Consider the following 54,787-nt stretch of genomic DNA (forward strand, 5'->3'; position numbering starts at 1 on the left):
GCATCCCGCAGTCGACCTACGAGTTCACCAAGATCTTCGCCGGCTACACGGGCTGACCGCCGGCATTAAGCGGAACGCTTCTCCACTTGATAACCGGAACATGGTTCCGTATCGTAAGCGGAGAAGCGTTCCGCTTATCGAAGGGTCTCCCCATGTCTCCCGTTCTCTCCTACAGCCCCGTGGTGCTGCCGGTGCCCGGCCGTCCGGTGGACCTCGAGCTGCGCGTCTCCGCGCCCGCGACCGGGACCGGATTGCCGGTCGTGCTGCTCTCCCACGGCCACGGCGGTTCGAACCATCTGTCGTCGCTGCACGGCTACGCCCCGCTGGCGGACTACTGGGCCGCCCACGGTTTCGCGGTCCTCCAGCCCACCCACCTCAGCTCGGCGACCCTGCGCCACCGGGTCGGCGACGCCCCCGACGGGCCCTACTTCCTGCGTTCCCGCGCCGAGGACATGAGCCACATCCTCGACCGGCTCGACGTCATCGAGGACACCGTCCCGCGGCTCGCCGGACGCCTGGCCCGGGACAAGGTCGCGGTCGCGGGCCACTCGCTCGGCGGCTTCACCGCCAGCCTGCTGCTGGGCGCCCGGATCACCGACGACGGCGAGGAGATCGACCTCACCGAGCCCCGGATCTCCCAGGGCGTGCTGCTGGCCGCACCCGGCAGGGGCGATGTGCTGAACGGCCCGATGGCCGACGCGCTGCCCGTCTTCCGGACGATCGACTTCTCCACGATGGCCACGCCCGCGCTGGTCGTCGCGGGCGACAAGGACGACTCCCGGCACTTCACCGACATGGGCCCGGACTGGCACGCCGACCCGTACCACCTCGCCCCGGCGCCGAAGTCGCTGCTCACCCTGTTCGACGGCGAGCACCTGCTCGGCGGCATCAGCGGTTACGACGCCGCCGAGACCTCGGACGAGAACCCGGAACGGGTGGCCACCGTCGGCCGCCTCACCACCGCCTACCTGCGCTCGCGGTTCACCCCCGGCGACACCGCCTGGCAGACGGCGTGCGAGGAGCTGACCACCGGCACCGTCGAGTCGAAGTAGGATCGGCGGGAAGACCGAGCTGGGGGGCGTCATGCGAATTCTGTTCAGCGGTGAACCCTGGGTCCACTATGGACAGATATACGTGCAGAGCGACCAGGGACTGATCGCCGGTCTGCACGAGGCTTTCGCCGGGCAGCGCAACGGACTGTGCGGCGCGGCCGAGCCCGGGGCGCTCTTCCTGGTCACCGGCCTGCACACGGGCAAGGTCGGGTTCTCCGTCGAATGGCACGACGAGGCGCCCCCGGCCGGCCCGGAGTGGGAGGAGATCGTCGAGGCGTCCTTCCGGCCGTCGTCGTCCCGCATCGGGCTGTGCCAGTGGGCAGGCGAGGCATGGTGGGACCTCGACCTGCCCCTGGCCGGCCTCCGGGTCCGCTACTGCGCGTCGGGGATGGATGCCGGGCGGGCCGCCGACACCAGGATGGACGGCGAGCCGCGACTGGACCGGTACCTGCTGCAGTTCTGGCCCGGCGAACCGGCGCCGGACCGGGTGGTGCGGCAGACCGGCGAGACCGCCGCCTACTGGCACGGCGCGGTGCGCGACTTCCCGTCGGCCGAGGAACTGGCCGAACGGCGGCGTCAGGCACGGCTGGCCGAGGAACGGGCCGCGCTGGCCAGGGAGCGGGAGTACGCCCGGCGCGCCAGGGAGCAGGAGGTGCTCGACTGGGGCGGCCGCCCGCCGACCGACCGGCTGCGGGCGGCCAGCGGCTACGCGCAGCCGCTGGCCGCCCTCGACCGGGGACTGGTCGACGCGATCGCCGACGCAGCCCCGGAGGTTCAGCGTGCGGTCGCGCGGCTGGCGGTCCGGCGGGCCTACGACGGCGCGGGGCTGACCGGGGTCGGCTGGGTCGCGCCGGCACTCGCCGCGCTGGACGACGGCGGCGCACTGCCCGCACCGTTCGACGATCAGACCGGGGTCTGGAACCACCTGTTCGGCGACCCGGCCGTGCCGTCGACCGTCATCCCCGGCTCCGCGAACTTCTCCCGGCAGGCCGCCGCCCTGCCCGCCATTTTCCAGGCGGGCGAACGGGATCCGCTGCGTGCCGCGCTGGACGCAGTGTGGACGGCCCAGTTCTCGTTCGGCACCGACCGCGAGGTGGTGCTCGGCGAGATCCGCGCGCTGGCCGGCTGAGCCACCCGCTCACCCGGCGGGCACCGGGCTACGCCGGGTGTTCTGGAACGCGGCGACCCGCCAGCGCCCGTCGTCACGCACCAGCACGAAGCTGACCACCGACGCCCGCGCCGGGTCGGGCTCCTGGCCTGCGAGCACCGACGTGCCGCCGACCAGGACCAGCGCCACGTCCGGCCGGGGGAACCGCACCGACGGCTCCATCCCGTCCCCGGCACCCATCGTCGACCCGCGCAGTGGTCCCTCGAACAGCCGCCGGTGCCCGGCCTCGATCTCACCTCTGCCGAACGAGGTGTGGCCGAAGAAGGTGGTGTAGGTGGCGTCGTCGGTGAACGCCGCGGCGTAGCGCGTGGCGTCGCCGGCGTTCCACGCCTGCGCCAGCTCGTCCAGTACCGCCAGTACCGCATCCCTGTCGCTCATGTCGATCCTCTCGAACAGTGTTCGTTTTACGAACACCGTTCTACGCACGAACACTGTTCGCGTCAAGTACAGTGTTCGCCGTGGAACTCCCCGAACCGCCCTGGCGCAGTCCGGCCCGCCGCACGGTCAAGCAGCCGCTGTCCCGCGAACGTGTCGTGCGCACGGCACTGGACCTGCTCGACCGGGAAGGCCTCGACGCGGTGAGCATGCGCAGGGTCGCCCAGGCACTGGACACCGGCGCGGCCTCGCTCTACGCCTACGTCTCCGGCAAGGACGAGCTGCGCGAGCTGATGTTCGACGCCGTCCTCGGCGAGGTCGACCTGCCCGAACCCGACCCCGCACGCTGGGCCGACCAGGTCAGGGACCTGCTGCGCGGCCAGCTGCGGGTGATGCTGGCGCATCCCGGCATCGCCCAGGTGGCCTGGGCGACGATGGTCCCGGTCGGGCCGAACGCGCTGCGGCACGGCGAGGCGCTGATCGCGCTGCTGCGGGCCGGCGGCCTCGACGAGAAGCGCGCCGCCTTCGCGTTCGACACCCTCGCGCTCTACACCAAGGCGTTCGCCTACGAGGGCACCGTCTGGGCCTCCGGGGAGATGAGCCAGGAGGAGGCCGCGGCCCGCGGGAGGCAGACCGAGGAGTACATGCGGTCGCTGCCGCCGGAGGTGTTCCCGAACATGCTCGCCGTCGGCCGGTACTTCAGCGGCCAGACCGCGGCGGAGCGGTTCGAGTTCACGCTGGATGTGTTCCTGTCCGGCCTGGCACACAGCTCGTGAAGGCCACCTTCACGTGCTCTGGCGGGGTTCCGGCAAAGTCGGTGTCCGGCGGGGTGAGTGGTGGTCCCGAGCGCAGAACTCGTGGCCCGGAACGCAGAACTCGCATGCGTGAGCGCAGAACTCACGATGTGGACGCCGGATCTCACCTGGTGCCGGTCGCCCGCGTGAGCGGCCCGTTCGCGCGAGTCGACCGTTCCCGACCCGCGAGTCGACCATTCCGGACCCGCGAGTTGTCCGTTCCCGCCCACCGGGTCCCACTGTCCGGCACGCCGGTTCACATCGCGCGACTCCGGCCCGGGTCAAGCTCGTGAAGGCCACCTTCATCACGTGAGACGTGGTGAAGGTGGCCTTCACGTGCTCCGGCCTTCAGCCCGGCCGGGTGGCGCTGGCCAGGAACAGCGGCACGGCGAGCAGGAACCGGTCCCGCTCGACCCGGCGGCGCTGCTCCTCGACCCACCGCCGCACCCGGTCCGAGCCACCGGCCAGCACGGCCGCCGACTCCACCACCGGCAGACCGGCGGCCCCGGTGAACACCGCGGTGTGCACCTCGACCTCGACATTGGTGAACCCCTGGTCGAGCAGCAGCCCGCGGTAGCCGCGGGCCGCCCTCGGCGAGGGCGCCGTGGCCGCCTGCCTGGCCAGCACCTCGGCCGTGGTGCCGGGATCGTCGGAGTCCAGCGCGATCAGCTCCCAGTCCTGGCCGAGCAGCACGACGCGCCCGCCGGGCGCCAGGACCCGTGCGGCCTCGGCGACGGCGGCGGCCGGGTCGGGCAGGCCGTGCAGCAGCTTCTCCGCCCGGTACCCGCGCGCGGCGCCGTCGGCCAGCGGCAGCCGCAGCGCGTCGCCCGCCCGCACGTCCAGCCCCGGGTGCCGACGGCGCGCCTCGGCGACGAACTCCTCGCTGAGGTCGACGCCGACCGGCCGCGCCCCGCGCGCGGCCAGTTCGGCGACCGCGGTGCCCGCGCCGCAGCCGGCGTCCACCACGGTGTCGCCCGGCTCCAGTGCCAGCAGGTCGTGTGAGCGCAGCCGCGCGTGTGTGACGGCGGGGTGCCGTTCGAAGGAGTCCATGGCGGCGAGAAAACGTTCCGTTGTCGACATGTCCGCCAGCCTGTGAGTTCATGTCGACATGAAGTCAAGCCCGGAGTACACCATCGGCGAACTGGCCGGCCGGTTCGGCCTGCCTGCCAACGTGCTGCGGCACTGGGAGAGCGTCGGCCTGCTCACCCCGCCCCGCACGGCGGGCGGCCGCCGCCGCTACGGCGAGCCGGACGCGGTCCGGATCGCGCTGATCCTGCAGGGCAAGCGGCTCGGCTTCGGGCTGCCGCAGATCCGCCGGGTGCTCGACGCCGACGACCCGGCGGACCGGCGCACAGCACTGCGCGAACACCACGAGCAGCTGACCCGCCGGATCGCCGAGGCGCAGGCGGCACGCGACCTCGTCGGGCACGCACTGGAGTGCACCAGCGAGGACTTCCTGCACTGCCCGCACTTCCGGGCCCGGCTGGCCGAACTGGTCCCCTGATCAGCCCACCAGACGCCGGACCACGCCGTCGGCCAGCAGCCTGCCGGAGTCGGTCAGCACCGCCCTGCCGCCTGCCAGCGCCAGCAGCCCCTCCGCCTCGGCGGCACGCGCCTCCCGCACGCCGTCGGCGTCCAGCGCGTCCAGCGGCAGGCCCTCGGCGATCCGCAGTTCCAGCATGACCCGCTCCAGGTGCCGGTCGGCCTCGGTGAGGACCTCGCTGCCCGCGCTGGGCCAGCGGCCCTCGGCGAGCATCGCCGCGTACCGGGCCGGGTGCTTGACGTTCCACCAGCGCACCCCGCCGACGTGGCTGTGCGCGCCGGGACCGGCACCCCACCAGTCGCCGCCACGCCAGTACCCCAGGTTGTGCCTGCAGCGGTCCCGCTCGGAACGGGCCCAGTTGGACACCTCGTACCACCGCAGGCCCGCCGCGGTCAGCACCTCGTCGACCAGCTCGTAGTAGCTGGCCAGCACGTCCTCGTCGGGCATCGGCAGCTCGCCACGGCGCACCCGGCGGGCCATCGCGGTGCCCTCCTCGACGATCAGCGAGTACGCCGACACGTGGTCCACCTCCGCGGCGACCACGGCGTCCAGCGACGCCCGCAGGTCGTCCACCCGCTCCCCCGGCGTGCCGTAGATCAGGTCAAGGTTGACGTGCTCGAAACCGGCCGAACGGGCCTCGATGGCCGCCAGCACCGGACGGCCGGGCGTGTGCACCCGGTCCAGCACCGCCAGCACGTGCCGGGCGGCCGACTGCATGCCCAGCGACACCCGGGTGTAGCCGGCGTCCCGGATGCCGGCGAAGAACTCCGGCGAGGTCGACTCCGGGTTCGCCTCGGTGGTGACCTCGGCGCCCCGGGCCAGGCCGAACGACGACCGCACGGCGTCCAGCACCGACGCCAGCCCGTCCGCGCCCAGCAGCGACGGCGTGCCGCCGCCGACGAACACCGTCTCGGCGGGCGGCGGGCCGCCCAGCACGCGGGCGGCCAGGTCCAGCTCCCGGCGCAGGCCGTCCAGCCAGGACGCCGGCGAGGAGTCCGAGCCGAGCTCGCCCGCGGTGTAGGTGTTGAAGTCGCAGTACCCGCAGCGGGTCGCGCAGAACGGCACGTGCACGTACACGCCGAACGGCCGCGTGCCCAGCCCCTCCAGTGCCGCCTGCGGCAGCACCTCAAGCTCGCTCACTACCCCTCCGCGAATGTCAAGCCCCTCCGGCCGGCTCCCAGCATGCGGACCGGCCTGGACCACATAGTGGGCCGGTGGCACCCTGGGATACGTGACTCGTGCCGGTACCGCCCTCGTGGTTCGTCGCCACGTCGACTACCTGCGCGTCGCGAGCTCCCTGTGCCGGTAGCACCGCTGACCCGCCGACCCACCACGTGTCAGGACCGTCGGGCACCGTCGCGCGCCGTGTGAAGGGACTCCCCCACGGTACTTCCCGGAACCGCCCGGGCGCGAACCGGTGCCCTCCATCCCCGGAGGACATCACATGGCCGCGCCAACCCGCACCGCCCGTCCCAAACAGCGCCGCGGCGAGGGCCAGTGGGCGCTGGGGTACCGGGAGCCGCTCAACCCCAACGAGCGCTCCAAGAAGGACGACCACCCGCTCAACGTCCGCGCCCGCATCGAGAACATCTACGCCCACCGCGGCTTCGACTCGATCGACCCCGGCGACCTGCGCGGGCGGTTCCGCTGGTTCGGCCTGTACACCCAGCGCAAGCCCGGCATCGACGGCGGCCGCACCGCGACGCTGGAGCCGAAGGAGCTCGACGACCGCTACTTCATGCTGCGGGTCCGGGTCGACGGCGGCGCGCTGACCACCGAGCAGCTGGCCGTGCTGGGCGAGATCTCGCAGACGCACGCCCGCGACACCGCTGACATCACCGACCGGCAGAACATCCAGTACCACTGGATCCAGATCGAGGACATCCCGGCGATCTGGGCCAAGCTGGAGAACGCGGGCATGACCACCATGGAGGCCTGCGGTGACAGTCCGCGGGTCATCCTCGGCTCGCCGCTGGCCGGGATCGCCGCCGACGAGGTGATCGACGGCACACCGGCGATCGACGAGATCAAGCGCCGCTACGTCGGCGACCCGGCCTACGCCAACCTGCCGCGCAAGTTCAAGACCGCCATCTCCGGCCTGCCCGACGTGGCACACGAGGTGCACGACGTCGCGTTCGTCGGCGTCGACCACCCCGAGCACGGCCCCGGATTCGACGTGTGGGTCGGCGGCGGCCTGTCCACCAACCCGATGATCGGCCAGCGCCTGGGCGCCTGGGTGCCGCGCGACGAGGTGCCCGAGGTGTGGGAGGGCGTGATCAGCATCTTCCGCGACTACGGCTACCGCAGGCTGCGCAGTCGGGCGCGGCTGAAGTACCTGGTCAAGGACTGGGGCGCGGAGAAGTTCCGCCAGGTGCTGCAGGACGAGTACCTCAAGCGGGAGCTGATCGACGGCCCGGCGCCGGAGGTGCCCGAGCGCCCGGCCGACCACGTCGGCGTGCACCGGCAGAAGGACGGCAAGTTCTACCTGGGCGCCGCGCCGGTCGCCGGCCGGGTGTCCGGCTCGACGCTGCTGGCCGTGGCCAAGGCCGCCGAGCGCGCCGGGTCGAACCGGGTACGGCTCACCCCGCAGCAGAAGCTGGTGGTGCTCGACGTGCCGGAGGCCGAGGTCGCCACCGTACGCGGCGAGCTGGCCGAGCTGGGCCTGTCCACCGAGCCGTCGCCGTGGCGGCGCGGCGTGATGGCGTGCACCGGGCTGGAGTTCTGCAAGCTGGCCATCGTCGAGACCAAGGCGCGGGCCGAGCGGCTGGTGGCCGACCTGGAGAAGCGGCTAGCCGACATCCAGTCCGAAGTGGAGCATCCGGTGACGGTTCACCTCAACGGCTGCCCGAACTCCTGCGCCCGCATTCAGACCGCCGACATCGGCCTGAAGGGCCAGATCGTCACCGACGACGACGGCAGGCAGGTCGAGGGCTTCCAGGTGCACCTGGGCGGCGGGCTCGGGCTGGACGCCGGATTCGGCCGGAAACTGCGTGGCCACAAGGTGACCAGTGACGAGCTGACCGAGTACGTGGAACGCGTCGTGCGCCACTACGTCGCCGGACGCGAGCCGGGTGAGCGGTTCCCGCAGTGGGTCGCCCGTGCCGAGGAGGCGCAACTCCAGTGACGGCGGCGAGTTCGACCGAGCGCGCGGTCCCCTTCCACTGCCCCTACTGCGGTGACGAGGACCTGCGCCCGGAAGAAGACCGCGCCTGGCTGTGTTCGGCCTGTAGAAGGGTTTTCTCGGTGAAGTTCCTCGGACTGTCGCTTCCGGAGGCGAGCAGATGACCACCACCACGGACTGGAAGACGGTGGCGGACCGCGCGTCCGCCGAACTGGCCGACGCCGGCGCGCTGGAAGCGCTGCGGTGGACGGCGGAGACCTTCGGCGACGACTTCATCGTCGCCTCCAACATGCAGGACGCCGTGCTGATCGACCTGGCAACACAGGTCAAGCCGGACGTCGACGTGCTGTTCCTGGAGACCGGCTACCACTTCGCCGAGACCATCGGCACCCGCGACGCCGTGGCCACGGTGTACCCGGACGTGCGGATCGTCAACGCGCAGGCCGGGCAGAGCGTCGCCGAGCAGGACGCCGAGCACGGGCCGAAGCTGCACGACCGCGACCCGAACCTGTGCTGTCACCTGCGCAAGGTGGTGCCGTTGCGGGCGACGCTGGGCCGGTACTCGGCGTGGGTCACCGGCGTGCGCAGGGTCGACGCCCCCACCCGGGCCAACACCCCGATCGTCGGCTGGGACGAGCGCAACGGCCTGGTGAAGATCAACCCGCTGGCGGCGTGGAGCGACGAGGAGTTCAACGGCTACATCCGCGAGCACTCCATCCTGGAGAACCCGCTGGTGTCGGCCGGTTACCCGTCGATCGGCTGCGCGCCGTGCACGGCGAAGGTGGCGCCCGGCGCCGACCCGCGCAGCGGCCGCTGGGCCGGCCAGTCCAAGACCGAGTGCGGCCTGCACGGCTGAGAGCCGGAGAGGAAACCGATGACGACCGCTGTTCCCGCGACCCGGGACAACCTGGCAGCACTGGAGTCCGAGGCCATCCACGTGTTCCGGGAGGTGGCCGGGGAGTTCGACCGGCCGGTGATCCTGTTCTCCGGTGGCAAGGACTCCACGCTGCTGCTGCACCTGGCGATCAAGGCGTTCTGGCCCGCGCCGGTGCCGTTCCCGTTGCTGCACGTGGACACCGGCCACAACTTCGACGAGGTAATCGAGTTCCGCGACCGGGTGGTGGCCCGGCACGGGCTGCGGCTGGTGGTGGCCAGGGTGCAGGACTGGATCGACGACGGCAGGCTGGCCGAGCGGCCGGACGGCACCCGCAACCCGTTGCAGACCCAGCCGCTGCTGGACACCATCACCGAGCACAGGTTCGACGCGGTGTTCGGCGGCGGGCGCCGGGACGAGGAGCGGGCCAGGGCCAAGGAGCGGATCTTCAGCCTGCGCAACGCGTTCGGCCAGTGGGAGCCCCGCAGGCAGCGGCCGGAGCTGTGGAACCTGTACAACGGCAGGCACCGGCCGGGTGAGCACGTGCGGGTGTTCCCGCTGTCCAACTGGACCGAGGCCGACGTGTGGCACTACATCGCCCGCGAGGGCGTCGAGCTGCCCTCGATCTACTACGCGCACCGGCGCAAGGTGTACCGCCGCGACGGCATGTGGCTGACCGAGGGGCCGTGGGGCGGGCCGCGCGACGGCGAGGAGGTCACCGAGCTGACCGTGCGTTACCGCACGGTCGGCGACGGCTCGTGCACCGGCGCCGTGGAGTCCACGGCGTCCACAGTGGACGAGGTCATCGCCGAGGTCCAGGCCAGCCGGCTCACCGAGCGCGGCGCCACCCGGGCCGACGACCGGCTGTCCGAGGCGGCCATGGAAGACCGCAAGCGGGAGGGTTACTTCTAGTGTCCGCCATCAGAAATCCGCTGTGTAATTCGCCGGCCCAGCTTCTCGCTGGCGGCGTTGCCGGTCCGCCCGAGTACGGTCCAGTACGAGGGCAAACCGGCGCCTTGCCAGCGAAAACCTGGACTCGACGACTTACGCACCGGACTTCTGATGGAGGACACTCGTGAGTTCCCTGTTGAGGCTGGCCACCGCGGGCAGCGTGGACGACGGGAAGTCGACCCTGGTCGGCAGGCTGCTCTACGACACCAAGTCGGTGCTGGCCGACCAGCTCGACGCGGTCACCCGCGCGTCGGTCGACAAGGGTCTGTCCACACCGGACCTCTCGCTGCTGGTGGACGGCCTGCGCTCGGAACGCGAGCAGGGCATCACCATCGACGTGGCCTACCGCTACTTCGCCACCCCGCAGCGCAGCTTCGTGCTGGCCGACACGCCGGGACACGTGCAGTACACCCGTAACACGGTGACCGGCGCGTCCACCGCGCAGCTGGCGGTGCTGCTGGTCGACGCCCGCAACGGCGTGGTCGAGCAGACCCGGCGGCACGCCGCCGTGCTGGCGCTGCTCGGTGTGCCCCGGCTGGTGCTGGCGGTCAACAAGATCGACCTGGTCTCCTACGACGAGGCCGCCTTCGCGGTGATCGCCAAGGAGTTCGCCGCGCACGCGGCGTCGCTGGGGTACGCCGAGGGCGCGGTGCTGTCGATCCCGGTGTCGGCACTGCACGGCGACAACGTCGCCAGGGCGTCGGAGCACACCCCGTGGTACACCGGCCCGACCCTGCTGGAGCACCTGGAGCAGGTGCCGGTGGCGGCCGACCCGCACGACGCCGCGTTCCGCTTCCCGGTGCAGTACGTCATCCGGCCCCGCACGCCCGAGCACCCCGACTACCGCGGCTACGCCGGCCAGATCGCGGCCGGCACGGTCCGTCCCGGCGACGAGGTCGTCGTCCTGCCGCAGGGCCTGCGCACCACGGTGGAGCGCATCGACACCGCGGACGGTCCGCTCGGCGAGGCGGCCACCGGCACCTCGGTGACGGTGCTGCTGGCCGACGACCTCGACATCGCCAGGGGCGACCTGATCGCCGCGGCGGACGCGCCACCGCGGGTCACCGACGAACTCGCCGCGACGCTGTGCTGGCTGTCCGGAACGCCGCTGCGCGCGGGCGCGAAGGTGCTGCTCAAGCACGGCGCCCGCACCGTGCAAGCCATCGTCAGCGAGTTGACCGCGCGGTTCGACGAGCAGAGCCTGTCCACAGTGGAGGCACCGGAGTCGCTGGAACTCAACGACATCGGCCGCGCCGTCCTGCGCACCGCGGAGGAGATCCCGGTCGACGACTACGGCACCAGCCCGCGCACCGGGGCGTTCCTGCTCATCGACCCGAAAAACGGGGACACCCTGGCCGCCGGAATGGTCGGCGAACGGTTCGCATGACCCGGGCGCTTCTCGCCGTCGCCCACGGCAGCAGGGATCCGCGGTCGGCGGCGACGATCCGCGCGCTCACCGAGCGGGTCCGGGCCACCGCGCCGGACCTCGTGGTGCGGGAGGCCTTCCTCGACCTGTCCGAACCGTCGGTGCCCGGAGCGCTGGCCGGGTTGCACGCGCGGGGACACCGGGACGTGGTGGTTGTGCCGCTGCTGCTGGGCAGTGCCTACCACGCGCGGGTGGACCTGCCCGCGCTGCTCGAGCGGGCCACGGCCGAGCTGCCCGGCCTGACGGTCACCACGTCGGCGGTGCTCGGGACCGACCCGGTGCTGACCGGGCTGGCGACGGACCGGCTGCTGGCGACCGGCGCCGACCCGGCCGATCCGGAACTGGGTGTGCTGCTGGCGGCCGTCGGGTCCTCGCACGCACCGGCCAACGACGCGGTGTCCCGGCTGGCCGCGCGCTGGCAGGCCGTCCACGGCTGCCGGGTGAGCGCGGCGTTCGCCAGCGCCGCCGCCCCGGACGTCCCGGCCGCGCTGGCACGGCTGCGCGCGAAGGGTGCGCGCCGGTTCGCCGTGGCCTCCTGGTTCCTGGCCCCCGGCCTGCTGCCCGACCGCGTCGCCCGGCTGGCGGGTGCGGGCGTCGCGATGGCCGCACCGCTTGGTCCAGACCAGCGGGTCGCCGACCTGGTACTGACCCGCTACCGGGAGACGGTCGCCGGCGCACTCCGTTCGGCCTAATTGGTGAATGTTCTTCACGTACTCTTGACGAACTAGTTAACCAGCGAGTAACTATCTAACAGCGACCCGGGTCCTCCCCTTTCCCCACACCTCTCCCTAGGCGGAAAAGATGAAGACAACGCTGTCTCGCCCTGCCCGGATTCTCGCCGCCGCCACGGCGGCACTCGGCGCCGCGTGCGTCCTGGCCGTCCCGGCCAGCGCGGCTCCCGCGACCGTGACCTTCGACTGCGAGGCCCGGCCGCCGATCGTCGGCCCGCAGCACGCCAAGTTCGACCAGGACGCCACCGTCACCGCACCGGCGACGGTCGCCCCCGGCGGCGCGCTGGACGTCGTCATCGACCCGGCGGCCAACACAGTGCCCGCCGAGGTCGCCGGCTACAAGATCAAGCACATCAAGACCTTCGCCCTGAAGATCCCGATCCCGGCCAACTCCACCTGGGTCGGCGCGGACCTGACCGGCGGCTCCGGCCTCGGCCCCACCCCGCCGAAGATCGAGGTGTCCGGCAACGTGGCCACGCTGAGCTTCCCCGGCCCGCTCGCCGGCGGTGCCGCGTTCGAGCTGCCCACCGTGACCGCGCACCTCAAGGCGGGCACGTCGGGCACGATCGAGACCAAGCTGGCCGGCAGCAGCTACGCCGACCCCGGGCTGACGTTCACCGCGGTCGTCACGCAGCTGGTCGACATCGAGGCCCCGACCTCGTGCTTCCCCAACCCGAGCCCGGTCTTCACCAAGACCACGATCGGCTAGGAAGCGCCGTGTGCGAGGGTGTCGGTCATGGCTGACGAACTCGTGCACTACGCGGTGGCCGGTGGTACGGCCACCATCACCCTGGACTCCCCGCACAACCGCAACGCGCTGTCCGCGCAGCTGCGGTCCGAGCTCAGTGCGGGGCTGTCCAGGGCCGCCGAGGACGACGAGGTCCGGGTGATCGTGCTCGATCACACCGGGCCCGTCTTCTGCGCGGGCATGGACCTCAAGGAGGCCCGCGGCGCGGGCGCGGGCGACCAGGGCGTCAACGAGTTCCCGCGCATCCTCGAACAACTGTGGACCAGCCCCAAACCGGTCGTGGCGAAGCTGGCCGGGCCGGCCCGGGCCGGCGGCATCGGCATGGTGGCGGCCTGCGACATCGCCGTCGCGGTCACCTCGGCGACGTTCGCGTTCACCGAGGTCCGCATCGGCGTCATCCCGGCGGTGATCTCGCTCACCGTGCTGCCCCGGCTCAACCCCCGGGCCGCGCACGAGCTGTTCCTCACCGGCGACACGTTCGACGCCCGCCGTGCCGCCGAGATCGGCCTGATCAACTCGGCGGTGGAGCCGGACGCGCTCGACGAGGAGGTGCGCCGTTACGTCGGCGCGCTCGCGCTGGGCGGTCCCAAGGCACTGGCGGCCACGAAGACGCTGCTCAGCTCGCCCCGCCCGGCGACACCCGCCGACGGCTTCGCCGAGATGACCGCGCTGTCGACGCGGTTCTTCGCCAGCCCGGAGGGTCAGGAGGGCATCACGGCGTTCGCCCAGAAGCGCAAGCCGAACTGGGTGCCCGAAGCCTAGGAATCGGTCAGCACCACGGTGAGCCGGCGCGAGTCGGCGCGCTCGCCCCCGGGGGCGAGCGCGCGGACCGCGTCGGACAGCACGCCACGCACGGCCAGGTAGGCCCTCGGGTCGGCGGCCTTCAACGCGTCCGACCCGGCCCAGATCAGCACGTGCTCACCGGGCGGGAGCCAGTTCAGGTCGGTCAGGCAGTCGTAGAGCGCGTCCAGGTTGCCGCCGAAGTAGTCGGGGAACGCCAGCGCCTGCGCGATCGCCGCCAGCGCGGTGGGCTTGTCGGCCACCGCGGCGGACATGACGTGCGCGTAGGCACCGCGGGCATGGGCCTTCTCCGCGGCGGCGGCCGCGTTCTGCTCCTCCACGTTCACCGCCCCGGGTCGACGACGACGAATGACCGGTAGTGGTCCCCGGTGTAGTACAGCTCACTGGAGGCGCCGGTGACCAGCCTCCGGGCTGCTCTGTCCCGCGCACCGGGGGTCGGCACGGTGTACTCGCGGTAGTAGCCGGAATTCTTCGTTGGCAAGAGCTTCTCCCGGTTGCCGAACTCGGTGCCGTCCTGCCGGTGCGGGAACGGACCGCCGGAGCGGATCAGCCGCAGGGTCTCGGAGGTCTCCGGGGGCAGGCTGGACAGCGTGACCACCGGCAGCCCCGACGACGCCCCGGGAACCTCGGCCGGCGGGTCGCCCGCCACGACCTCCTTGATCGCCCAGCCACCCAGCACGAGGACGATCAGCCCGATGAGGGCCGCGGAGATCCTTCTCCGGTTGAACATGGGTCGCAGCGTAACTAGTCCTGCCGCCCCGACTTCAGCCAGCCGTAGACGCGGCCGACGGCGCGGTCGATCACCCAGGCGGCACCGACACACAGCGGGGCCAGCACGGCCACGACCAGGGCGAACTGCAGGGGAAACCAGAGCTGCGCCAGCCACAGCTCCACCGAGTCCCACCAGTCGGTCAGTCCGTCCACCCGGGCGATGCTACCCGCCGGACGTCCTGCACAAATCGACTACTCGCCAGTAGAGTCCTGGACATGTTCGCCGTGTACGCCAAGGAACCGAACCAGGACAGCCCGCTCGACGCGCTCGTCGTCGGTGAACGGCCCGAACCCGAGGTGCCGGACGGCTGGGTCCGCGTCCGGGTCACCGCGGCCAGCCTCAACATGCACGACCTGTGGACGTTGCGCGGGGTCGGCATCAAGGCCGAGCAGTTCCCGATGATCCTCGGCTGCGACGGCGCTGGTGTGCTCGACGACGGCACCGAGGTCGTCCTGCACTCGGTGATCAACGCACCCGGCTGGCAGGGCGACGACACCCTGGACCCGAAGCGCACCCTGCTGACCGAGAAGTACCAGGGCAGCTTCGCCGACTACGTCGTCGTGCCCGCCCGCAACGCGCTGCCCAAGCCGGAGGGGCTCAGCCCGGCCGAGGCGGCGACGATGGGCACGGCCTGGCTGACCGCGTACCGCATGCTGTTCGTCAAGTCCGGCCTGCGGCCCGGCCAGACGATGCTGGTGCAGGGCGCGTCCGGTGGCGTGTCGACGGCGCTGATCCAGCTCGGCCGGGCGGCCGGGATGCGAGTGTGGGTGACCGGCCGCAGCGAGTCCAAGCGGGCACTGGCGGACAGCCTTGGCGCACACCAGACGTTCGAGTCCGGCGCGCGGCTGCCCGAGCGGGTCGATGCCGTGTTCGAAACGGTCGGCAAGGCCACCTGGTCGCATTCGGTCAAATCACTCAAGCCGGGTGGCATCATCGTGGTCTCCGGTTCGACCAGCGGACCGGACGCACACGCGGAACTGCAGCGGGTCTTCTTCCTGCAGTTGCGGGTGGTCGGGTCGACCATGGGCACGCGCGACGAGCTGGCGGATCTGCTGCGCTACGTCGAGATCTCCGGCATCCGGCCGCAGATCGGGGCGGAGCTGCCGTTCACCGAGGCCGCCGAGGGCTTCTCCAGGATGGCCGAAGGCGACACGGCCGGGAAAATCGTGTTCCTGCGGTAAGCCCGCCACCTGCGGTGATGTGATCCGCAACACTGCGATATCCCTTCGTAATACGAAGGTATCGAGCGAAAAACTGTCTCAGGTGTCAACCTGGAGGCATGACCGCACAGCAGCGGACGGACCCCGGGCCGATCCGGGTGAGCCACCGGCGCTTCGCCGGTGTCCGTACGCGTGTGCTGGAGGTCGGGCCCCAGCCGCCGACCGAGCCACGCAGGCGGTCGTCCCGCCGGCGTGGCAGGCCGGCCGCGCCCAGACCCCCGCGGCTGGTGCTGCTGCACGGCTACTGCGACAGCGCCGACACCTGGCGGGACGTACTCGCCGAGCTGGCCGCCGATGGCCACGCCGCGGTGGCGGTGGACCTGCCCGGCTTCGGCGAGGCCGAACCACTGCAGCCGGGGGCGATGCTGCCGCAGCTGGACCGGTTCGTCGCCGCGCTGGCGCGGGAGCAGTCCGTGCTGGGCCCGGTGGTGATCGCGGGCAACTCGCTGGGCGGCACCCTCGGCCTGCGGGCGGCGCAGAGCACCACCGTGCCGGTCGCCGGTGTCGCGTCGATCGCCGCGCCGGGGTTCGTCGACTCCTGGCTGGTGCGCACGGTCAGCCGCTACCCGCTGCCGCTGCGGCTCTATGCCTCGCTGCCGGTCCCGGTGCCGGGGTTCCTGGTGCGGGCGGTCGCGCAGCAGGTGGTGCCGCGGCTGCTCTACGCCGACGCGGCCGTGGCCGACGCCACCCAGGTCAGCCGGTTCACCGAGCTGTTCCCGGACTACCGGTCCACCACCAGCAGGCTGGAGCAGGCCAGGCAGCTGGTCGAGGAGCTGGCGGGTGCCTACCAGCTGGAGTCGGTCCGGGTGCCGTTGCTGGTGGTCTCCTGCGGTAGGGACCGGCTGGTGAGCGCCGCGTCCGGCCGTCGCCTGCACTCGCTGGTGCCGCACAGCAGGCTGCTGGTCCGCGAGGACTGGGGCCACTGCCCGCAGCTGGACGACCCGCCCGCCATCGCCGAGCTGCTCACGTTCTTCGCCGCCGACGCCGCCCGCCGTGGCCCGGTACCGGCGGCCGAGCCGGTCGTCGCCGACGCGGGCTGAACACTGCTCGCTTTCCCACCCGGCACCCTCTAAGGTGCGCGTGCGCGCCCGAAGATCCGGGCCGCCCCGGCGAGTGTGGGAGACGACGATGACCGAGCTGCAGGGTGGCAGGAGCCGGAACACCGGTCTGTTCCGGCGCAAGCCGATCGATCAGATCGAGTCCGGTGACGAGAGCACGGGCCTGAAGAAGACGCTGGGCCTGTGGCAGCTGACCGCGATCGGTGTCGGCGGCATCATCGGTGCCGGGATCTTCTCGCTGGCCGGTGCGGTGGCCAACGAGAAGGCCGGGCCCGCGGTGCTGATCTCCTTCCTGGTGGCGGGTATCGCCAGCGCGGCGGCGGCGTTCTCCTACGCCGAGTTCGCCGGGCTCATCCCGAAGGCGGGCTCGGCCTACACCTACGGCTACGCGGTGCTGGGTGAGCTGGCCGGCTGGTTCATCGGCTGGGATCTGCTGCTGGAGTACACGGCGATCGTGGCGGTCGTCGCGATCGGGATCTCCGGGTACTTCAACGATCTGCTGGGCTTCCTGGACATCTCGCTGCCGCAGTGGATGCTCGGCGCACCGGGGACCGAGCCCGCGGAGGTCGCCGCGGGCACGTACAAGGTGAACCTGTTCGCCGTCCTGCTGTGCCTGCTGATCGCGTTCGTGCTGAACCAGGGGATGAAGAACGCGGCGCGGTTCGAGACCCTGCTGGTCTACCTGAAGGTCGGCGTGGTGCTGTTGGTGATCGTCGTCGGCGCGTTCCACATCAACACCGGCAACTACGACCCGTTCGCGCCGTTCGGCCTGGCCGGGGCGTTCACCGGTGCGGCGACGGTGTTCTTCGCGGTGTTCGGCTACGACGCCATGTCGACGGCCGCGGAGGAGTCGAAGGACTCGCAGAAGCACATGCCGAAGGCGATCATCTACTCGCTGGCCGTGTCGATGGTGCTCTACGTGCTGGCCTGCCTGGTGCTCACCGGCATGGTCAACTACAAGGACATCGACGGCGAGGCCGCGTTCTCCAGCGCGTTCGCCGGGGTCGGGCTGGGCTGGCTGGGCGCGATCATCGCGGCCGGCGCGATCCTCGGCATCCTGACTGTGCTGTTCACGTTCATGATGGGCGCCGCCCGCGTCGGCTACTCGATGAGCCGCGACGGCCTGCTGCCCCGCTGGTTCGCCAAGACCCACCCGGTGAAGAAGGTGCCGTCGCGGATCACCTGGATCCTCGGGGCCGCGTCCGCGGTGATCGCGGGCCTGCTGCCGATCGGTGAGGCGGCCGAGCTGACCAACATCGGCATCCTGCTGGCGTTCGTCGTGGTCTGCGCCGCGGTGATCGTGCTGCGCTACCGCAGGCCGGACCTGCCCCGCGGGTTCAAGTGCCCGGGCATGCCGGTGGTGCCGATCATCGGCATCGCGTTCTCCATCTGGCTGACCACGTTCCTGACCGCCGAGACCTGGCTGCGGTTCGGCATCTGGTTCGCCGTCGGCCTGCTGGTGTACTTCGCCTACAGCCGCCGCAACTCGGTCCTGAGCAAGCAGCAGAGCACGGACTGACCCCGGCGCTCAGGCCGGTGAGACCCGCCGCAGCGCCGCGGTCAGCTCGGCGTGCAGGCGGTCCAGGATCGCCGCGGCGGGTCCCTCACCGGCCAGCTCGTAGGTCTGCCCTGCCCACAGCGACAGGGTTTCCGGGTCGCCTGCCTTGCCGGCCGCGGCCCGCACCGGCTTGGTCAGGTTGTTGATCTCCGGATACGCCGACGGCGCCTGGGCGCTGTGTTCGAGCAGGAACCGGTTGACCAGGCCGCGGGCCGGGCGGCCGCTGAACGCCCTAGTGAAGGCCGTCGACCTGCCCGCTTCGGCCAGCGCCTTCCGCTGCGCGGGCTGGGTACCCGCCTCGTCGGCACGCAGGAACGCGGTGCCCAGCTGGGCCGCGACGGCCCCGGCGACCAACACCGCGGCCACGTCGGCGCCGTGGACCAGGCCGCCGGTGGCGATCAGCGGCAGGCCGGGGACCCGCGCCGACACCAGCCGCAGCGCGGTCAGCAGCCCGTAGGTCTCGCCGCCGGTGGGCGAGGCCGGATCGTCGGTGAACAACGCGCGGTGTCCCCCGGACTCGAACCCCTGCACGCAGAGCGCGTCGGCGCCCACCGCGGCGGCCTGCTCGGCCTCGTCCGGGCCGGTCACCGTGACCACCACCGTGCTGCCCGCCTCGTGCAGCCGCCGCACGTCCCGCTCCCCCGGCGTGCCGAACGTGAACGACACCACCGGGACCCGGCGCCGCACCAGCAGGTCGACCTTGTCCGGGTAGTGGTCGTCGTCCCACGCCGCCGAGCCGGGCTCGACGCCGTAGCGCTGGGCCTCGGCCCGCACGCGCAGCTGGTAGGCAGTGGTGTCGGCGGTGCCGGCGGCGCCCGGGACGAACAGGTTCACCCCGAACGGCTCACCGGTGAGCTCGCGGGTGCGGTCGATCCGCTCGGCCAGCGCGTCCGCGGTCAGGTAGCCGCCGGCGAGGAACCCGAACGCCCCCGCGCCGGACGCCGCCGCGACGAGCTCGGGCGTGGACGGGCCACCCGCCATCGGGGCGACCAGGACCGGGATGCGCAGGTTGTCGAACATGCCTGGATCGTAACGATCCGCTCCACGGACGGTGATGATCCGGACCACACTGTCCACTAGGGACAATGCGTCGCGAGCAGGCGCAGGGTGCCCGGCAGGTGGTGCGGATCACCGAACAACGTCAGCGCCAGTTCGTCGATGCCGGTGGCGGCGTAGCGCGCCAGCTCGTCGGCCACGGTGTCCGGCGTGGCGACGAACGCCAGCTCCCGCCGGCCGGCAGCACCCTCGGCCAGCACCGGTGGCAGCATTCTGAACGCGGGCTCGACCGCCGCCAGCGCGGCCCGCTCGGACTCGGCGACGGCCCCGACGGCCATCGCGGTGACCCGGAACCCGCCGCTCGTCCGCAACGAGCGCACGACCCGCGTCAGGTAGGCCGCCGACGCTCCCGCGCTCAGCGAGACGCCGTCCGCGACCTCCGCGGCCAGCTCCAGCATGCGGGGCCGCATGGCCAGCAGGTCCAGTGCCACCGGTGCGGCGTGTGCGAGCCGCAGCCCGTCGAAGGTCGCACCGGCGAACGTCCCGGTGACCCGCTCCCCCGCCAGCAGCGCCCGCAGCACCGTGACGAACTCGCGCGCGGTGCGTACGGCGTCGCGGTGGGAGCCGCCCAGGCGGGCGACCAGCGGCTCGCCGCCGAGGCCGACCTGGGCCCGTACCCTGCCCGGGCCGAGCTCGGCCAGTGAGGCCAGCTCCATGGCGAGCAGGCCGGGGTGCCTGCTCGCCGGTGCCGGGCCGGCCACGCCGACGTCGACGCGGGAGGTCCGCGCCAGCCCCGCCGCCGCGGGCACCACGCAGTCCCGGAAGCCGACGTGCTCGGCCAGCCAGACGCCGTCCAGCCCGCACGATTCGGCCAGTTCCACCAGGCCCACGCCGTCCGCGACCGGGGCGAAGCCGCCGGACACCACACTCAACCGCATGCCGGGGTGACTACACCCGCGCCGGGCACGCGGCAACCCCGATTCCTCCATATTGGTCTAGACCTCTACCGGCCGGCGTGCGACCATCCGAGCGAGCGCGGCCGTATCGGCGGCCCGGCCCAACGCAGGGAGGCTCGGTGTGAGAAGTCCACGAACAGCAGCAGGACGGGTGACCCGGGCACTGGTCGCCCTCGCCCTGGTCGGCGGCGCCACGATCGCCACCCAGGCACCGCGGCCCGCGGCGGCCGCGGAACCGTTGCGCAGCCTCGTCCCGGTGCCGGTGTCGGCCCAGGCGGTCGCCGGTGTCACGCACACCCTGTCGGCGAGCACGAAGATCTACACGCAGGCGGGCTCGGCACCGGCCCGCGCCGTCGGCGACTACCTGGCCGGGGTCCTGCGCCGCTCGACCGGCTTCCCGCTGCCCGTCGCGGACGCGCCGTCGCAGACGCCGGCCGACGGCATCAACCTGCTGCTGTCCGGTGCCGACTCGCGGGTGGGCGACCAGGGCTACCAGCTCGACGTGGCCGCCGGCTCGGTGGCGCTACGGGCCCGCACCGCCGCGGGCCTGTTCGGCGGCGTCCAGACGCTGCGTCAGCTGCTGCCCGCCAAGGTGGAGAGCGCGACCGTGCAGGAGGGTCCGTGGACCCTGCCCGGGGCGAACATCCTGGACTATCCCCGGTTCGCCCACCGCGGCGCGATGCTCGACGTCGCCCGGCACTTCCACCCGGTGGACACCGTCAAGCGCTACATCGACCAGCTCGCCCTGTACAAGATCAACTACCTGCACCTGCACCTCACCGACGACCAGGGCTGGCGGATCGTCATCGACAGCTGGCCGCGGCTGGCCACGCACGGCGGCAGCACTCAGGTCGGCGGCGGCCCCGGCGGCTACTACACCAAGGACCAGTACCGCGACATCGTCGCCTACGCGGCGTCCCGGCACATGACCGTCGTGCCCGAGGTCGACATGCCGGGTCACACCAACGCCGCGTTGTCGTCGTACGCGGAGCTCAACTGCAACGGTGTCGCGCCGCCGCTGCGCACCGACATCGAGGTCGGCTACAGCTCGCTGTGTGTCGGCAAGGAGGTGACCTACCGGTTCGTCGAGGACGTCATCCGGGAGATCGCCGAACTCACCCCCGGACCGTACTTCCACATCGGCGGCGACGAGGCCCACGCCACCAACCCGGCCGACTACCAGGCGTTCATGAACCGTGTTCTGCCGCTGGTGAGCAAGTACGGCAAGCGGGTGATGGGCTGGCACGAGTTCGTCAAGACCACCACCGACACCGCGGCGGTGCCGCAGTACTGGGGCACCACCACGTCGAACGAGACGGTCGCGGCGGCGGCGCGGCGCGGCAACAAGGTGCTGATGTCACCGGCCAACAAGGCCTACCTCGACATGAAGTACAACGCCAGCACGCCGCTCGGGCTGAGCTGGGCGGGCTACATCGAGGTGCAGACCGCCTACGACTGGAACCCCGGCGCCCACGTGAGCGGGGTCGGTGAGTCCGCCGTGCTCGGCGTGGAAGCTCCACTGTGGACGGAGACCATCGTCACCCCGGACCACATCGAGTTCATGGCCTTCCCCCGGCTGCCGGTGATCGCCGAACTGGGCTGGTCACCGTGGTCGACCCACGACTGGAACTCGTTCCGCACCCGCCTCGGTGCCCACGGCCCGCGCTGGCAGGCCCTCGGGATCGACTACTACCGCTCGCCGCAGGTGCCGTGGGACAGCGGTAGCGGCAACCCGGGCACCTGCGCCCAGCCCGGCTGGGACCGTGCCGCGGTCTACACCGGCGGCACGGTCGTGTCGCACAACGGGCACAAGTGGACCGCGAAGTGGTGGACGCAGGGCGAGGAGCCCGGCACCACCGGCGAGTGGGGCGTCTGGCGCGACGACGGCCCCTGCTGACCAGCCTGTCCCGAAAGCTCGTGAAGGCCACCTTCATTACGTCTCACGTGGTGAAGGTGGCCTTCACGAGCCGGGGACGGCGAGGGTCAGCGCAGGGAGTCCAGGTGGGCGCGGACCGGGGTGGAGAAGGCACCGCCGCTCGTCGCGTCCCAGTTCGTCGACCAGGTCATCACGCCGCCGATCTGCGGGAAGGCGGTCTCCGGGACGTAGGAACCACAGCCGGTCCGCTTGGCCAGGCAGCTCAGGGCGTTGTTCACCACGGTCGGGCTGACGTAGCCGCTGCCCGCCGCCGAGGACGAGGCGGGCAGGCCGAGTGACACCTGGTCCGGCCGCAGCGTGCGCAGCAGGAAGCAGGCCTGTGCGGTGATGAAGTCGACGCTTCCCTGGCTCACCACCTTGTCGTTACAGCCGAGCATGCTGCCCGAGTTGTAGTACTGGGTGTGCACCGCGGTGATCAGGTCCTTGGTCTGCTCGATCAGTTGCAGGTACCGGCCACCGGGCTGCACGTCGATGGTCTGCGGCGCCATGGTCAGCAGAAAGCCCTCGCCGAGCCGCGACCGCAGCTGCTTGATGGCGTCGGCGGTGTTGGCCACGTTGAGCCCGTGTTCGAGGTCGACGTCCAGACCCTGGATGCCGAAGCTCTGCGCGATCGCGGCGAAGGTGTCGACGAACCTGGTCACGTTCGCGGGCGAGCTGAGATCGACGTTGCCCTTCTCCCCTCCGATCGACAGCACGATCGACTTGCCAGCCGCCTTCTTCGCCGCGATGTCGGCCTTGAGGTCGGCGTCGGTGTACCCGCCGACGGCGTCGGCCAGGCCCGGGTCCACGCCGAACGTCACCGCGCCTGGGCTGGCCGGATCGGAGTTGGCGAACGCCAGCACGATCACGTCGTAGGCGGCGGGGACGTCGGCCAGCTTCTGCGGCTTCGCGCCGTTGACGAAGTTCTGCCAGTAGCCGGTGAGGTGCTTGTTCGGCACGGCAGTGGCGCCGGTGCCGGTGGCGGACGCGGCGCCGGGCAGCAGCGCGAACAGCAACAACACCGCCCCTGCGAGCACGGCGAGCGGGGACCTGCGGGAGGACATGTCGGCTCCTTCGACGACTTGTGGTCTAAACCAATGCAGCCATGGTCTGGTCCACTACGTCGAAAAGCAACCGACTCCCGTCGGTTCCTGCCAGATCTGTCCGCTACGGGTCGGCGAGCCGGCCCAGCAGGTCGTTCGGCACGAGCCGCACCGGGAACGGCCGCGTGACCTCGAGCGGCTCGCCACCGGCCGCCTTGGCCGTCTGCGTGTACCGGCCCGTGTCGTCCAGCTCGAACACCGTCACGGCGGGCTCCTCGGGGTCGATCACCCAGTAGGACGCCGTGCCGATGCGCTCGTAGACCGCCTTCTTGGTGTTGAGGTCGTGGATGGCCGTGCTCGGCGACAGCACCTCCACGGCCAGCACCGGCGCGGCGGGCAGGTCCTTGTCGGTGAAGTCGCTGTCGCGCCCCACGAGCACATCCGGCTGTAACTCCACGGCGCCGCCGGGATGAATGGCGAACGGTGCCGCCAGCACGTCGAATTCCGCCGGGCAGGCCGCCTCCAGGCGGGAGCCGAGCCGCAACGCGATCTTCTGATGTCGCCGTCCTTGCGCGGGGCTCATCATGAGCACCCCGTCGATGAGCTCGTAGCGACGTCCGTCATCGGGCAGTCCCTCCAGGTCGCGCACCGTCAGGGGGCCCGACCCGGCCGGCGGGAACTCCGTCGCTGTCATGACCGTCATGGTGCTCTCCTCTCGTCGAGGACGCCAGCACAGCAGAAGTCACCGACGGAAACCAGCCGGATACCGACCGTTGTCCCGGTGGGCGACGCAGCGCGCGCGAGGTGCCCTTTCGCGGCAGTAGAGTCGGCGCCGTGCCGGACTACGACGCGCTCAGCGCACTCGCCGTGCAGGAGAACGGGCTGGCCACCGTGTCCGTCGCCAGGACCGACGGCAGCGTGCACGCCTCGGTCGTCAACGCGGGACCGATCCCCGATCCGGTGAGCGGCGTGCCCAGCATCGGGTTCGTCGCCGCCACCGGTTCGCACGACGACTGGGCCGAGTACGACCGGGTGATGGCCGCCGAACGCCGCGTCGCGGTGTTCGTGGCGGCCACCCGGATCACCGGCGCGGGCTGACGGCCCCGCGCGCCTACTTCTTGCCCTTGCCCTTGTCCGAGGCGTCCTCAGTGGACAGAGCGGCGACGAAAGCCTCCTGCGGGACCTCGACCCTGCCGACGGTCTTCATCCGCTTCTTGCCTTCCTTCTGCTTCTCCAGCAGCTTGCGCTTACGCGAGATGTCACCGCCGTAGCACTTGGCCAGCACGTCCTTGCGGATGGCGCGGATGGTCTCCCGGGCGATGATCCGCGACCCGATCGCCGCCTGGATCGGCACCTCGAACTGCTGCCGGGGGATCAGCTCGCGCAGCCGCGTCGCCATCCGGTTGCCGTAGGCGTAGGCGGCGTCCTTGTGCACGATCGCCGAGAACGCGTCGACCGTCTCGCCCTGCAGCAGGATGTCGACCTTCACCAGGTCGGACGCCTGCTCGCCGGCCTCCTCGTAGTCCAGCGACGCGTAGCCGCGGGTGCGGGACTTCAGCGAGTCGAAGAAGTCGAAGATGATCTCACCCAGCGGCAGGTGGTAGCGCAGTTCGACGCGCTCCTCGGACAGGTAGTCCATGCCCTGCAGCTGGCCGCGCTTGCTCTGGCACAGCTCCATGATCGCGCCGATGAACTCCGACGGCGCGATCACCGTCACCTTGCTCATCGGCTCGTGGACCTCAGCGATCTTGGCGCCGGTCGGCCAGTCCGACGGGTTGGTCACGGTGACCTCGCCGCCGTCCTCCAGGAACACCTGGTACACCACGTTCGGCGCGGTCGAGATCAGGTCCAGCCCGAACTCGCGTTCCAGCCGGTCGCGGGTGATCTCCAGGTGCAGCAGGCCAAGGAATCCGCAGCGGAACCCGAAGCCGAGTGCCACCGACGTCTCCGGCTCGTAGGCCAGCGCCGCGTCGTTGAGCCGCAGCTTGTCCAGCGCCTCCCGCAGCACCGGGTAGTCCGAGCCGTCCACCGGGTACAGCCCGGAGTAGACCATCGGCTTCGGCTCGCGGTAGCCGGTCAGCGGCTCGGCGGCGCCCTTGCGTTCCGAGGTCACCGTGTCGCCGACCCGGGACTGGCGGACGTCCTTCACACCCGTGATGAGGTAGCCCACTTCACCGACACCGAGCCCGGCGCTCGCCTTGGGCTCCGGCGAGATGATGCCGACCTCGAGCAGTTCGTGGGTGGCGCCGGTGGACATCATGCGGATGCGCTCACGCGGGGTGATCCGCCCGTCCACCACCCGGATGTAGGTGACGACGCCGCGGTAGGTGTCGTACACCGAGTCGAAGATCATCGCCCGGGCAGGCGCGTCGGACTCGCCCTGCGGCGGCGGCACCTGGCGGACGGCCTCGTCCAGCAGCTCCCGCACGCCCTCGCCGGTCTTCGCCGACACCCGCAGCACGTCCGAGGGCTCGCAGCCGATGATGTGCGCCAGCTCGGCCGCGTACTTGTCCGGCTCGGCCGCGGGCAGGTCGATCTTGTTCAGCACCGGGATGATGTGCAGGTTCTTGTCCAGCGCCAGGTACAGGTTGGCCAGCGTCTGCGCCTCGATCCCCTGCGCGGCGTCCACCAGCAGGATCGCGCCCTCACACGCCTCCAGCGCCCGGGAGACCTCGTAGGTGAAGTCCACGTGCCCCGGCGTGTCGATCAGGTGCAGCACGTGGTCGGTGCCGTCGACCTTCCACGGCAGGCGCACGTTCTGCGCCTTGATCGTGATGCCCCGTTCCCGCTCGATGTCCATCCGGTCGAGGTACTGCGCGCGCATCGCCCGCTCCTCGACCACGCCGGTGAGCTGCAGCATCCGGTCGGCCAGGGTGGACTTGCCGTGGTCGATGTGGGCGATGATGCAGAAGTTCCGGATGCGCTCCGGGTCGGTGAAGGTGGTGTCGGCGAAACTCGTCACTCGGGTTGTCCTCGGCAGGTTGGCAGGGTTCGACGTCTATCGTCCCATGCGGGTTCACCCCTCCGGTGGGCCGATGGGCCATTCCGGGGAGATCCCCGATGCGAGGCCGCCGCGGCGGTGCTGTCCTGGAGTCATGAGCACTTCCCTGGCAGCGGTCCTCGACCGGGCGTTCGGCCATCCACGCGGCCTGCTCGGCAGGCTCGGCGGCGGCATGATGGCGCGTGGCAACGCCGCCACCGAGCATCACGTGGTCGGCGTGGCCGGACTCACCGGCACCGAGACGGTCCTGGTGGTCGGCCCGGGTCCGGGCGTCGGCCTGGCCGCCGCGGCGGCCCGCGCCGCGGTGGTGATCGGCGTGGACCCGTCGGCGGCGATGCTCGACGCCTGCCGCCAGCGCTGCGGTGACGAGGTGACCCTGCGCCGGGGCACCGCGGAGCACACCGGGCTGGCCGACGACTCGGTCGACGTGGTGCTCAGCGTCAACAACGTCCAGCTGTGGGACGACCGCGAGGCCGGGTTCGCCGAGCTGCGCCGGGTCCTGCGTCCCGGCGGGCGGCTGGTGCTCTCCGCGCACGAGAAGTGGCTGCCGCTGCCCCGGCACGAACTCGCCGACGAGGTGGCCGCCGCTGGGTTCACCGACCTGCAGACCTGGGTCTGGGACCCGCCCGGCTTCGGCGCGTCCCGTGCCGCTCAGCTGCGCGCCGTCTCCTGCTGAGGGCGCACGTCGGTGCGCAGCGGGTGGTCGGCGGGGATCTCCACCAGCACGATCCGGTGCCCGTCGGGATCGCTGATCCACGCCTCGTCCAGGCCCCACGGCTCCCGGCGCGGCTCCCGCTCGATCGTCGCCCCCGCCACCGACAGCTCGTGCACCGTCGCGGCGACGTCGCGCACCTGCAGCCACAGCGCGACGTCCGCGGTCGGGCCCGCCTCGCCCGTGCCGACGATCTCGAGCAGGCCCTGGCCGAGGAAGAACACCGTCCCGCCGGGGAACGTGCGGTAGACCGCCAGGCCCAGGGTGTCGCGGTAGAAGGCCACCGACCGCTCGTGGTCACGTGGCTTCAGCAGGATCCGGCTGCTCAGCACCTCCATGCCTCCTGCCTACCCGCCAGGTCAGGCGACCGCAATCGCGGTGATACCGGCGAGCACCACGACCGACCCGGCCAGCCTGCGCACGGCGTCCGCCTCACCCAGTACCCGCCAGGCGGCCAGCCCGCCCAGCACGATGCTCAGCTCCCTGGCCGGCGCGACCAGGCTCACCGGCGCCATCGTCAGCGCGAACAGCACCAGCAGGTACGCCACCGGCGAGGCCACCCCGACCACCAGCACCTCGCGCCGGTGCCGCCGCCACATGTCGGTCACCTCGGTGCGCCGCCGCAGCGCGACCGGCGCCAGCAGGGCGCCCTGCAGCACCGCGCCCGCGGTGAAGTACACCAGCGGCGACAGGCCCAGCCCGGTGACCGCGTGCGCGTCCCAGAGCGTGTACGCGGCGATCGTGGCGCCGGTGAGCAGGCCGTATCCGATGCCCGCCCGCCGGGCCGCGCGGTCCGCGGACTGTCCCGGCGAGCCGCCGGTGCCGATCACCAGCACGCCGCCGACCACCAGCACCGCGCCGGCCACCCCGAGCCAGCCCGGCCGCTCCCCCAGCACCAGGACGGCCACGGCCACCGACAGCAGCGGGCCGGTGCCCCGCGCCAGCGGGTAGACCACGGACAGGTCGCCGACGGCGTACCCGCGCTGCAGCACCAGCGCGTAGGCGATGTGCAGCACGGCCGTCACCGCCCCGCCCAGCAGCCAGCTCCACTGTGGACGGTCGCCGGTGATCAGGACCGCGGCCACGGCGACCGGCAGCAGCGCGACCGCGGACACCGAGTAGTAGAGCCAGACGAACGCGGTGCCGGAGCCGGTCACCCGCTTGGCCAGGAGGTTCCAGTAGGCGTGCACCACGGCGGCGACCAGGACGAGAGCCAGAGCCGTTGCGTTCACGTGCCTCCTTCATCGGCACCTTATCGCGGCTGTTAGGCTTGCTGGTCGTTGCCGTGTGGCATTCCGCAATGGAGGAAGCCCGCGCCCGGCCCGGGTGGGCCGGCCGGGGCCACGAGAACGCGGCGGCGAACCCGAACACACCGGACAAGGAGCGCCTACGTGGCCAACATCAAGTCGCAGATGAAGCGCATCAAGACCAACGAGAAGGCGCGTCAGCGCAACCAGTCGGTGCGGTCCTCGGTCAAGACCGCGATCCGCAAGTTCCGCGAGGCCGCGGAGGCCGGGGACAAGGAGAAGGCCGTCGCCCTGCAGCGCGAGGCCGCCAAGCGCCTCGACAAGGCCGCCAGCAAGGGTGTCCTGCACAAGAATCAGGCCGCCAACAAGAAGTCGGCCATGGCGAAGCGGGTCAACTCCCTCTGAGTCTTCCGCTCCACGATCCGAGCCCCGGGCGCCCAGCGTCCGGGGCTCTGTCGTTGCCGGGGTTCGTGAGCCTCGGCCCCCCTCTGCCGAGGCTCGTCCACACAGCGTAGGCGCCGTCGGCCGGACGGCTGTCAGCCGAACGACCGACAGTCAGAGGTCGTCGAGCCCGATGAGGCCGTCCTGCATGGCCCGGGCCAGCAGCGCGGCCTTGGTCGCCGCCGCGCGGCCGGCGTTGGCGTAGCGGATGCGTACCCGGTCCAGGTAGGTGTTGACGGTGCTGACCGAGACCCCCATCTTCTCGGCCACCAGGTCCTTGGACTCGCAGCGGAACCACAGCAGCAGCGCGTCCCGCTCGCGGGGGGTGAGCTGGGGGCGGGACTGGCTGCTGTCGGTGCCGAGCACCCCGGCCAGCTTCGGCGGGGTGTAGGGCTGGTCCCCTGCCGCCGCCCGCACCGCGGCCACCAGGTGCCGGTCCCCCTCGGCCTTGGTGAGGTAGCTCACCGCCCCGAGGTCCAGGCAGGTCAGGACGGTCTGGTCGTCGTCGCGCATGGAGTAGACGACCACCCGCCTGCCCGCGTCGGTCAGCCTGCGCAGCTCGGCCAGTGCCGGCACGGCGGAGTCCAGCATGAGGTCGAGGATCACGACGTCCGCGTCCAGTCCGGGGCCCGCCCAGGCCACGGCGACCTGGGCGCCCGCGGCGACGACGTCGATCGGCGGGTCGGCCTGCGCGCACCACGCCCGGATCCCGGCGACGATGGCCGGGTGGTCGTCGACGATCACCACGCTCGTCACGCCGTCCTCCTCCCGGTCCGCACGGTCGCCTCGAGCCACACCGAGCCGTCCCGGCCGACCACGGAGATCTCGGCGGGCCCGCTCGCGGGCACCGGCCCTGGCGCCGGGGCGTCGGCCAGCACGCTCACGGTAACCGCATCGCCGTGCGCGGTGACGGTGATCCTGGCCGAGCCCACCGCCTCCGCGAGCAGGGCGATCACCGGGTCGGTCAGGGCGCGGCGCTGGGCCGTCGACAGCGGCAGGCTCTGCCCGGACACCGCGAACGTCACCGCCACGCCCGCGCGTTCGGCGACCTCGGCGCAGGCGCGCAGCTCGTGCACCAGCGGGTCGGCGACGTCGTCCCGCTCCGCCAGCAGCCTGCGCAGCCGTGCGGCCTGCGTGGCGCAGTCCCGGCGCACCCGCGGCGCCGCCGGGTCGAGCGTGCCGTCGGCCAGGCCACGCAGCAGCGGCACGACCGTGCGGTCCAGCTCGGCGTAGCGGGCACGCCGGTCGGCACGCAGCTGGGCGGCCACCACCGACCGGGTCCGCAACCGCTCGCGCTCGGCCGTCGCGCGGGCCGCCCGGCCGGCGACCCCGCGCAGCGCTGCGGCCGCAGCGCCGACGGCCAGCTGGACGCTGCCGGCGATGACGGTCATGCTCGCCAGCGCGACCAGCGTCGGCCGGTCACCCTGGCCCGCGAGCACGACCTGGGTCGCCGTGACGCCGAGGTGCACGGCGAGGAAGGCGGCCAGCTCCCGCACCGGCCGGTCCATGAGCACGAGCACCGCGGCCAGGCCGGCCAGCGGGTAGACCCAGTGGGTCTGGGTGACCAGCAGCCCGGCGGGCACCGCCGCCGTCGACAGCACCGACGCCACCAGCAGAAGCCCCAGCGACAGCACCGGCAAGCGGCGGCCGCGTCCGGAGAGCCCGGTGACGCCCGCCGCCACAACCACGGCGGCGATCAGGCCGAACGCCACCAGCTGCCAGGTCAGCGAGACGTACTCGTCCGCGTGCCCGATCAGGGTGGGCAGGTAGAAGGCCGCGGTGGCGAACGCGGCCAGGCCGAACGCCGCCCGCCGCCAGGCCGTCACCAGCCGCGGTGCCGGGTCGTCGACGGGCTCGGCCGCGGCGACGGCGGCCTGGTCCGCGCCGGGCAGTTCCAGGGTCACGGTGGTGCCCCGGCCGGGTTCCGAACGCACGGTGGCGTGCCCGCCGACGGTGGCCAGCCTGGCCCGGATCGAGTCCCGCAGGCCGCGTCGCAGCGGCGGGACGGCGTCCGGGTCGAAGCCGCGGCCGTCGTCGCGTACCTCGACGACCACCCCGCCGCCGGGTTCACTCCGGACCGACAGTGCGGCCGTGCCGCTGCCGGCGTGGCGGGCGACGTTGGTCAGTGCCTCGGCGACGGCGCCGCGGACCGCTTCGGCGCGGCGGGCCGACACCCGGACGGCCCCGGCCGTCACCTCGGCCCGCAGCGGCGCCAGCCGGGCCTGTTCGGTCAGCAGCGCGGCGAGGTCGGTGTCCTCGGTGTCCTCGGCCGCCGAGCCGGTCAGGGTGCGCAGGTCGCGCGCGGCCTGCGCGGCCAGCGACGGCCGGGTGCCCGCGGTGCCGGTCCCGGCGACCAGCAGGGTCGCGGCGGCGGTGTCGTGCAGTGCGGCGAGGTGTTCGCGCTCGTCGGCCCGCCGGGCCAGCGCCACGGCCTCGGAGGCCCGCTGCTCGCGGAGCCGTTCCCCGGCGTCGTCGGCGATCCGCGCGGTCCGGCGCAGCAGCGCGTAACTGGCCCGGCAGAGCCCGGCCTGCGCGAGGAACCAGGCGGCGAACGGCACCAGCGCGCCGGCCCGGTCCGGTTCGGCGAGCAGGCCGCCCGCGACGAAGCTCAGCGAGACCAGCACCGCGGCCGCCCAGCCGAGAGCCGGCCCGGTGCGCAGCTGCGTGGTCATGGCGGTGACCGACGCGACGACCACCACCCAGCTCGCGCCGTCCACCGACAGCTCGACGGTGGTCGTGAGGCCCGCGGTGAGGCACACGCCCGTGGCGACCGCGGTGTCAACGAGCACGGCGACCGTGCGGGGCAGGAGCAGGGCGAGCACGGTCAGGGCCAGCACCGCGGCCGCCGCGATCGCGGCGGCGGCCCGCTGGCCGCCGGTCACCGCCCACGGCGCCAGCAGGGAACCCAGCACGACGACGACCGTGTGCCACACCAGGCCGTAACGCTGCGCCAGTCGGCGCAGCTCCTCGGTCAGCGGCGCTCCCGGATCTCCGGCAGCGCGAGCACGGCGCGCTCCAGTGCGTACTCGCCGTCCGCCGCCGCGCCCTTGACCTCGGCGTTGAGCGTGGCGACCAGCCGCATCGCGTCGGCCAGCGCGTCCGGGGTCCAGCCCCGTGCCTGGCCCTGTGCCTTGCGTACCTTCCACGGCGGCATGCCCAGCTCGCCGGCGAGCTGGTTGGGGTTGCCCCTGCCCGCGGCCGACACCCTGGCGATGGTGCGGACCGCGTCGGCGAGCGCGTCGGCCACCAGAACGTGCGGCACGCCGATGTTCAGCGCCCAGCGCAGCGTTTCCAGTGCGGCGGCCCGGTCACCGGCGACGGCCTTCTCCGCGACCGCGAACCCGGTCACGTCGGCGCGTCCCTGGTGGTAGCGGCGCACGGCCTGCTCGTCGACCCTGCCGCCGGAGTCGGCGACCAGCTGCGTGGCCGCGGCCGACAGTTCCCGCAGGTCGGAGCCGACCGCGTCGATCAGCGCCAGCACCCCGGCCGCGTCGATCTTGCCGCCCGCCTGGCGTACCTCGTTGCGGACGAACGCCTCGCGGTCGGACGCCTTGGTGACCTTGGCGCACTCGACCACCTGGGCCCCGGCCTTGCGCAGGGCCGCGGGCAGGCCCTTGCCAGCCTTGCTGCGCCCGCCGCCGCTGTGCACGACGACGAGCACCACGCCGTCGGCGGGCTCGGCGGCGTAGGCCACGATCGCGTCGCCGACCTCCTGGCTGACGTCCTGCGCGCTCTCCAGCGCGATCACCCTGCCCTCGCTGAACAGCGACGGGCTGACCAGCTCGGCGAGCGCACCCGGTGTGAGTTCGGACACGCGCACCCGGGTCAGCTCGGCGGCGGGGTCCGCGGCGCGGGCCGATTCCAGCGCGGCCCGGACCGCCCGTTCGACGAGCAGTTCTTCCTCTCCGAGCACCAGGTTCAGCGGGGCCGGAGCGGCGGCGGATGCGGTCACGGCGTCGATCCTGCCACGGGCGTCCGACGGGTAGGACGTGGTGGCACGACGTGACCGCCATGTCGTACGGTGTAGCCGGACCGCCCGGGCGGTGGTCCGACAACCGAATACCGCTCATCCAGAGGGGCAGAGGGAACGGCCCGATGAAGCCCCGGCAACCGGCGTCAGCCTGTCATCTCGATTCCGCGAGGTAGCTGACGAACACGGTGCCAATTCCGGCCCGCGCCAGCGGGACAGATGAGGAAAGGACCTCGCGATGACCGCAGCCGCCACAAAACTCGACCTTGGCCCCGCCGCCGAGCTGGTGTCGAAGGAAGAGGGACACCGGCAGCCGCTGGCCCCCGAGTTCGTCTCCGCCGAGGACTTCTCCCCGCTCGAGGTCGCCTACGACTTCGGCCGGGTACGCCGCGAGGACATCGAAGCCGGCCCGCGCAACATCTGGCGGTACAAGAAACTTCTCCCCGTTCCGTCCACTGTGGAGCAGACGCCGAACACGGAGCCGGGCTGTACCAGGCTGGTCCGTGCCGACCGGCTGGCCAAGGCTCTCGGGGTCAAGCGGATCTGGGTGAAGGACGACACCGGCAACCCGACCCACTCGTTCAAGGACCGGGTGGTCGCCGTGGCGCTGGCCGCGGCGCGGGAGTTCGGCTTCGAGGTGCTGGCCTGCCCGTCGACCGGGAACCTGGCCAACGCCACGGCCGCCGCGGCGGCGCGGGCGGGCTGGAAGTCCGTGGTGCTGATCCCGTCGAGCCTGGAGCGGGCCAAGATCCTGACCACGGCCGTCTACGACGGTGAGCTGATCGCCGTCGACGGCAACTACGACGACGTCAACCGGCTGGCCACGCAGCTGGCCGCGGAGAACGAGAAGTGGGCGTTCGTCAACGTCAACGTGCGGCCGTACTACTCGGAGGGGTCGAAGACCCTGGCGTTCGAGGTGGCCGAGCAGCTGGGCTGGCGGCGGCCGGAGCAGATCGTCGTGCCGATCGCGTCGGGCTCGCAGCTGACCAAGGTCGACAAGGGTTTCCGCGAGCTGGGTGAGCTGGGCCTGGTGGAGGAGAGCCCGTACAAGATCTTCGGGGCGCAGGCCACCGGCTGCTCGCCGGTGTCGGCGGCGTTCCGCGCGGGCCACGATGTGGTGCAGCCGGTCAAGCCGGACACCATCGCGCGGTCGCTGGCCATCGGCAACCCGGCCGACGGGCCGTACGTGCTGGACGTGGTCAACCGCACCGGCGGCGCCATCGAGGACGTCAGCGACGAGGAGGTCGTCGAGGGCATCCGGCTGCTGGCCAGGACCGAGGGCATCTTCACCGAGACCGCCGGTGGTGTCACCGTGGCGACGGCGAAGAAGCTCATCGAGGCCGGCAAGCTCGACCCGGACGCCGAGACCGTCCTGCTGATCACCGGCGACGGCCTGAAGACCCTGGACGCGGTCGACGGCAAGATCGGGCCGAAGGCCACCGTGCCGCCGTCGGCCGACGCCGTGCGAGCCGCGCTCGGCGGGTAACCGACGGTGTACGAGCGGACACGGCGGGAGTAGGCTGGGCGCCTGCCCCCGTCGTGAACGCGAGAGCGCAGGTGATCGGTGCGCAAGCCGCTGTCCGCCGCCCTGACGACCGTGGCTGTCCTGGGGTTGCCCGCCTGCGCCGCGCCTGCCCCGCCTCCACCCGCGCCGCCGGTCCCGCCCGCTCCCCCGCCGCCCGCCGTCGAACGGCCGGTGCGGGTGACCGTCTCCGGCGCCGGCGCGGTCTTCCGGGTCCGCGGCGAGGTGTTCGGCGACACCGGGCCGATCGACATGCCGCCAGCCGGAACGGACTCGGCCGCGTTCAGCACACCGAAGTCGCCCGACCAGCTCGTGCTCCGGGTGGAGGTGTGGCCCGGCCCCGACGGCACCGGCGACTGCGCGATCACCGTGGCGGACCAGCCGGTCGTCCAGGCGCGCGCCGCACCGGACAGCCCGACCGCTCTGTGCGACCTGCACGGCGCCTGACTATCACAATTGCCACAATTCGTAACTCAAAAGCGTGAGTGCGCTCGCCGTCTCGGTAACACTCGGTGAAACTTCCTCGACGAGGATGTCGACGCCGATAGCCGAGAAACGGGGCGAAGCCGGAATGGACGATCTGGTCACCTTTCTATCCGCACGGATAAACGAGCGCCAGTCGTTGATCATGCGCACGGTGGCCAGGGGGCGATCCGGCAACGGCTTCGAACGACCCGAGGCGCTCATGGACATGGAGATGCGGATCCGCGGCCTGGGCAACGGCGAGCTCGACGTGATCAACCACATGGTCCAGGAGGTCGAGGCCCAGCGCAGGATCGTCGCCGCCCACCACACCGTCGTGACCGAGAAGGTCGACGGGTTCCCGACCTACGGCCTCGAGTACGCCTGCCAGACCTGTCACGCGCCCGCCGACGTGGTCGGCTGGAACTGGTGCCTGACACTGCGGCTTCTCGCGCTCCCGTACGCCGATCACAAGGACTACCAAGAGGAATGGCGCCCCTGATTCCTTTTCCTTTCCGCGCCTGAATTCGTGATCAATTAACCGTTCCCGGCTTCGGTGGAGGTGAAGGCCGCCTTCATCAGGTGAGACGTCAGGGCCCCGGCAAAGTCCGGTCGCGGGCAGACGAGGTGGCTGGTCTCGAGCGTGGAACTCGCGTGCCGGAACGTAGAACTCGCGTGCGTGAGCGCAGAACTCACGATGTGGATCGGGTTCTCACGTGGTGCCGGTCGCCCGCGTGAACGGGCCGGTCGCGCGAGTCCTCCGTTCCCGACCCGCGAGTCGACCGTTCCCGACCCCCGAGTTGCACGTTCCCGCCTGCCTGGTCCCACTGCCCGGCACGCCGATTCCGGATCGCGGGACGAACCCGTCTTCGCCTGGCCGAACGGGCCGCTCGCGCCGCCCTGCCGGGCCGGAGCACGAGGTTCGCGTTCCTGAACACGTCATTCGCGTTCCCGTACACGACACTCACCATCCGGACCCCGCGTCCCAGCCCGTGAACCCGCCTCACGCCAACGGGCCACTCGCCGCGAGTCTCACCTTCCGGAACGCGGGCTCCCGTTAGCGGCCTCGGCGGACCACGGCCGGGCCCGTCGCGCCGGGCAGGACGGCGTGGTCACCGTCGAGGTCGGTGCGCACCAGCAGGGCGCCCGCGGCCAGCAACGCGTCGACCGTCGAACGGGCCGGATGGCCATAGGTGTTGCCCGCACCCACGCTCACCGAGGCCAGGCGGGGCGCCACCGCCTCGACGAACCGCGGCAGGGTCGCGCGCGAGCCGTGGTGCGGGACCTTGAGGATCTCGGCCCGCAGGTCGGCCCCGGAGGCGAGCAGGTCCGCCTGCGCGGCCAGCTCGACGTCGCCGGTGAGCAGCAGCCGCCCGGCCGGGGTGGTCGCGCGCAGCACCACCGAGCTGTTGTTGATCGCCGTTCCGTCCCGTTCCCCCTCTCCTTCCGGCCCCGCGTAGCGGGGACCCAGCACCTCCAGGCCCAGGCCGGGCCACTCCAGCCGCAACCCGGCGGCCAGATCCACCAACGGCACACCGTGCCGCGCGGCCTGCTCGCCGACCTCCCGCCACGCCCAGCCCGGCGACCGCCCGGGGCCCACCGCCACGGCGCCGACGGTCCGGCCCTCGAACACCGACGACAGCCCGCCCACGTGATCGGCGTGCAGGTGGCTCAGCACCAGCAGCGGCACCCGGTCGACGCCCAGCCGGTCGAGGCAGCGGTCGACCGGGCCCGGCTCCGGGCCGGCGTCCACCACGACCGCACGGCCCGGCTCCGCCGTGGCGAGAGCGAGCGCGTCGCCCTGCCCGACGTCGCACACCGCGACCGACCACCCGGCGGGCGGCCACGCGGGCGCCACCATCCGCACCGGCACCACCACGAGCAGCAGCACCACCAGCAGCACGGCCAGCCCGACCCGCAGGCGGCGGATCCGCACGGCCGCCACGATCGCGCCCACCGCTGCCGCGGCGAGCACGCCGCCCCACCAGCCCGACGGCCAGCCGAGCACCGCACCGGGCAGCGCGGCGCCCTCCCTGGCGACGAGGATCAGCCAGTCCAGTGCCGGCTCGGCCACGTGGGCGGCCGCCGACGCGGCACCCGGCGACACCACCGACAGCACGGTGGCCAGCACTCCCAGGACGGTCGCCGGTGCCACCACCGGTGCCGCCAGCAGGTTGGCCACCACCGCGACCATGCTCAGCTCACCGGACACCCCGGCCAGCACCGGCGCGGTCACCAGGAAGGCCACCACGGGCACCGCCAGCGCCTCCGCCAGCCCGACGGGAACACCGCGGCCGGCCAGCGCCGCCGCGCAGCGCGGCGCGACCAGGACCAGCCCGGCGGTCGCCACCACGGAGAGCGCGAAGCCGACGTCGGCGGCCATCGCCGGGTCCCACAGCACCAGCCCGGCCACCGCCAGCGCGAGTGCGGGCACGGCGGAGCCGTCCCTGCCGAGACCGAGTGCCAGCAGGCCGACGGCACCCATCACGGCGGCACGCAGGACGCTCGGCTCCGGTCCGACCAGCACGACGTACCCGGCCAGCGTCAGGCCCGCGGCCGCCGCCGACGACCTCGGCCCGAGCCGTAGCACCCTGCGCATCAGCAGCAGCACCGCCCCGGCCACGATCATCACGTTGGTCCCGGACGCCGCCGTGAGGTGGCTCAGCCCGCTGTCGCGGAACTCGTCGACGATCCGAGCAGACAACCCGGAGGTGTCCCCCACCACGAGACCGGGCAGCAGACCGGCCGGTTCGTCGCCGAGGGTCGCCGAGGCCGCCAGCAGCCCCGCCCGCAGCGGTTCGACGAGCGCCTGCGCCCAGGGCACCGGCCCGGCCTCGGCGGGCGGGCCGCGGGCAGACAGCGTCGCCACGGTCAGCTCGCCCTGGCGGGCGGGAGCGAGCCGCCCCGCCGCGGTCACCTCCTGGCCCGGCCGCAGTCCCGCCCAGCCGTCGACCGGAGTCAGCAGAATCACCCGGCCGGTCGACCCGACGTCGGCGCCCTCGGCCCGCAGGCGGATCAGGTCGGCCCGCACCACGAGTGCCCGCGCGCCGCTCGGCCGGCCGGCATAGCCGGACGAGCGCACCGGACGGGGCCGCTCGGTCAGCGTCACCCGCAGCTCGGCCACCGCCCCGGCCTCGGCGGGCCGGCGCGCCGGATCGTGCTGGGCGCCTGCCAGCCGCGGGCATACGGTGGCCAGCAGCAGCCCACCGCACACCAGCCCGGCCCCCGCAGCCGTCCGCCACCGGCCGAGGCGGCGGGCCCGCAGGGCGGCAGCCGACAGCAGCACGGTCGCGGCCGCCACGGCCAGCGTCAGCTCCCAGGCGAGTAGGAGGCCCAGCAAGGTGGCCAGCCAGACGGCCACGGCCGCCGGAACGGCCCGCAGGTCGTGGCGTGGCACATCGGTCACGGCACCACCACCTGATCACGCAGCCGCGCCAGCCGGGTCTCGCCGATGCCGTCGACCTCGCGTAGCTGCTCGACGCTGGCGAACCGGCCGTGGGCCGTGCGCCAGTCGAGGATGCGCTGGGCGGTGACCTGGCCGATTCCCGGCAGGTCGTCGAGCTGGCGCAGGGTCGCGGTGTTGAGGTCGACCTTGCCCGGTGGCCCGCCGGGCATCGCGCCGCCGGCGGCCGTGTCGACGGCGGGCGGCACGCCGACGTGCAACTGCTCGCCGTCGACCAGGCGCCGGGCCAGGTTGACCGTGCTCGGGTCGACCCCCGGCAACGGGCCACCCGCCGCGCGCAGCGCGTCGGCCGCCCGCGCCCCGGCCGGCAGCGTGACCAGCCCCGGTGCGGCCACCTTGCCCGCGACGCTCACCACGATCGTCTCCGGCGGACCGGCAGGCGGCGGCGGAGCGGGCGAGGCCCTGGCCGGTGGCAGCGCGGGTGCCTGCTCCGGCGCCGGGCCGTCCCGCAGGAGCAGGACCGAGCCGAGAACGACGGCGCACACCGCCAGGACGACCAGCGCCGCGCGCAGCCGCCGCCGGATCTGGTCGCCATCGGCACCGGGCAGCCACCGGCGCAGGAGTTCGAGGAAACGGGGCCGCTGGGAGGCGGCCCTGGCCAGCTGGTCGAGGCTGACGCGGGCGGTGGCCGAGTCGGCCTTGCGAGGGGAGTGATCGAACATGCGATCGACGTTAGGTGGGGTGATCGCGTGGGGTACAGGGTGGATTGTGGTGGCTGTGGACAACTAGGGGGCTGTGGACAGATCCCCCGCCCGCTGCACGACCACGCCCAGCACCCCGGGCCCGGTGTGGGCACCGATGACCGCACCCAGCTCCGACACCACACAGCCCTCGGACCGCGGCAGCCGCTCCTCCAGGCGGTTGGCCAGGTCGACAGCCCGTTCCGGCGAGGCCAGATGGTGCACGGCCAGCTCGACCACGTCGTCACCCGCGGCGGCCACGGCCAGGTCGACCAGGCGCGCCACCGCACGGTTCATCGTGCGGACCTTCTCCAGCGGGCAGATCGCGCCGTCGGACATGTGCAGCACCGGTTTGACCGCCAGCGCCGTCCCGAGCAGCGCGGCCGCCGGCCCGATCCGGCCGCCGCGGCGCAGGTGTTCCAGGGTCTCCACCACGAACAGCGTCTCGGAACGCTCGGCGGCCTCGACGGCGGCGCGTTCCACGGCGGCGGCGTCCGCTCCCCCGGCCGCGACGGCCGCGGCGTGCAGCGCCGCGAATCCGAGCCCCATCGCGGTGGTCCGGGAATCGACGACCCGCACGACGTCCGGCCCGACCTCCTGCGCGGCCAGCACCGCCGCCTCCCAGGTCCCGGACAGCTCCCGGGACAGGTGCACCGACACCACGGCCTCGGCGCCGTCGCGCAGCGCCGCCCGGAACCGCGCGGCGAACTCGGCGGGGGTGGGCCGGGACGTCGTCACGATGCGGCGTTGCCCCAGCGCCTCGGCCAGTGCGGCGGGGCCGACCTCGACGCCGTCCAGCGCGGCCACGCCGTCGACCAGCACGTGCAGGGGCACCACCCGGATACCGTGCCGGTCGGCGAAACCCTCCGGCAGGTGGGCGGTGGAATCCGTGACTACGGCGACCGGCACGCCGTCACCCTATCCCGCACCAGGTCGGCCATCGCGGCGCCGACGGCGGCGTGACCGGCCCAGCCCCAGTGCATGCCGTCGGCGTTTCCGTGCCCGCCGAGAACGTGGTCGCCGACGACCGCGGCGAGGTCGAGCAGCGGCACGCCGGCGCGGCGTGCCCAGCCGGCCATCGCCGCGGCGGTGACCGGCCGCACCGCGTGCACACCGCCGTAGGACGGCGCCCGGTGCACCGACGGCAAGATGCCGACGATGGGCAGGTCGGGCCGCAGCACCCGCAGCGCGCCGACGCTCGTGTCGAGGTAGCGCACGGTCAGCTTCGGCGGCAGCACGGCCGGCCTGCCCCGCAACGCGACGGCCAGCCGGGGCTGGGCGGCGAGGTAGGCGGCCCGCACGGTGCGGCGCAGCGGGTCCGGCCGCAGGTACCGCAGGCCGATCCGCAGGTAGGTGGGCAGCGGCGAGGGCAGGGTGTCCATGCTGCCGATGGCCAGCACGACGACGTCGGCACGATGCAGGTCGGCCCACACCCGCGGGTCACCGGTCAGCGTCCACCAGAGGTCCCGGGCGTTCCAGCCGATGCCGGCGACCAGGTCCGCCGACCCGCCGAGCGCGGCGGCGGTCACGTTGGGCCACAGCCGGGGCTCGTCGGCCGCGCACGGGCCGTCCGGGCCGTGGAAGCTCAGCGAGTCGCCGAAGACCAGCAGCCGGGGTCCGCCCATGCGCCTCAGCCGGTGATACCGGCGTTGTAGGCGGCCAGCCGCCACCGGCCGTCCCGCCGGGCGAGTTCGACCCAGTGGCAGTTGGCGATGCCGCCCAGCTGCGGCCAGACCTCGACGGGCAGGCCGAGCAGGTGCGCGGTGAGCGCGATGATCAGGCCGCCGTGCGCGGCGAGCAGCACCGTGTCGCCGGGCGAGGGGCTCATGCCCTGCAGGTCGGCGACGACCTCGGCGGCCCGCGCCGCGACGTCCACCCTGGACTCACCGCCCGGCGGCGCCCAGGTGGCGTCGGTACGCCAGCGGTGCCGCTCGCCCGGCCAGTCCCGGTCGACCTCCTCGCCGGTGAGCCCCTGCCACTCGCCGAGGTGGGTTTCCCGCAGCCGCTTGTCGATCTGCAGCGGTACGCCGATGGCGTCGGTCAGCACGGTCGCGGTGTCGGTGGCGCGGTGCAGGTCGGACGCGATCACCAGGGCGGGCTCGAAGCGGGCGAGCGCGGGTGCGGCGAACCGTGCCTGGTTCCAGCCGACCGGGGTCAGCGCCGAGTCGAGGTGACCCTGCATCCGGCCCGCGGCGTTGTAGTCGGTCTCGCCGTGGCGCCACAGCACCAGCCGCCGCACCCCGTCGGTCACGAGACTTCCCGCGGCTCGTCGGCCTCGTCCGAGCCGTCGGCCAGCCCCTCGACCTCGATGCGCGGGCAGTCCTTCCACAGCCGCTCCAGGCCGTAGAAGGAGCGTTCCTCGGTGTGCTGGACGTGCACGACCACGTCGACGTAGTCGAGCAGGACCCAGCGACCCTCCCTGGCGCCCTCGCGGCGGACCGGCTTGTGCCCGGCGATCCGCAGCTTCTCCTCGACGTTGTCGACGATCGCGCCGACCTGCCGCTCGTTGGGCGCCGAGGCGATGACGAAGGCGTCGGTGATGACCAGCTGGTCGGACACGTCCAGGACGACGACGTCGGTGGCCTTCTTGTCCGCCGCCGCGTGCGCGGCGGTCACCGCAAGGTCTCGTGCTGCGGACGTGGCTGTCACGGCGCTCCTTCGGTACGGGGTTTCGACCGGTCAGCGTACCGGGCGGCGGCGGGTTCAGGCTGGCCCGGGCCGGTAGAGCCGCTTCTTGTCGATGTAGCGGACGACGCCGTCGGGCACCAGGTACCAGACGGGTTCGCCGCGCTGGACCCGTTCCCGGCAGCCGGTGGAGGAGATGGCCATGGCGGTGACCTCGACCAGGCTGACCTTGCCGCTGGGCAGGTGGTGGTCGTTGAGGTGGTACCCGGGTCGGGTGACGCCGATGAAATGGGCGAGGTCGAACAGGTTCTCGGCGTTGCGCCAGGTGAGGATCTGCTCGAGCGCGTCGGCGCCGGTGATGAAGAACAGGTCCACGTCGGGGTACTCCCGGCGCAGGTCGCGCAGGGTGTCGACGGTGTAGGTCTGGCCGCCGCGGTCGATGTCGACCCTGCTCACCGAGAAGACCGGGTTGGACGCGGTGGCGATGACCGTCATCAGGTACCGGTCCTCGGCCTTGGTGACCACCCGGGCGGACTTCTGCCACGGCTGCCCCGTCGGCACGAAGATGACCTCGTCGAGGTCGAACCGGGACTGCACCTCGCTGGCGGCGACGAGGTGCCCGTGGTGGATCGGGTCGAACGTGCCGCCCATGACGCCGATACGTCGCCGCTCTGGCATGAACGTGCAGCGTACGTGACGAGGCGTTGATCCACACCGCATGTGGCCCGGCGCACAGCAACACGCCCGCAGCGAAGCAAGGGCCGAAAACACACGCGATGCGGGGTGCCGCGCCGCCCGGGGACCGGGCGGGGCACCCACGCATCGCGCTCCGACGGCCTGGGGGTACCGCCGGATACCGCCCGCCGGGGGATGGCGGGCGGTACAGAGGGTAAGAGGGGCACGGACGCCCGCCGTGACGCGTCGCGGATGTGACTTGGCTCACATTCCGTTCACGAGCGGACCACTCGTCGACGCGGGATTTCCGTCCCGTCGGCGCCATGGGGTAGACGTGGGTTCGTGGACATCGAACTTCTGCGCGAACGATCGCAGGCCCTGCTCCAGGCACTGGCCGGCGACGGAGCGACGCTGCGCGAGGACCAGTGGACCGCCATCGAGGCACTGGTGGCCCGGCGCAGCCGCGCGCTCGTCGTGCAGCGCACGGGGTGGGGCAAGTCGGCGGTGTACTTCCTGGCGACGGCGCTGCTGCGGGAACAGGGCGCGGGCCCGACGGTGATCATCTCGCCGCTGCTGGCGCTGATGCGCAACCAGATCGCCGCCGCGGCGCGGGCCGGCATCCACGCGACGACCATGAACTCGGCCAACCAGCAGGAGTGGGACGACGTACAGGCACGGATCGCAGGCGGCGAGGTCGACGTGCTGCTGGTCAGCCCGGAACGGCTGAACAACCCCGACTTCCGCGACACCGTGCTGCCCAAGCTCACCGCGACCGCCGGGCTGCTGGTGGTCGACGAGGCGCACTGCATCTCCGACTGGGGGCACGACTTCCGGCCCGACTACCGGCGGCTGCGCACGCTGCTCGGCGACCTGCCCGCGGGCGTGCCGGTACTGGCGACCACCGCGACGGCCAACGACCGGGTGGTCACCGACGTGACCGAGCAGCTCGGCCTCGGCGCGGGCAGCGACACGGTCGTCCTGCGCGGCCCGCTGGACCGCGACAGCCTGCGGCTGGCCGTGGCCCGGCTGCCCACGGCACAGGCCCGGCTCGCCTGGCTGGCCGACCGGCTGGGCGAGCTGCCCGGCTCCGGGATCATCTACACGCTGACCGTGGCGGCGGCACACGACGTCGCGCGGCTGCTGCGCGAGCACGGGCACGCGGTCACCGCCTACACCGGCAAGACCGAGCCCGCCGAGCGGCAGGCCGCCGAGGACGACCTGCTGGCCAACCGGGTGAAGGCGCTGGTGGCCACGTCCGCGCTGGGGATGGGGTTCGACAAGCCGGATCTGGGGTTCGTCGTGCACGTGGGCGCGCCCTCGTCGCCGGTGGCCTACTACCAGCAGGTCGGCCGCGCCGGGCGCGGTGTGCGCCGGGCCGAGGTGATCCTGCTGCCCGGCAGTGAGGACGCCGAGATCTGGCGGTACTTCGACTCGCTGGCCTTTCCCGAGCAGCGCCTGGTCACCCAGCTGCTGAACGCCCTGGCCCAGGCCGACCGGCCGATGTCGACCGCGGCGCTGGAGCCGCTGGTGGAGCTGTCGCGGACCCGGCTGGAGATGGTGCTCAAGGTGCTCGACGTCGACGGCGCCGTCCGGCGGGTGCGCGGCGGCTGGGAGGCCACCGGGCAGGACTGGCACTACGAGGCCGAGCGCTACGCGCGGGTACGCCAGGCTCGCTCCGACGAGCAGAAGGCCATGCTGGCCTACCAGGAGACCGGCGGCTGCCGGATGGAGTTCCTGCTGCGCCAGCTCGACGACCCGCACGCGGCACCGTGCGGGCGGTGCGACAACTGCACCGGCCAGGCCTGGTCGACCGAGGTCTCCGAGGCCGTGGTGGACAGCACGCGGGACACGCTGAGCAAGCCGGGTGTCGAGGTGACCGCCCGGCGCCAGTGGCCGACCGGCATGGCCACGCTCGGGGTGTCGCTGTCCGGCCGGATCTCGGCGGACGAGCGGGCCGAGCCGGGACGGGCGCTGGGCAGGCTGACCGACGTCGGCTGGGGCAACCGGCTGCGGGAACTCGTCGGCACGACGGCCGCGGACCGGGCGGTACCGGCCGACCTGTTCCAGGCGTGTGTGTCGGTGCTCGCCGCGTGGGAGTGGGAACAGCGGCCGGTGGGGGTGGTCGCGCTGCCGTCGTCGACGCGGCCGGTGCTGGTGGCCGATCTGGCGCAGCGGCTGGCGACGATCGGGCGGCTGCGGATGCTGGGCACGCTGGCGGCCGAGGGCGGTCCGCCGCGGCGGGCCAACAGCGCGCAGCGGGTGGCCGACCTGTGGCACCGGCTGACACTGCCGCCCGGCCTGGCCGAGGCGGTGGCGTCGGTGGACGGGCCGGTGCTGCTGGTCGACGACGTCGTCGACACCGGCTGGACGATGACGATCGCGGCCCGGCTGCTGCGGGCCGCCGGCGCACCCGCGGTGCTGCCCTTGGCCCTGGCGAGTACGACATGAGCCAGAGCCTGCTGGCGGACCCACGATCGATGGGATTCGTGATCCAGATGGCTCCTGGCAAGGCGGAGCGAGGCCCTCATATCGGGCATATTCGGGTCTCGCGACAACGCAGCCAGGGGCCGTCTGGGCGCGAATCCCGCGATCAGCGGGGTCCGTCAGCAGGCTCTCGGCACGGTATAAGAACCGCTTTCCACCGGAACAGGCCTGTGGCAGGGTCCTCCCACCGATTGCGGGAGTGTGGAGGTGGCCCATGGCGGACCAGGGTGTGGTCGCGGCGGAGCGGCATCGCCTGCCGGTGCGCAAGCTGTTCGCTGCCAGTGTCGGCAACGCGCTGGAGTGGTTCGACTGGACGATCTACGCCACGTTCAGCATCTACTTCGCCAAGGCGTTCTTCCCCGGTGAGCTCGCGTTCGTCAACACGTTCGCCACCTACGCGCTGGCGTTCTTCTTCCGGCCGCTGGGCGGATACCTGCTGGGCAGGTTCGCCGACCTGAGGGGCCGCAAGCCGGCGATGATCCTCACCATCGTGCTGATGGCGGGTGGCTCGGTGCTCATCGGCGTGCTGCCCACCTACGCGGCAGTGGGCTGGCTGGCGCCGCTCCTGTTGCTGCTGGCACGGATCGCGCAGGGCCTGTCGCTGGGCGGCGAGGTGTCCAACGCGTCGGCCTACCTGGCGGAGATCGCGCCCGCGGAGCGCCGTGGCCGCTACTCGGCGTTCTTCTACATCTCCACCGGGTCGGCGGTGCTCACGGCCTCGGTGCTCGGGTTCGTCCTGGCCAGGACGCTGGACAAGCCGGAGCTGGAGTCGTGGGGCTGGCGCATCCCGTTCCTGCTCGGCGGCGTGCTCGGCCTGATCGGGCTGTGGCTGCGGCGCAGCCTGGCCGAGACCGAGCTGTTCGAGCGGAACAAGGGCACGGCCAAGCGGGTGAAGTCGCCGCTGCTGGCGACCGTGCGGGAGCACCCGAAGGCGGTGGGGCAGCTCGTCGGCTTCTCGATGCTGTCGACGCTGTGCTACTACACGTTCTTCAGCGCCCTGACGCCGTTCGCGGTGAACACCCGCAAGGCCGACGCGGTGGACGTGTTCCTGGCGCTGTCGATCGCCACCGCCCTGTTCGTGGCCCTGCAGTACCCGCTCGGGTCGCTGTCGGACCGCTACGGCCGCAAGCCACAGCTGCTGGTGTGGTCGGCGGCGACGGCGGTGCTGATCGTGCCGCTGTCGTTCCTGGTCCAGCCCGGGTTCGTCGGCCTGCTGGTGGTGTTCTGCGTGGGCCTGGGGCTGTACACGGCGATGACGTCGATCGCGCCGGCGATCATGAGCGAGCTGTTCCCCACCGAACTGCGTGGCCTGGGCATCGGTGCCTGGTACAACCTGACGGTCGCGGTGTTCGGCGGTACCGCGCCGCTGGTGATCCAGCTGCTCGCGGAAGCCGGGATGTCGACGCTGTTCTTCTGGTACGTCGCCGCCGGGGCCGCCGTCGCGTTCCTGGTGATCCTGCGGCTGCCGGAGACGAAGGGGTCGCCGCTGCGCTGATCCTTTTCGGGTGAAACCCCTGGCCGGGTGTTGTGTCGCCGGTCACGTTCTGCCTGATCATGATTGTCATGAGCGACGACGACATCCGGCCGTTCCAGCTCAAGTGGACGATCGCGGGTCCGCAGGGCGGCAAGGTCGGCTTCGAGATCACCGGCACGTTCGGCCTGTACAACGGCAACCGGGGCTACCGCATCGACGGCAGGCTGCGGATCGTCGAGGGCGAGGCGTACTACCAGGAGATCGGCAACCCGAAGCTGTTCGTCCGCCGCAACGGCGGCGAGGAGAGCGGCAGGCAGTGGGGCTGGCAGCCGATCACCGGCAAGAAGGCGTGCGACCGGCTGTGCGTGATGGAGATGTTCTTCGTCCGTACCGGCTACTGGGCACCGGCCGACCGCTCGCTGCTGCTCGACATCGGCGCACACCACCGCTGGTCGCGCCGGACCGAGTTCAGCCCGGCGGTCGAGGTCCGGATGGTCGACTAGCCGACTACGACAGGGGCACCAGGTCGTCGGCGTGGACGACCTCGCGGCGCTGTTCCTCCGGCAGCTGGTGGCTGGACCGGCCGATCAGCCCGGGCAGCTCACCCGCGTCGAAGGCCACCACGCCGCGGGCGACCACCCGCTGCGCCGGGTCGACCAGGTCGACGACGTCGCCGCCCTGGAAATCGCCATCGACGCCGGTGATCCCGGCCGCGAGCAGGGACCGGCGCCGGTGCACCACGGCGGCGACCGCGCCGTCGTCGAGGTGCAGCCTGCCGCGGGCACCCGCGGCGTAGCCGAGCCAGAACCGCCGCGCCGACAGCCGCGAGCCCGCGGCCCGGAACGCCGTGCCGGTCCCGGCGCCCACGGTGGCACCGAGCGCGTCGCCGGCCTGGGCGGCGGCCGCCAGCAGGACCGGGATGCCAGCGGCGGCGGCGGTGCGGGCCGCGGCCAGTTTGGACACCATCCCGCCGGTGCCCAGCCCGGAGCTAGACATGCCCACGGCGATGCCCTCGATGTCGGCGGGACCGTCGACATCGGTGATGCGCCGGGTGGCGCCCGAGCGCGGGTCGCCGTCGTAGAGAGCGTCCACATCGGACAGCAGAACCAGGGCCTCGGCGCCGATCAGGTGCGCCACCAGGGCGGCGAGCCGGTCGTTGTCGCCGAAGCGGATCTCCTCGGTGGCGACGGTGTCGTTCTCGTTCACCACCGGCACCGCGCCGAGCGCGAGCAGCCGGGAGAACGTGTTCTGCGCGTTGCGGTAGTGGGCGCGGCGCACGACGTCGTCCGAGGTCAGCAGGACCTGGCCGACGGTGAGCCGGTACCGGCCGAACGACTCGGCGTAGGCGTGGGCCAGCGCCAGCTGCCCGACACTGGCCGCGGCCTGCTGGGTGGCGAGGTCCCTGGGCCGGGTACCCAGCGCCAGCGGCGCGAGCCCGGCACCGATCGCACCGGAGGACACCAGCACGATCTGGCTGCCGGCACCCACCCGCGTGGCGATGGCGTCGACGAGGGCGTCCAGCCGCGTCGTGTCCAGCCCATCGCCTGCCGTGGTCAGGGCCGACGAGCCGACCTTCACCACCAGCCTGCGCGCGGCGGCGACGGCTGCCCGCGTGTCACTCACCGTCGGTGCCCTCGTCGGGACCGTCCCGCCGGATGCGCCTGGCCTCCTTGCGCTCGGCCGCCGACACCCGGCCGTGGTCCTCCAGCCGGACGTCGGTGCCGCGGCCGGTCAGGTGCACGGCCACGCCCGGGGTGGACGGCTGCCAGTCGAAGGTGACGTCGCCGATGGTGACCGGGCAGCCGGGCACCGCGCCGTGCTTGGCCAAGGCGTCCTCGACGCCGAGCCGGTTGAGCCGGTCGGCCAGGTAGCCGACGGCCTCGTCGTTGCCGAAGTTGGTCTGCCGGATCCACCGCTCCGGCCGCTCGCCGCGGACGACGAACCCGCCCGGCTCCTCCGGGTCGGGCTCGACGGTGAAGCCGGAGTCGTCGACGGCCTGCGGCCGCACCACGACCCGCTGCGGCTCCGGGGCCGGCTGCTCGGCGCGGTGCCGCTCGACGATCTCGGCCAGCGCGAACGTCAGCTCCCGCAGCCCCTGGCGGGACGCGGTGGACACCGCGAAGACCGGCAGTCCCCTGGCCTCCAGGTCGGCCCGCACCAGGTCGGCGAGGTCGGCGGCGTCGGGCACGTCGACCTTGTTCAGCACGACCACCCTCGGCCGGTCGGCGAGATCGCCGCCGAGGCTGGGCGTGTAGCGGGCCAGCTCCTCCTCCAGCGCGTCCACGTCGGACAGCGGGTCGCGGCCGGGCTCGAAGGTGGCGCAGTCGACGACGTGCACCAGCACGGCGCACCGCTCGATGTGCCGCAGGAAGTCCAGGCCGAGGCCCTTGCCCTGGCTGGCCCCGGGGATCAGCCCGGGCACGTCGGCCATGGTGAACACCGAGTCGCCCGCGGTGATGACGCCCAGATTGGGCACGAGCGTGGTGAACGGGTAGTCGGCGATCTTCGGCTTGGCCGCGGACAGCACCGAGATCAGCGACGATTTACCGGCCGAGGGGAATCCGACCAGGCCCACGTCGGCCACCGAGCGCAGTTCGAGCACCAGGTCGCGGGCCTCGCCCGGCTCGCCGAGCAGCGCGAACCCCGGTGCCTTGCGGGCCTTGGACGCCAGCGCGGCGTTGCCCAGCCCGCCCCGGCCGCCGCGGGCGGCGACGAACGTGGTGCCCTCACCGGTCAGGTCGGCCAGCAGCTCGCCGTCCTCGGTGAGCACCACGGTGCCGTCGGGGACATGCAGCTCCAGCGTCTCGCCGTTGGCCCCGGAGCGGTGGCTGCCCTGGCCCATCTTGCCGCTGCCCGCCTTGGCGTGCGGGCGGAAATGGAAGTCCAGCAGCGTGTGCACACCGCGGTCGACGACCAGCAGGACGTCTCCCCCGTTGCCGCCGTTGCCGCCGTCGGGCCCGCCCAGCGGCTTGAACTTCTCCCGGTGCACCGAGGCACAGCCGTTCCCGCCGTCCCCGGCGGCCAGGTGGATCACCGCGCGGTCAACGAACCGGGACGCCATCGTGTGCCTTTCGCAAGGGTGTGAACAGAAAGAACGAGGGGCGGAACCGGACTATTCCGGCGCCGCCCCTCGCGGAAGTGTCGAACCGGGTGCTCAGACCTCGGCCGGCACGATGTTCACGGTCTTGCGACCGCGCTTCGCACCGAACTGGACCGAGCCGTCGGCCAGCGCGAACAGCGTGTCGTCGCCGCCGCGACCGACGTTGACGCCGGGGTGGAACTTGGTACCGCGCTGCCGGACGAGGATCTCGCCGGCCTTGACGACCTGACCGCCGTACCGCTTGACACCGAGGTACTGCGGGTTGGAGTCACGGCCGTTGCGAGAGCTGGACGCGCCCTTCTTGTGTGCCATGGCTGGTCAGGTCCTTTACTTGTTGATGCCGGTGACCTCGACGCGGGTCAGCTTCTGGCGGTGACCCTGCCGCTTGTGGTACCCGGTCTTGTTCTTGAACTTGTGGATGCGGATCTTGGGACCCTTGGTCTGCTCGACGACCTTGCCGGTGACCGAGACCTTCGCCAGCGTGTCGGCGTCGGCGGTGACCTCGCCGTCGTCAACGAGCAGGACGGCGGGGAAGGTGTGCTCGGTGCCCGGCTCGCCCTCGAGCTTCTCGACCTCGACGACGTCGCCGACGGCCACCTTGTACTGCTTGCCGCCGGTCTTGACGATGGCGTACGCCGACACGGAAGTCTCCTGCTTACTCGACAGTGGGTGGGGGCTTTGCGCTCGGCCCGCCGTGGCGGTCCCTGATCGCGCAATGCAGCCCGCTCTGGTGGCGGGCCGCCTTACAGGTTACGTGCCACCCCGGAAGCGGTGACAACCGGGGTGGCGGTAACCAGGTCGGTCAGCTCTTGTCGTCCACGCCGACCGGCGGTCCGGCCGGACGGCTCGCCGCCCGCCGGGCCCTGCGCCGCACGGGACGGGCCGGGGCCTCCTGCTCCGCCTGGGCGGGGACGTCCGGCTCGTCGGGCACGGCCACCGGCTCCGGTGCGGCCACGGCCTCGGCCACCTGGGCCGCGGTGTCCGGCTGCGTCTCCGGGACGTCCTCCGGCTCGGGCGTCACCGGCGCGGGCGGCTCGGCGGCGGACTCGGGCACGGCCACCGGCTCGGCGGCGTGACCGTTCAGCTCCGAGGACACCGAGGGCATCTCGGGGGTTTCCGGCTCGCTGCGGACGGCCTTGGACGCGTTGGCCATCGCCTGCACGGCGCTGACGACGGACTCCCGCTGCTCCGGGGTGGGCTCGGGGATCTTCTCGGCCTGGCGCTCGTCGGACTTGGACCTGCCGCGGGAGCGCCGCGAGCTCTGCTGGCCGCCGGACGATCCGGCGGGCGCACCGGAGCCCGAGGAGCCGTTGCCCGCGCCCTTGGGCTGGTCGGTGGAGACCACCACGCCACGGCCCTTGCAGTGCTCACAGGTGCTGGAGAAGGCCTCCAGCAGGCCGGTGCCGACCTTCTTGCGGGTCATCTGGACCAGGCCGAGCGAGGTCACCTCGGCGACCTGGTGACGGGTGCGGTCGCGGCCGAGGCACTCGGTGAGCCTGCGCAGCACCAGTTCCCGGTTGGACTCCAGCACCATGTCGATGAAGTCGATCACGATGATGCCGCCGATGTCGCGCAGCCGCAGCTGGCGGACGATCTCCTCGGCCGACTCCAGGTTGTTGCGGGTCACCGTCTCCTCGAGGTTGCCGCCGGAGCCGGTGAACTTGCCGGTGTTGACGTCGATCACCGTCATGGCCTCGGTCCGGTCGATGACCAGGTAGCCGCCCGAGGGCAGCCAGACCTTGCGGTCGAGTGCCTTGGTGATCTGCTCGTCGATCCGGTGCTCGGCGAACACGTCGCCGTTGCCGGTGTAGCGCTTGAGCCGCTCGGTCAGGTCCGGTGCGACGTGCTGCACGTAGGCGTGGATGGTCTCCCACGCCGTGTTGCCCTGGACCTCCAGCTTGGCGAAGTCCTCGGTGAACAGGTCGCGGATGACCTTGACCAGGAGGTCCGGCTCCTCGTAGAGCATGGTCGGCGCGCCGGACTTCTTGCCGCCGTTGCGGCCGGCCTCGGCCTTCTCCTTGATGACGTCCCACTGCGCCTTGAGGCGGCGGACGTCGCGCTCCAGCTCCTCCTCGCTGATGCCCTCCGAGGCGGTGCGGATGATCACACCGGCGTCCTCCGGGACGATCCGCTTGAGGATGTCCTTGAGCCGCCGCCGCTCGTTCTCCGGCAGCTTGCGGGAGATGCCGGTGGCACCGCCGGCCGGCACGTAGACCAGGAAGCGGCCGGGTAGCGAGATCTGGGTGGTCAGCCGGGCGCCCTTGTGCCCGACCGGGTCCTTGGTGACCTGGACCAGCACGCTGTCGCCGGTGGACAGCGCCTGCTCGATCTTACGGGCCTTGCCCTCCAGGCCGGCGGCGTCCCAGTCGACCTCACCGGCGTAGAGCACGGCGTTGCGGCCGCGGCCGATGTCGATGAACGCGGCCTCCATGGACGGCAGGACGTTCTGCACGCGGCCGAGGTAGACGTTGCCGACGATCGAGCCGCTGCCCGACGAGGTCACGAAGTGCTCGACCAGCACGCCGTCCTCGAGCACGCCGATCTGCGTGGAGTCGCCCTTCTCGGCGACGACCATCGTGCGCTCGACCGACTCGCGGCGGGCGAGGAACTCGGCCTCGGACAGGATCGGCGCGCGCCTGCGGCCCGCCTCCCTGCCGTCGCGCCTGCGCTGCCGCTTGGCCTCCAGCCGGGTGGAGCCGCGGACGCTGCGGACCTCGTCGCGGGCCTTGGCGCCGGACTCCGCGTCGGACTTGCCCTGGCGGACGTGGACGACGGTGTTCGGCGGGTCGTCGGTGCCGGTCTCGCCGTCGGCCTCGCCGTCCCCGCCCGCCTTGCGGCGGCGGCGCCTGCGGCGGCGGGACTTGCTGCCCTCGACCTCGCCGGAGTCGTCGGACTCGTCCGAGGACTCCGCGCCGTCGGCGCCGTCGTCCTTGGCCTCCTGCTCGTCCTTCTGCTTCTTCTTCGAGCCCTTGGAGTCCTTGGAGTCCTTCGGGTCCCTGGCGTCCTTGGGCTGCTCGTCGGCCTCGGGCTCGCCGTCGGCGGACTCGTCGTCGGCGTCGCGGCCCTCGTCGCCGCCCTTGCCCCGGCCACGCCCGCGGCGGCCGCGGCGCCGCCTGCGGCGCCCGCCTGCCTCGTCGTCGTCCTCGTCAGAACCGGAGTCGGCGGGCTGCTCCTCGGGCTCGGCGGCCTCCTTCGGCTCCGGCTTGCCCGCCGGGGGCTCCGGCGGCAGGAAGACCGGCGACGGCGCCGCGAACAGCGGCATGTGCGCGGCCGGCTGCGGTTCCGGCTCGGGTTCGGGCTCCGGGGCCTTCCCGGTGACCTCCGTGACCTGGGCGGGCTCGGGCGCCTGCTCCACGAGCAGGCCCAGCCGGTCGGCGACCCGCAACGCGACGTCCTTGGTCACGCTGGACTGCGCGCTGCGGATCGTCTCACCGAGCTCGGTGAGCGTGGTGAGGATCTCCCGGCTGCTGGAGCCGAGAATCTTCGCCAGGGCGTGGACCCTGATCCGTGGTGGCAGGTCGGCCAGCGGGCCGGACGTGGGTGTGGCGGGATTCCCGCCGGGGCTCTCGGCGGGTGTTTCCGCGTTCGACATACATCTCCTCCGCCCCCGGGCGCGTCACCCAGAGGAGACGCGGCCGCACAGGGGCCCTTTCTGTTCTGTTGGTACCGCCACGGTGATCCACCGCGACGGGAATCCTGTCCTGACATCGGGCACGCGGCCGGTGCGCGCCGTCGAGCCTGACCAGGGCGAACACCTGGTGACGGCGACGGCCGGCACACTCGAGTGCGTTACCGGGCCACCCGTCCGTGGCCGCCCGGGACGGGCTGCCATGGCCAGGGGGCCGCCTCAAGTATCCCACACGGTGCGCTCCCCGTCGGGTACTCGGTGGCGCCAAGGCCGCCGGACCCCCTGTGACGAGCGGTGGAAGGACCGACACGCGGACCCATCGGAGGTAACTTCGCCGTCCCGCTTGTCCCCCCTCGCCCGGGTGATTACCGTGCGGCTTGGCAGGCCCACCCCGACGGCCTGCCGACGAGCTGGTTGCGGTGGAGGTCCCGGTGTCCGTGCTGCGGCGTGCGAGCACGGTGGTCGCGTGTGCCACGCTCGTGCTGGCTGGCCAGCAGCCGGCGAGCGCGAGCGCCGAGCGTGACTGCGTCAGCACCCGGAGCACCCGTTACCTGGTGGTCTTCGACCGCGGCACGTCCGCCGACGATGCCGACACCCTGGTCGAGGCGGCGTGTGGCCGGACCACCGCCTACTACCCGCAGATCGCCGTCGGGGTGGCCACCTCGGCCGACCCGGACTTCGGCGAGCGGGTGCGGCCGGCGGCCGCGTTCAGCGCGCAGGCCCACCGCCGGACGTCCAAGTCCGTGCCGCTGCCGGGCGGGCGGCAGCGCATCCGGGCCGACGACCACACCGTGCCGGCCGCCGACCGGCACGCCGAGCAGTGGAACCTGCGGATGATCCACGCCGACGCCCCGTGGACCGCCGCGGGCCGGGACAAGGTCGTCGTCGGGGTGCTCGACTCCGGGATCGACCCGGCTCATCCGGACCTGGCCGGTGCCGTCGACGCCGAGCAGTCGGCAGGCTGCCTCACCGGCGCCCCGGAGACCTCGCCCAAGGCGTGGCGGCCGACCACCTCGCCGCACGGGACGCACGTGGCCGGCACGATCGCGGCCGCCGACGACGGCAGGGGCGTCACCGGTGTGGCGCCCGGGGTGCGGGTGGCGTCGATCAAGGTGGTCGACGACCGCGGCCGGATCGACCCGGAGGCCGCGGTGTGCGGCCTGATGTGGGCGGCCGACAACGACATGGCGGTCACCAACTCCAGCTTCGCGGTCGACACCGGTGAGCCGGCCTGCTCGGGTGAGGACCGCACGGCGGTGGTCGAGGCGGTGTCGCGGGCGGTGGCCTACGCGGGCGCGCGGGGCACGCTCAACGTCGCCGCGGCCACCAACGACGCGGCCGGGCTCAGCCCGGTCACCAAGGCCGGGCCCCGCACCCGGTGCGCGACGGTGCCGGCGAGCCTGCGGGAGGTGGTGACCGTGTCGGCCACCACCGACGACGGGACCAAGGCGGGCTACAGCTCCTACGGCCTCGGCGTGGTCGACCTGGCCGCCCCCGGCGGGGCGGGCGGGGACTGCGTGCTGTCCACGGTCCCCGGCGGGTACGCGCCGCTGTGCGGCACGTCGATGGCGGCGCCGCACGTCGCCGGGGTCGCGGCCCGGCTGGCCGCCGAGCACCCCGGCTGGAGCGCGCGCCAGCTGCGGGCGACGCTGCAGTCGCGGGCGCGGCCGCTGGCCTGCCCCGACGACTACGACCTCACCGGCGACGGCACGCAGGACGCGTTCTGCGCCGGGTACGAGGCCTACAACGGCTTCTACGGCCACGGCATGGTCAGCGCGACGCCCTGAGCGTCAGCGCAGCAGGAGCTTGCTCACCCGGCGGGCGGCCGCCCAGACGCCGACGGCGGCGAGCGCGAGCAGGTACGCGACGTGGCCGAGCATGCTGAGGTCCACGACTCCGGTGGCGAAGCCCCTGGCCAGTTCGACGCCGTGGTACAGCGGCGAGACCTGCACCACCGCCTGCAGCGGCCCGGGGTAGACCGACAGCGGGTAGAACGTGGTGGAGAACAGGAACATCGGCATCACGGCGAGCTGGATGTACTCGAACTGCGACGGCGTGCGCAGGAACGTCGCGCACGCCATCCCGACCGCGGCGAAGGCCAGCGAGACCAGCAGCGCCACCGGGATCAGCAGCAGCGCCAGCGGCGAGGTGACCAGGCCCATGACGGCCATGACCGCGAGGAAGGCGACCGAGTACATCCC

General features: G+C 72.5%; 58 protein-coding genes and 1 riboswitch (2 of these 59 running past the window's edge). Of the genes, 28 read left to right on the plus strand and 30 right to left on the minus strand.

Going from position 1 to position 54,787, the window contains the following annotated elements; genetic code table 11:
* From EWH70_RS29185 to EWH70_RS29195, 3 genes are all read left to right on the plus strand, one after another.
* Window positions 1-56: the final stretch of a chitinase gene (locus EWH70_RS29185; RefSeq protein ID WP_130478766.1), read on the plus strand. 910 nt of this gene lie to the left of the window's left edge; only the last 56 of its 966 coding nucleotides appear in the window; its start codon lies beyond the left edge, outside the window; the stop codon is at window positions 54-56.
* Between the two features lie 96 nt (window positions 57-152).
* On the plus strand, window positions 153-1,052 hold the full coding sequence (locus EWH70_RS29190) for an alpha/beta hydrolase family protein (RefSeq protein WP_130478767.1): 900 nt from the start codon (window positions 153-155) through the stop codon (window positions 1,050-1,052).
* A gap of 82 nt (window positions 1,053-1,134) precedes the next feature.
* A complete protein-coding gene (locus tag EWH70_RS29195) occupies window positions 1,135-2,181 on the plus strand; it encodes a hypothetical protein (protein ID WP_240687293.1) in 1,047 nt (348 codons plus the stop codon).
* Window positions 2,182-2,190: 9 nt separating this feature from the next.
* On the opposite strand, the gene EWH70_RS29200 is transcribed toward EWH70_RS29195, so the two are convergent.
* Window positions 2,191-2,598 carry an SgcJ/EcaC family oxidoreductase gene (locus tag EWH70_RS29200; RefSeq protein ID WP_130478769.1) on the minus strand — a complete coding sequence of 136 codons (408 nt, stop codon included), beginning with the start codon at window positions 2,596-2,598 and terminating at the stop codon, window positions 2,191-2,193.
* Window positions 2,599-2,678: 80 nt separating this feature from the next.
* Between EWH70_RS29200 and EWH70_RS29205 the strand changes: the two genes are divergently transcribed.
* The gene (locus EWH70_RS29205; RefSeq protein ID WP_130478770.1) at window positions 2,679-3,371 is read left to right on the plus strand and encodes a TetR/AcrR family transcriptional regulator; all 693 of its coding nucleotides are present in this window, start codon (window positions 2,679-2,681) and stop codon (window positions 3,369-3,371) included.
* Between the two features lie 366 nt (window positions 3,372-3,737).
* On the opposite strand, the gene EWH70_RS29210 is transcribed toward EWH70_RS29205, so the two are convergent.
* Window positions 3,738-4,469, minus strand: coding sequence for a methyltransferase domain-containing protein (locus EWH70_RS29210; protein WP_130478771.1), 732 nt, complete (start codon window positions 4,467-4,469; stop codon window positions 3,738-3,740).
* 28 nt (window positions 4,470-4,497) lie between these two features.
* Between EWH70_RS29210 and EWH70_RS29215 the strand changes: the two genes are divergently transcribed.
* Window positions 4,498-4,893, plus strand: a complete 396-nt coding sequence (locus EWH70_RS29215; RefSeq protein WP_130478772.1) for a MerR family transcriptional regulator — start codon at window positions 4,498-4,500, stop codon at window positions 4,891-4,893.
* Here EWH70_RS29215 and hemW read toward each other — a convergent pair whose 3' ends face one another.
* A complete protein-coding gene (hemW, locus tag EWH70_RS29220; protein WP_240687294.1) occupies window positions 4,894-6,072 on the minus strand; it encodes a radical SAM family heme chaperone HemW in 1,179 nt (392 codons plus the stop codon).
* Window positions 6,073-6,163: 91 nt separating this feature from the next.
* On the opposite strand from hemW, the gene EWH70_RS36755 reads away from it, so the two are divergent.
* The 9 genes from EWH70_RS36755 (at window position 6,164) to EWH70_RS29260 (ending at window position 13,545) form a co-directional block, all read left to right on the plus strand.
* Window positions 6,164-6,241, plus strand: coding sequence for a putative leader peptide (locus EWH70_RS36755; protein ID WP_420809108.1), 78 nt, complete (start codon window positions 6,164-6,166; stop codon window positions 6,239-6,241).
* 135 nt (window positions 6,242-6,376) lie between these two features.
* Complete coding sequence (locus EWH70_RS29225) at window positions 6,377-8,056, plus strand: nitrite/sulfite reductase (protein ID WP_130478773.1); 1,680 nt, start codon at window positions 6,377-6,379, stop codon at window positions 8,054-8,056.
* Window positions 8,053-8,217 (plus strand): Insertion element protein, encoded by a 165-nt coding sequence (locus EWH70_RS36350; RefSeq protein WP_130478774.1) that lies wholly within the window; start codon window positions 8,053-8,055, stop codon window positions 8,215-8,217. The genes EWH70_RS29225 and EWH70_RS36350 overlap by 4 nt, the downstream gene beginning before the upstream one ends.
* Window positions 8,214-8,909 carry a phosphoadenylyl-sulfate reductase gene (locus tag EWH70_RS29235; protein WP_130478775.1) on the plus strand — a complete coding sequence of 232 codons (696 nt, stop codon included), beginning with the start codon at window positions 8,214-8,216 and terminating at the stop codon, window positions 8,907-8,909. The genes EWH70_RS36350 and EWH70_RS29235 overlap by 4 nt, the downstream gene beginning before the upstream one ends.
* 18 nt (window positions 8,910-8,927) lie before the next feature.
* On the plus strand, window positions 8,928-9,839 hold the full coding sequence (gene cysD / locus EWH70_RS29240; RefSeq protein WP_130478776.1) for a sulfate adenylyltransferase subunit CysD: 912 nt from the start codon (window positions 8,928-8,930) through the stop codon (window positions 9,837-9,839).
* 163 nt (window positions 9,840-10,002) lie between these two features.
* Window positions 10,003-11,265 (plus strand): sulfate adenylyltransferase subunit 1, encoded by a 1,263-nt coding sequence (locus tag EWH70_RS29245; RefSeq protein WP_130478777.1) that lies wholly within the window; start codon window positions 10,003-10,005, stop codon window positions 11,263-11,265.
* Window positions 11,262-11,996: a sirohydrochlorin chelatase gene (locus EWH70_RS29250; RefSeq protein WP_130478778.1), complete on the plus strand. Its 735-nt coding sequence runs from the start codon at window positions 11,262-11,264 to the stop codon at window positions 11,994-11,996. Before EWH70_RS29245 ends, EWH70_RS29250 begins: the two co-directional genes overlap by 4 nt.
* Before the next feature lie 109 nt (window positions 11,997-12,105).
* Window positions 12,106-12,744, plus strand: a complete 639-nt coding sequence (locus EWH70_RS29255; protein WP_165436462.1) for a cyclase — start codon at window positions 12,106-12,108, stop codon at window positions 12,742-12,744.
* Window positions 12,745-12,771: 27 nt separating this feature from the next.
* Entirely contained in the window at window positions 12,772-13,545 is a 774-nt protein-coding gene (locus tag EWH70_RS29260; protein ID WP_130478779.1) for an enoyl-CoA hydratase family protein, read from the plus strand.
* On the opposite strand, the gene EWH70_RS29265 is transcribed toward EWH70_RS29260, so the two are convergent.
* The 3 genes from EWH70_RS29265 to EWH70_RS29275 form a co-directional block, all read right to left on the minus strand.
* Complete coding sequence (locus EWH70_RS29265) at window positions 13,542-13,838, minus strand: barstar family protein (protein WP_130478780.1); 297 nt, start codon at window positions 13,836-13,838, stop codon at window positions 13,542-13,544. The two genes, EWH70_RS29260 and EWH70_RS29265, sit on opposite strands and share 4 nt — an antisense overlap.
* 68 nt (window positions 13,839-13,906) lie before the next feature.
* A complete protein-coding gene (locus tag EWH70_RS29270) occupies window positions 13,907-14,314 on the minus strand; it encodes a guanyl-specific ribonuclease (RefSeq protein ID WP_130478781.1) in 408 nt (135 codons plus the stop codon).
* Between the two features lie 14 nt (window positions 14,315-14,328).
* Window positions 14,329-14,508 carry a hypothetical protein gene (locus EWH70_RS29275; protein ID WP_130478782.1) on the minus strand — a complete coding sequence of 60 codons (180 nt, stop codon included), beginning with the start codon at window positions 14,506-14,508 and terminating at the stop codon, window positions 14,329-14,331.
* A 63-nt stretch (window positions 14,509-14,571) separates the two neighbouring features.
* Between EWH70_RS29275 and EWH70_RS29280 the strand changes: the two genes are divergently transcribed.
* From EWH70_RS29280 to EWH70_RS29290, 3 genes are all read left to right on the plus strand, one after another.
* Window positions 14,572-15,537 (plus strand): zinc-binding dehydrogenase, encoded by a 966-nt coding sequence (locus tag EWH70_RS29280; RefSeq protein WP_130478783.1) that lies wholly within the window; start codon window positions 14,572-14,574, stop codon window positions 15,535-15,537.
* Between the two features lie 98 nt (window positions 15,538-15,635).
* Window positions 15,636-16,616, plus strand: a complete 981-nt coding sequence (locus tag EWH70_RS29285; protein WP_130478784.1) for an alpha/beta fold hydrolase — start codon at window positions 15,636-15,638, stop codon at window positions 16,614-16,616.
* A gap of 88 nt (window positions 16,617-16,704) precedes the next feature.
* Complete coding sequence (locus EWH70_RS29290) at window positions 16,705-18,153, plus strand: amino acid permease (RefSeq protein WP_130478785.1); 1,449 nt, start codon at window positions 16,705-16,707, stop codon at window positions 18,151-18,153.
* Window positions 18,154-18,162: 9 nt separating this feature from the next.
* Here the strand turns inward: EWH70_RS29290 and EWH70_RS29295 are convergent, their stop codons facing one another.
* Window positions 18,163-19,212, minus strand: a complete 1,050-nt coding sequence (locus EWH70_RS29295; RefSeq protein WP_130478786.1) for an NAD(P)H-dependent flavin oxidoreductase — start codon at window positions 19,210-19,212, stop codon at window positions 18,163-18,165.
* Between the two features lie 56 nt (window positions 19,213-19,268).
* Entirely contained in the window at window positions 19,269-20,126 is an 858-nt protein-coding gene (locus tag EWH70_RS29300; protein WP_165436463.1) for an LLM class flavin-dependent oxidoreductase, read from the minus strand.
* Window positions 20,127-20,295: 169 nt separating this feature from the next.
* Here EWH70_RS29300 and EWH70_RS29305 point away from each other — a divergent pair, with 169 nt between their 5' ends.
* Window positions 20,296-22,041 (plus strand): family 20 glycosylhydrolase, encoded by a 1,746-nt coding sequence (locus tag EWH70_RS29305; protein ID WP_276320585.1) that lies wholly within the window; start codon window positions 20,296-20,298, stop codon window positions 22,039-22,041.
* 86 nt (window positions 22,042-22,127) lie between these two features.
* Here EWH70_RS29305 and EWH70_RS29310 read toward each other — a convergent pair whose 3' ends face one another.
* Window positions 22,128-23,123 carry a chitinase gene (locus EWH70_RS29310; protein WP_130478789.1) on the minus strand — a complete coding sequence of 332 codons (996 nt, stop codon included), beginning with the start codon at window positions 23,121-23,123 and terminating at the stop codon, window positions 22,128-22,130.
* 103 nt (window positions 23,124-23,226) lie between these two features.
* On the minus strand, window positions 23,227-23,805 hold the full coding sequence (locus EWH70_RS29315) for a Uma2 family endonuclease (RefSeq protein WP_130478790.1): 579 nt from the start codon (window positions 23,803-23,805) through the stop codon (window positions 23,227-23,229).
* A gap of 131 nt (window positions 23,806-23,936) precedes the next feature.
* Between EWH70_RS29315 and EWH70_RS29320 the strand changes: the two genes are divergently transcribed.
* Window positions 23,937-24,200: a hypothetical protein gene (locus EWH70_RS29320; RefSeq protein ID WP_130478791.1), complete on the plus strand. Its 264-nt coding sequence runs from the start codon at window positions 23,937-23,939 to the stop codon at window positions 24,198-24,200.
* Window positions 24,201-24,213: 13 nt separating this feature from the next.
* On the opposite strand, the gene lepA is transcribed toward EWH70_RS29320, so the two are convergent.
* On the minus strand, window positions 24,214-26,064 hold the full coding sequence (lepA, locus tag EWH70_RS29325; RefSeq protein WP_130478792.1) for a translation elongation factor 4: 1,851 nt from the start codon (window positions 26,062-26,064) through the stop codon (window positions 24,214-24,216).
* A 133-nt stretch (window positions 26,065-26,197) separates the two neighbouring features.
* Here lepA and EWH70_RS29330 point away from each other — a divergent pair, with 133 nt between their 5' ends.
* On the plus strand, window positions 26,198-26,779 hold the full coding sequence (locus EWH70_RS29330) for a class I SAM-dependent methyltransferase (protein WP_130478793.1): 582 nt from the start codon (window positions 26,198-26,200) through the stop codon (window positions 26,777-26,779).
* Here the strand turns inward: EWH70_RS29330 and EWH70_RS29335 are convergent.
* Both EWH70_RS29335 and EWH70_RS29340 read right to left on the minus strand, forming a co-directional pair.
* Entirely contained in the window at window positions 26,755-27,153 is a 399-nt protein-coding gene (locus EWH70_RS29335) for a VOC family protein (protein WP_130478794.1), read from the minus strand. The genes EWH70_RS29330 and EWH70_RS29335 overlap by 25 nt on opposite strands.
* Window positions 27,154-27,174: 21 nt before the next feature.
* A complete protein-coding gene (locus tag EWH70_RS29340; protein WP_130478795.1) occupies window positions 27,175-28,047 on the minus strand; it encodes a DMT family transporter in 873 nt (290 codons plus the stop codon).
* Between the two features lie 159 nt (window positions 28,048-28,206).
* Here EWH70_RS29340 and rpsT point away from each other — a divergent pair, with 159 nt between their 5' ends.
* A complete protein-coding gene (rpsT, locus tag EWH70_RS29345) occupies window positions 28,207-28,467 on the plus strand; it encodes a 30S ribosomal protein S20 (protein WP_130478796.1) in 261 nt (86 codons plus the stop codon).
* A gap of 150 nt (window positions 28,468-28,617) precedes the next feature.
* Here rpsT and EWH70_RS29350 read toward each other — a convergent pair whose 3' ends face one another.
* Genes EWH70_RS29350 through holA form a run of 3 tightly spaced genes read right to left on the minus strand, consistent with a single transcriptional unit; the run spans window position 28,618 to window position 32,455 of the window.
* Window positions 28,618-29,259 carry a response regulator transcription factor gene (locus tag EWH70_RS29350; RefSeq protein WP_205669307.1) on the minus strand — a complete coding sequence of 214 codons (642 nt, stop codon included), beginning with the start codon at window positions 29,257-29,259 and terminating at the stop codon, window positions 28,618-28,620.
* Window positions 29,256-31,436 (minus strand): ATP-binding protein, encoded by a 2,181-nt coding sequence (locus tag EWH70_RS29355; RefSeq protein ID WP_130478797.1) that lies wholly within the window; start codon window positions 31,434-31,436, stop codon window positions 29,256-29,258. Before EWH70_RS29355 ends, EWH70_RS29350 begins: the two co-directional genes overlap by 4 nt.
* 38 nt (window positions 31,437-31,474) lie before the next feature.
* Window positions 31,475-32,455 carry a DNA polymerase III subunit delta gene (gene holA / locus EWH70_RS29360; protein WP_130478798.1) on the minus strand — a complete coding sequence of 327 codons (981 nt, stop codon included), beginning with the start codon at window positions 32,453-32,455 and terminating at the stop codon, window positions 31,475-31,477.
* A gap of 111 nt (window positions 32,456-32,566) precedes the next feature.
* A riboswitch (SAM riboswitch) is annotated at window positions 32,567-32,699 on the plus strand.
* 12 nt (window positions 32,700-32,711) lie between these two features.
* Here holA and thrC point away from each other — a divergent pair.
* Window positions 32,712-33,959, plus strand: coding sequence for a threonine synthase (thrC, locus tag EWH70_RS29365; protein ID WP_130478799.1), 1,248 nt, complete (start codon window positions 32,712-32,714; stop codon window positions 33,957-33,959).
* 78 nt (window positions 33,960-34,037) lie between these two features.
* Window positions 34,038-34,442 (plus strand): hypothetical protein, encoded by a 405-nt coding sequence (locus EWH70_RS29370; protein ID WP_130478800.1) that lies wholly within the window; start codon window positions 34,038-34,040, stop codon window positions 34,440-34,442.
* Between the two features lie 3 nt (window positions 34,443-34,445).
* On the opposite strand, the gene EWH70_RS35640 is transcribed toward EWH70_RS29370, so the two are convergent.
* Window positions 34,446-34,625, minus strand: a complete 180-nt coding sequence (locus EWH70_RS35640; RefSeq protein ID WP_165436461.1) for a hypothetical protein — start codon at window positions 34,623-34,625, stop codon at window positions 34,446-34,448.
* Here EWH70_RS35640 and EWH70_RS29375 point away from each other — a divergent pair.
* Window positions 34,567-34,959, plus strand: coding sequence for a DUF6221 family protein (locus tag EWH70_RS29375; RefSeq protein WP_130478867.1), 393 nt, complete (start codon window positions 34,567-34,569; stop codon window positions 34,957-34,959). The two genes, EWH70_RS35640 and EWH70_RS29375, sit on opposite strands and share 59 nt — an antisense overlap.
* A 555-nt stretch (window positions 34,960-35,514) precedes the next feature.
* On the opposite strand, the gene EWH70_RS29380 is transcribed toward EWH70_RS29375, so the two are convergent.
* From EWH70_RS29380 to nadD, 7 genes are all read right to left on the minus strand, one after another.
* Window positions 35,515-37,863 (minus strand): ComEC/Rec2 family competence protein, encoded by a 2,349-nt coding sequence (locus tag EWH70_RS29380; RefSeq protein ID WP_130478801.1) that lies wholly within the window; start codon window positions 37,861-37,863, stop codon window positions 35,515-35,517.
* Window positions 37,860-38,582 carry a ComEA family DNA-binding protein gene (locus EWH70_RS29385; RefSeq protein ID WP_130478802.1) on the minus strand — a complete coding sequence of 241 codons (723 nt, stop codon included), beginning with the start codon at window positions 38,580-38,582 and terminating at the stop codon, window positions 37,860-37,862. Before EWH70_RS29385 ends, EWH70_RS29380 begins: the two co-directional genes overlap by 4 nt.
* Window positions 38,583-38,645: 63 nt before the next feature.
* A complete protein-coding gene (locus tag EWH70_RS29390; protein ID WP_130478803.1) occupies window positions 38,646-39,509 on the minus strand; it encodes a DegV family protein in 864 nt (287 codons plus the stop codon).
* Complete coding sequence (gene octT, locus EWH70_RS29395; RefSeq protein WP_130478804.1) at window positions 39,494-40,225, minus strand: diglucosylglycerate octanoyltransferase; 732 nt, start codon at window positions 40,223-40,225, stop codon at window positions 39,494-39,496. The genes EWH70_RS29390 and octT overlap by 16 nt, the downstream gene beginning before the upstream one ends.
* A 5-nt stretch (window positions 40,226-40,230) precedes the next feature.
* Window positions 40,231-40,851 carry a histidine phosphatase family protein gene (locus tag EWH70_RS29400; RefSeq protein WP_240687295.1) on the minus strand — a complete coding sequence of 207 codons (621 nt, stop codon included), beginning with the start codon at window positions 40,849-40,851 and terminating at the stop codon, window positions 40,231-40,233.
* The gene (rsfS, locus tag EWH70_RS29405) at window positions 40,848-41,249 is read right to left on the minus strand and encodes a ribosome silencing factor (RefSeq protein ID WP_130478805.1); all 402 of its coding nucleotides are present in this window, start codon (window positions 41,247-41,249) and stop codon (window positions 40,848-40,850) included. The genes EWH70_RS29400 and rsfS overlap by 4 nt, the downstream gene beginning before the upstream one ends.
* A gap of 54 nt (window positions 41,250-41,303) precedes the next feature.
* The gene (nadD, locus tag EWH70_RS29410; RefSeq protein ID WP_240687301.1) at window positions 41,304-41,876 is read right to left on the minus strand and encodes a nicotinate-nucleotide adenylyltransferase; all 573 of its coding nucleotides are present in this window, start codon (window positions 41,874-41,876) and stop codon (window positions 41,304-41,306) included.
* Between the two features lie 366 nt (window positions 41,877-42,242).
* On the opposite strand from nadD, the gene EWH70_RS29415 reads away from it, so the two are divergent.
* From EWH70_RS29415 to EWH70_RS29425, 3 genes are all read left to right on the plus strand, one after another.
* Window positions 42,243-44,348: a RecQ family ATP-dependent DNA helicase gene (locus EWH70_RS29415; RefSeq protein ID WP_130478807.1), complete on the plus strand. Its 2,106-nt coding sequence runs from the start codon at window positions 42,243-42,245 to the stop codon at window positions 44,346-44,348.
* Window positions 44,349-44,598: 250 nt separating this feature from the next.
* The gene (locus EWH70_RS29420; RefSeq protein ID WP_130478808.1) at window positions 44,599-45,879 is read left to right on the plus strand and encodes an MFS transporter; all 1,281 of its coding nucleotides are present in this window, start codon (window positions 44,599-44,601) and stop codon (window positions 45,877-45,879) included.
* 68 nt (window positions 45,880-45,947) lie between these two features.
* Window positions 45,948-46,361, plus strand: coding sequence for a hypothetical protein (locus tag EWH70_RS29425; RefSeq protein ID WP_240687296.1), 414 nt, complete (start codon window positions 45,948-45,950; stop codon window positions 46,359-46,361).
* Between the two features lie 4 nt (window positions 46,362-46,365).
* Here EWH70_RS29425 and proB read toward each other — a convergent pair whose 3' ends face one another.
* From proB to EWH70_RS29450, 5 genes are all read right to left on the minus strand, one after another.
* Window positions 46,366-47,481, minus strand: coding sequence for a glutamate 5-kinase (gene proB, locus EWH70_RS29430; RefSeq protein WP_130478810.1), 1,116 nt, complete (start codon window positions 47,479-47,481; stop codon window positions 46,366-46,368).
* Window positions 47,474-48,919 carry a GTPase ObgE gene (gene obgE, locus EWH70_RS29435; RefSeq protein WP_130478811.1) on the minus strand — a complete coding sequence of 482 codons (1,446 nt, stop codon included), beginning with the start codon at window positions 48,917-48,919 and terminating at the stop codon, window positions 47,474-47,476. The genes proB and obgE overlap by 8 nt, the downstream gene beginning before the upstream one ends.
* A gap of 93 nt (window positions 48,920-49,012) precedes the next feature.
* A complete protein-coding gene (rpmA, locus tag EWH70_RS29440) occupies window positions 49,013-49,270 on the minus strand; it encodes a 50S ribosomal protein L27 (protein ID WP_130478812.1) in 258 nt (85 codons plus the stop codon).
* A 15-nt stretch (window positions 49,271-49,285) separates the two neighbouring features.
* Complete coding sequence (gene rplU / locus EWH70_RS29445; RefSeq protein ID WP_130478813.1) at window positions 49,286-49,600, minus strand: 50S ribosomal protein L21; 315 nt, start codon at window positions 49,598-49,600, stop codon at window positions 49,286-49,288.
* Window positions 49,601-49,760: 160 nt separating this feature from the next.
* Window positions 49,761-52,550 carry a translation initiation factor IF-2 N-terminal domain-containing protein gene (locus EWH70_RS29450; protein ID WP_130478814.1) on the minus strand — a complete coding sequence of 930 codons (2,790 nt, stop codon included), beginning with the start codon at window positions 52,548-52,550 and terminating at the stop codon, window positions 49,761-49,763.
* Between the two features lie 467 nt (window positions 52,551-53,017).
* Here EWH70_RS29450 and EWH70_RS29455 point away from each other — a divergent pair, with 467 nt between their 5' ends.
* On the plus strand, window positions 53,018-54,373 hold the full coding sequence (locus tag EWH70_RS29455) for a S8 family peptidase (RefSeq protein ID WP_165436468.1): 1,356 nt from the start codon (window positions 53,018-53,020) through the stop codon (window positions 54,371-54,373).
* 3 nt (window positions 54,374-54,376) lie between these two features.
* Here the strand turns inward: EWH70_RS29455 and EWH70_RS29460 are convergent, their stop codons facing one another.
* Window positions 54,377-54,787, minus strand: the 3' portion of a protein-coding gene (locus tag EWH70_RS29460) for an ABC transporter permease (RefSeq protein ID WP_130478815.1). The gene runs 384 nt beyond the window's last position; the window shows 411 of its 795 coding nt (coding positions 385-795); its start codon lies beyond the right edge, outside the window; its stop codon occupies window positions 54,377-54,379.

This window comes from Amycolatopsis suaedae (assembly GCF_004214935.1).
GTDB classification, from domain to species: domain Bacteria; phylum Actinomycetota; class Actinomycetes; order Mycobacteriales; family Pseudonocardiaceae; genus Amycolatopsis; species Amycolatopsis suaedae.

Bases quoted from the DNA above. Each gene is read 5' to 3' on its own strand.
- EWH70_RS29300 (WP_165436463.1), bottom strand. From the start codon at position 20,126: ATGCGGTTGAGTGTGGTGTCCGGCGGCTTCGCCCCGGTCGCGGACGGC.
- EWH70_RS29330 (WP_130478793.1), top strand. From the start codon at position 26,198: ATGAGCACTTCCCTGGCAGCGGTCCTCGACCGGGCGTTCGGCCATCCA.
- EWH70_RS29215 (WP_130478772.1), top strand. From the start codon at position 4,498: ATGAAGTCAAGCCCGGAGTACACCATCGGCGAACTGGCCGGCCGGTTC.
- rpmA (WP_130478812.1), bottom strand. From the start codon at position 49,270: ATGGCACACAAGAAGGGCGCGTCCAGCTCTCGCAACGGCCGTGACTCC.
- EWH70_RS29375 (WP_130478867.1), top strand. From the start codon at position 34,567: ATGGACGATCTGGTCACCTTTCTATCCGCACGGATAAACGAGCGCCAG.
- cysD (WP_130478776.1), top strand. From the start codon at position 8,928: ATGACGACCGCTGTTCCCGCGACCCGGGACAACCTGGCAGCACTGGAG.
- obgE (WP_130478811.1), bottom strand. From the start codon at position 48,919: ATGGCGTCCCGGTTCGTTGACCGCGCGGTGATCCACCTGGCCGCCGGG.
- EWH70_RS29260 (WP_130478779.1), top strand. From the start codon at position 12,772: ATGGCTGACGAACTCGTGCACTACGCGGTGGCCGGTGGTACGGCCACC.
- EWH70_RS29285 (WP_130478784.1), top strand. From the start codon at position 15,636: ATGACCGCACAGCAGCGGACGGACCCCGGGCCGATCCGGGTGAGCCAC.
- EWH70_RS35640 (WP_165436461.1), bottom strand. From the start codon at position 34,625: ATGATCAACGACTGGCGCTCGTTTATCCGTGCGGATAGAAAGGTGACC.
- EWH70_RS29290 (WP_130478785.1), top strand. From the start codon at position 16,705: ATGACCGAGCTGCAGGGTGGCAGGAGCCGGAACACCGGTCTGTTCCGG.
- EWH70_RS29235 (WP_130478775.1), top strand. From the start codon at position 8,214: ATGACCACCACCACGGACTGGAAGACGGTGGCGGACCGCGCGTCCGCC.
- EWH70_RS29335 (WP_130478794.1), bottom strand. From the start codon at position 27,153: ATGGAGGTGCTGAGCAGCCGGATCCTGCTGAAGCCACGTGACCACGAG.
- EWH70_RS29190 (WP_130478767.1), top strand. From the start codon at position 153: ATGTCTCCCGTTCTCTCCTACAGCCCCGTGGTGCTGCCGGTGCCCGGC.
- EWH70_RS29280 (WP_130478783.1), top strand. From the start codon at position 14,572: ATGTTCGCCGTGTACGCCAAGGAACCGAACCAGGACAGCCCGCTCGAC.
- EWH70_RS29420 (WP_130478808.1), top strand. From the start codon at position 44,599: ATGGCGGACCAGGGTGTGGTCGCGGCGGAGCGGCATCGCCTGCCGGTG.
- EWH70_RS29200 (WP_130478769.1), bottom strand. From the start codon at position 2,598: ATGAGCGACAGGGATGCGGTACTGGCGGTACTGGACGAGCTGGCGCAG.
- EWH70_RS29315 (WP_130478790.1), bottom strand. From the start codon at position 23,805: ATGACGGTCATGACAGCGACGGAGTTCCCGCCGGCCGGGTCGGGCCCC.
- EWH70_RS29270 (WP_130478781.1), bottom strand. From the start codon at position 14,314: ATGTTCAACCGGAGAAGGATCTCCGCGGCCCTCATCGGGCTGATCGTC.
- EWH70_RS29210 (WP_130478771.1), bottom strand. From the start codon at position 4,469: ATGTCGACAACGGAACGTTTTCTCGCCGCCATGGACTCCTTCGAACGG.
- EWH70_RS29385 (WP_130478802.1), bottom strand. From the start codon at position 38,582: ATGTTCGATCACTCCCCTCGCAAGGCCGACTCGGCCACCGCCCGCGTC.
- octT (WP_130478804.1), bottom strand. From the start codon at position 40,225: ATGGGCGGACCCCGGCTGCTGGTCTTCGGCGACTCGCTGAGCTTCCAC.
- EWH70_RS29225 (WP_130478773.1), top strand. From the start codon at position 6,377: ATGGCCGCGCCAACCCGCACCGCCCGTCCCAAACAGCGCCGCGGCGAG.
- thrC (WP_130478799.1), top strand. From the start codon at position 32,712: ATGACCGCAGCCGCCACAAAACTCGACCTTGGCCCCGCCGCCGAGCTG.
- EWH70_RS29310 (WP_130478789.1), bottom strand. From the start codon at position 23,123: ATGTCCTCCCGCAGGTCCCCGCTCGCCGTGCTCGCAGGGGCGGTGTTG.
- EWH70_RS29255 (WP_165436462.1), top strand. From the start codon at position 12,106: ATGAAGACAACGCTGTCTCGCCCTGCCCGGATTCTCGCCGCCGCCACG.
- EWH70_RS29450 (WP_130478814.1), bottom strand. From the start codon at position 52,550: ATGTCGAACGCGGAAACACCCGCCGAGAGCCCCGGCGGGAATCCCGCC.
- EWH70_RS29265 (WP_130478780.1), bottom strand. From the start codon at position 13,838: ATGTCCGCCGCGGTGGCCGACAAGCCCACCGCGCTGGCGGCGATCGCG.
- EWH70_RS29425 (WP_240687296.1), top strand. From the start codon at position 45,948: ATGAGCGACGACGACATCCGGCCGTTCCAGCTCAAGTGGACGATCGCG.
- EWH70_RS29250 (WP_130478778.1), top strand. From the start codon at position 11,262: ATGACCCGGGCGCTTCTCGCCGTCGCCCACGGCAGCAGGGATCCGCGG.
- nadD (WP_240687301.1), bottom strand. From the start codon at position 41,876: ATGGGCGGCACGTTCGACCCGATCCACCACGGGCACCTCGTCGCCGCC.
- EWH70_RS29295 (WP_130478786.1), bottom strand. From the start codon at position 19,212: ATGTTCGACAACCTGCGCATCCCGGTCCTGGTCGCCCCGATGGCGGGT.